We start from the raw sequence: 56,310 nt of genomic DNA on the forward strand, positions 1-56,310 counted from the left end.
ATCGCCGACGCCCCGAATCTGCTCGCCGGGCACGCGGACGACTCCGTCCAGGCGTCACTGCCCCACTTCGTCCACCGGCCGCTGCTCTTCGCCCCCGGCACGGACTACTCCTACAGCGGCCCGGGGATCATGGTGGCCGCCGCGGTGGTGGAGCGCGTCACCGGCCGCCACTACACGGATGTCCTCCAGGAGGTGGTTCTCGACCCGGCCGGTATGCGGGGCACGTTCACCACCGCCGACCAGGTCGTGACCCGGCGGGTCGCCGCACCGCACGGCCGCGACCCGGAAGGCCGGCCCGTCCTGCTGGTCGACCGGGGATGGCAGCGGCACTGGCAGCTCCCGGGCTGGGACGTGCCCGGCGGCGGTGTCCTCAGCACGGCACGCGACCTCATGCGGTACGCGGCCCACGTCACCTCCCCCGCCGCGCCCGGCGGACTCTTCCGCGTCCAGGCCCACCGCGGAAGCGCGGGCCGTGACATCGGGCTCGCCTGGATGCTCGACGAGCGCGCGGGCAGCCCCTCGATGTCGCACGACGGGCTCACCATCGGCTATGCGAGCCGTCTGGTGCTCATCCCCTCCCGGGGCCTCGCCTTCACCGTGCTGACGAACTCGCTGGAGGGCGCGGCCGTGGCCGAGGAGGTCGAGGAACTGATTCTCACCGCCGCGTTCGGCAAGGCACCCGCCCGTGCCCTGCTCCCCGTACCCGACGAACTGGCGGACGCCCTGCTGGGGACCTACGACTGCGGGTTCTACGGCACCATCACCCTCGTCCCGGGGAAGGCCGAGGGCGAGATGAGCGTCGTCGCCAACCAGGCACCGGCGGAGCCGGGCCAGTACGTCATCGCCCTCGACTCCCCCGACCGGCTGGTGCTGGCACCGCCGGACACCCTGGTCGCGCTCAAGGACGACGGAAGCCCGCTCGGGGACGCCCTCTCCTTCGTCCGGGAAGCCGACGGCACCGTCTCCGCCCTGCGCCATCACGACCGGATCGCGCACCGGGTCTCCTGACCGGATTGTCTCCTGACCGCAGTACGGGGGCACACCGGTGGGCCGGCCTGACCGACGTACCCGGCCCACCGTTGTGGGTGCCACCGCAAGCACGACCAGGGACGGCGGTCCCGCGACGGCCACCGCCGGCAGCGGCCCGCCCGTCGCGGCGACGAACACGGGTACGGTTCGCCCGGTCGCGCTCCCCGGCGGACGGGTTACGCCGCCGGACGGCCCGGCGGCAGCGCGCGGCAAGCTCCGGCGCGTCACTCCCAGGACGGTTCCCGTCCCCGGCCGGATCGGCGAACGGGCCGGGGACCGCGGGCCGGGCTCAGCCGGCCGCGCCGAGTCGTAGCGAGATATCCGCCGCGGCGGCCGACACCAGCGGTCCGAGCACGGGAACCCTCTCGGCGGTGACGCGCGCGGCGGGCCCGGAGACACTGACGGCGCAGACCGCCGCGCCGGTGTGGTCGAACACCGGGGCCGCGACACAGCGGATGTCCGGTTCGTTCTCCAGATCGTCCACCGCGTAGCCGCGCGAGCGGATCACGGCGAGGTCGGCGTGGAGCGCCTCGGGGGTGGTGAGGGTGTGGGGGGTGCGCCGTGGCAGTCCGTGCGCGAGGGCCGCGTTCACCGCGTCGGCTCCGGCGTGTGCCAGCAGGGCCTTGCCCACACCGGTGGAGTAGGCGGGCCGGCGGCTGCCGATGGGAGCGTGCATCCGCACCGATCGCGGGCTGTCGACCTTGTCCACGGAGACCACGTCCGGCAGATCCGCGATCACCAGACAGGAGGTCTCGCCGGTGTCGGCGGTCAACCGCTCCAGCACGTCGTGGGCCGTCTCCCGAAGGTCCAGACGGTCCAGATAGACATGTCCCAGCTGCGCGGTACGCGATCCGAGCCGGTAGCGGCCGGTGCGCGAGTCCTGCTCCACCAGCCGTACCTCGCACAGGGGCGCCAGCAGACGCAGCACCGTGCTCTTGTTCATGCTCAGGGCCGCCGTCAGTTCGGTGAGCGTGGCGCCCCCCGAACCGCCGCCCTCCCCGAGATGGAGCAGGATGGCGAGCGCCCGCCTCAGGGAGGCGGAGTTGTTGCGTGCCGTGGCGGCTTTCCCCTCGACCTCGGTCACCGGTCAGCCCCCGGCCCCTTCCGTACCGACGTCGTGTCAGACCGCCTGGGTCGCCCGGCGAACCCCGCAGGGGCCGCCCCCCGATCACCCGGTCCGGGTCGCGGTACCCGGGGACCACTCGGCCGAATTGCAGTCGGAACGTACATTCCGGCGGCTGCGGGACCGGCCAAGGACGGGGTCGCCGCCGCTCGGCAGGCCCCCCGGCCTCCCCGCGGCACCACGTCGAACAAGGCTGGTACCTCCCCGTATTGATTCACTTCGGTCTGCTTCACTTCGGTCATGGTACGGCTGTTCGCAGAGCCTCCACCCTGCCAGCAACCAGCATCCGATTGCAACGTTGGACTTTGCATAACAATATTCCCAGAGGAGGCGCTGACGGTAATTCCGCTCGATATCCAATCGACTCCCCATCAGCACAGACAACGCCCTCAAACCTCATTACTCTTCCCGCACCGCCCGAACCGCCCATGCGGACGGCGGGTGAGTCGCGCCACACCCGGTCCGCTCCGCGCGGACATCGACGGCGGCCCGAGAGGGCTTTCGGCATCGCGGGCCGAGGGGGCCTCGGCGGCCTTCCGCGCCGGGCGGCCTCCCGGGCAGGGCTCCTGGCAACGCCCGGCTGGGGACGGTCTGTTCGGCCGTTCACGCCGTCAGGCACTTCCCTCTACGGAAACGGCCCCGCCCCTCGTACCGGGTGAGGTGAACGAGGGCCGGGGCCGGCGGGGGTGATGAGGCGTCAGCCAGGGCGGTGCCGAAAGGGGGCCGGCTCCGGGCCGGGCGTGCCCCTGCGGGTGTCCCGGCCCCGGGTCAGTGGCCCGGCCCGGGGAAGGCGGACCGGGAAGGCGGGCCGGTCCCGGTCTTCACCGGTTCGGGCGGCCCGGAGACATGGTGTTGATCCGGTGGACGGGGCGCGTCCGCGGCTCAGGGGATGTCGAGGGTGAGCCGGGCGCGTTCACCCGTGGGACGCACGGGACTCACAGGACGTACGGGAACGGAGAGACGGTCCTCCCCGGCGGGGCCGCCCCCGGCGCCGCTGTCCCGGATCACCCGGGAGACGCAGGCGCACAGCTTCCGGGAGTCCCGCTTCTCCTCGTCGCAGAAGAAGACGTCGCGGTGGTCCACCCGCCCCTGGAGGTCCAGCACCTTCACCTGGCACAGACCGCATTCGCCCTTGCGGCAGTCGGACATCATCTCGGCACCGGCGCTCTCCAGGGCGTCGAGCATCGACTGACCGGCCCCGACGACGGTCTCGATCCCGAGCCGGGGCACGGACACCACGAACTCCTCGGGTGCGAACCAGCCGCTGTTGCCGAAGGTCTCGTACCGCAGATCGGCGGGAGGCAGCGCTCGCTCCCGCCAGCGGCGGCGGACGGCGTCCATGAGTCCGATGGGACCGCACATATACAGTTCCGCCGGGCCGCCGGCGGCGACCTCGTCGACCAGTGCCGCCGCGTCGAGGCTCGTGCCCTCGCCGTCCACATGGACCCGGATCCTGTCCCCGTGGAGCTGTTCGAGGTCCGCGAGGTAGGCCATGTGTTCCCGGGACCTGCCGGCGTACACCAGCAGGTAGTCGGACTTGAGGCGGCGGAGCACACGGGCCATCTCCGCGACGGCCGTGATGCCGACACCGCCCGCCAGGAGGACATAGCGCCCGGCCCCCACACGGAGGGGGAAGTTCTGGTGCGGCCGGCTCATCTCGACCGGGTCCCCGGCGCGCAGGGCGTGCATGAACACCGAGCCGCCCCGCGACCGGGGAGCGCGCTGCACACTCAGGGTGAGAAGGCGCCCGTGGCCGCTGGAGGAGACCACGGAGTACGAGCGGGTGTCCGCGCGTCCGCCGATGTCGACGACGACCTTCACATGGGACCCGGGCGCGGCCGGCCTCGGCTCCCCGGTCTCCACTACGATGCGCCGGATGCCCGTCGCCACGGGCTCCGTCTCGACAACGCGCCCGATCTGCCATCCGGCCCGGTTTTCAGCCGCCATTGTTCGTCCTCGCGTTTCGGTGAAGGGTCAGGAGCCGGCGGCGACGAGCTGTTCGGCCCTGAGCATGCGCTCGACGATCCTGCGCACCCACATTCCGCCGGCGTCGATGTTGAGGCTGTAGAACTCGTGGCCGGGATTGGCGTCGATGGCTTCCTGCTGGGCCACGAGCATGCGCTCGTCCTCGGCGAACACCTTCGACACACCGTCCCTGGTCTGTGTGGTGATCAGCTGGCTGTCCAGGCGGTAGTTGCGCATGAAGGCCCAGAAGTAGTGGGAGGTCCGGTCCGTTTCCGGGGTGATGGTGTTCATCACATAGCCGTTGACGCCCTGGCTCCGGTCGCCCTCCGGTGCTCCGGTGCCGGCCTTGGCCACACCGACGTCGATACGGATGGTGGAGGGGGCCTCGAAGCGGATGATCTGCCAGCGGTCGACCCGGCCCTCGAATCCGGGGAATCTGTCCCGCAGGTTCTTCAGCCAGAACGGCGGGGGTTCGATGTCGAGCATCCACCGGGTGACCGTGACCGTGCGCTCGTCGTGGGTGACGTCGAAGTCGGACTCGCTCAGCTCCTCCTGGCCGATGCTGGTCGAGTGGACGAACTCCTCGTGTGTCAGATCCATGAGGTTGTCGAGGATGAGCTGGTAGTTGGCCTTCGCCGGGATGGTCAGGCCGTCCCCGGCCCAGTCGGGCGAACTCATCTGATGCATGTCGGGCACGGTGTCCGGGTCGGCCAGCGTGGGGTCGCCGGGCCAGACCCAGAGGAACCGGTGACGTTCCACGACCGGGAAGGAGGGCACCATGGCGCTCGGGTTGACGGTCTTCTGGGCCGGCATCGAGGTACAGCGCCCGGCGGAGTTGAACCGCAGTCCGTGGTAGGGACACTGGACCTCGTCGTCCCCCACCCGCTTGCCCATGGACAGCGGCGCCAGCCGGTGCCAGCAGGCGTCCGCGAGCGCGACCGGGCGGCCGTCCGCGGTGCGGTACAGCGCCAGGGGGCGGTTCGCGACGGTCCGGGAGAAGATCCCGCCCGTGGTGACTTCGTGATCCCACGCGGCCGCGTACCAGGCGTTGAGCGGGTGTCCCAGGATCTTGTCGGTCGTCTTCGTCTCCGGGTAACGCATGGGTCCTCCAAAGCGAGGGGGCGGGCTGTTCCGCCCCGGCCCATGAAATACCTATGGCGATAGGTATCGAGGGGATGGCCTACACTATGCCTATGGCCATAGGTATTGGCAAGACCTCTGCCCGTACGGGGGCCGCGCCGGGTCTCCGCCGGGTCCTGAAGGCAGGCGGCCGATGAGTCTGAGATATGCCCTGCTCGCCCTGCTCACGGCGCGCCCGCTCACCGCGTACGACATCGCGAAGCAGTTCGGCAGTTCGGTCGGGTTCGTCTGGCACGCGCCGGACTCGCAGATCTACCCCGAGCTCCGCCGTATGGAGAAGGAGGGGTTGATCGACGCGGAGGAGCTGCCGTCGGGCGGGCGCAGGACCAAGCGCGAGTACCGGATCAGGCCCGAGGGGGTGGCGCGGTTCCGCGAGTGGGTCGGCACACCGCTCGGGTATCAGCGGGAGAGGGACGTCCACCATCTGAAGGCCGCGTACCTGGAATGGTCGGACCCCGAGGCGGCCCGGGAGCAGTTGCGCCGGCATATCGCCTTCCACACCGAACAGCTCGATCAGTGGCTGGAGCTGCGGGAACGGCTGCTGGACCGCACCAATCCCACGCTCGCCGCGCGGCTGGCCGCCTCGCCTCCGGAGCAGCACGACCGCATCGTCGCGTTCAAGGTCTTCGCCTACGACGGTCTGGTCGAGCGGGCCCGGACGGAGATCGAGTGGGCCCGCCGGGGACTCGTCCTGATCGATGAACAGCTGCCGCCTGCCCAGGAGCCGACGGTGTGATGCCTTCTTCGTGAGCCGGACCGGACAGCCGTAGGGACGGCCGGTGCCGGGGGTTCCGGAGGGTGACCGCGGCCGTCCGGGCCCGGCTTCGAGGGGGTGGCCGATCTTCTGGTGAGCCGCAGCCCGTCGCGGGGTCGCGCGGCTTCGCGGAGCCGCCGCGCGCCGGAGGGCCGGCGGGATCACGGAGGCGCCGAGCCCACAGCAGCGCCCGGCGCCCCGGCCCTCGTACGACAGCGCGGTACGGCCCGGGGCCGGCCGAATGCGCGGGGGCCGGCCCGGAGCGGGAGGGCCGGGACACCGTCACCGCGCCCGGGCCGGCCCCGCGGTGTCAGCCGACGACGGCGGCGGGCCCGGGGACGGGGGCCCGGCGGAGGAACACCAGCGCCAGGGTGGCGAGGAGGACGACACCGCCGACGGCGAAGTACAGCTGTGCGGGAGTCCAGCCCGAGTCGAGCAGCACACCGGCCGCCGTGGGGGCGAGGATGGCACCCGCCCGGCCGATGCCGATCGCCCACCCGACTCCGGTGGTGCGCAGCCGCGGCCCGTACAGGGAGGGTGCGAGGGTGTAGAGCCCCGCGATGCAGCCGTTGACGAGACCGCCGATCACGATGCCGAGCACGTACGCGACGCCCAGGACCGGGGTGGCGACGATGAACAGGGCCATGAACAGGGCGGAGAGCGTCGTGAAGACGATGAGGAGCCGCCGTGTCGACCGGCTGGTGGCCGCCATGCCGAAGACCACGGCGCCGACGGTGCCACCGAGGGTGAGCATCATTCCGGCGGTCGCGCTCTGGTCCGTCGTCAGTCCCGCCGTCTCCAGCAGCGCCGGTGTCCAGGAGTTGACGAAGTAGAAGCCGAACATCGTCGTGAAGAACGCGGTCCACAACAGCAGCGTCGAACGGGTGCCGTCACCGGAGAACAGGTCCGCGATACGTCCGGCCCGGTCGGTGCCGGCGTGGGAGGCGGTCTCCAGGGAGGAGACCGGTTCCTGGCCGATCCGGCGGGCGATGCGGTTGACGGCGGCCAGGTCGGTGGCGCGTCTTCGTGTGGCGAGGAACTCGATCGACTCCGGCAGCAGCAGGGTGAGCAGCAGCAGTGCGGCGCCGGTGAGGACGGCTCCGACGACGAAGACCGCACGCCAGCCGTGTTCGGTGCGCAGATACACCGCGGACAGTCCGCCGAGGGTGGCGCCGATGCCGTACCCGGCGGTGTAGAGGCTGATCGCGAGTCCTCGCCAGCGGGCCGAAGAGTACTCACTGGCGATGACGGTGGTGCACGCGAGGATGCCGCCGATACCGAGGCCGGTGAGGACCCGCCAGGTACCGAGCTGCCACGCGGATCCCGCCGTGGCCGACAGGGCCATGCCGGCGGTGGCGAGCGCGACGGAGACGAGGATGAGCGGCCGGCGGCCGAGCCGGTCGGCGATCGGGGCCAGCGTGAGCGCGCCGACGGCCATGCCGATCAGTCCGGCGCTGAGCAGGGCGCCGATGGCCGAGCCGCTGAGACCGAAGTCGGCACTGATGCTCTTGGCCGTGAAGGCCAGGGCCATGACGTCGAAGCCGTCGAGGATGTTGAGCACGACGCACAGTGCGACGATCAGCCATTGGTAGGGGCTCATCGGCGCGGCGTCGATGCGGGCGCGGAGGTCCACTTCTGTTCCTTCCTGAGGGTTGGTCCCGGGGAGCGGGGCGAGGGGGACCGGGGACGGGGACGGCGAGAGCGAGAACGCCCGGGGGAAGGTGTGGGGGGGAGGCGGCCGCGGATTCGCCTTCGGGGGTGTACGGGGAAGGTGAGGTATGTCCGGGAGCTGTACGGGGGCGGTTCGGCCGGGAGGTGTTCAGTAGCCGCGGGCGATCCACTCGTCGAGGTGCGGTGCCTCGGCGCCGATCGTCGTCGTCCCGCCGTGGCCGGTGCGGACCACCGTGGCCGGTGGCAGGGGCAGCAGCCGGTCGCGTACGGAGCGGATGATCGTCCCGAAGTCCGCGTACGAACGGTCGGTGGCTCCCGGTCCGCCCTGGAAGAGGGTGTCACCGGTGAACACCGTCTCCAGGCCGGGGGCGTGGAGCGAGACCGCTCCCGGAGTGTGGCCGGGGGTGTGCAGCACGGTCAGCTCGATGCCCGCGACGACGATCCGGCGCAGGTCCGTCAGATAGCCGTCGGGGTTCCGGCCGGGGTGGGTGTGTCTCCACAGCAGCCGGTCGTCGAGATGGATCAGTATCGGGGCGCCGGTCCGTTCGGCGAGGGCGGGTGCGGCACCGATGTGGTCGTCGTGGCCGTGGGTGCACAGGATGGCCGTCACCCGCCGCCTTCCCACGCCCGCGGCGATCGCGCGGGCGTCGTGGGCGGCGTCGATGACGACGACCTCGTGGTCGTCCCCCACGATCCAGACGTTGTTGTCGACGTCCCGGGTCTCGCCGTCCAGGCTGAAGGTGCCGGAGGTGACCAGGTGCTCGATACCGGCGGCCGTCACAACAGCACCACCGAGCGGAGCACCTCGCCGGTGTGCATACGGGTGAAGGCGTCCTCGACTCCGTCCAGGGTGACGGTCTCGGTGACGAAGGCGTCCAGATCGAGCCGTCCCTGGAGATAGAGGTCCACGAGCACGGGGAGGTCACGGGAGGGGAGGCAGTCGCCGTACCAGCTCGCTTTCAGGTTCCCGCCGCGTCCGAAGACGTCCGGCAGCGGCAGCTCGATGCTCGTCTCCGGGGCCGGTACGCCGACCAGCACGACGGTGCCGGCCAGGTCCCGGGCGTAGAACGCCTGCCGGTATGTCTCCGGGCTGCCGACGGCGTCGACGACCACGTCGGCGCCGAAGCCGCCGGTCAGTTCACGGATCGCCTCGACGACTCCGGCGGGGCCGGTCTCCCTGGCGTCGACGGTGTGCGTGGCGCCCAGGGAGACGGCGTCGGCGAGCCTGCGGCCGTCGATGTCCACGGCGATGATCCTCGCGGCCCCGGCGAGACGGGCGCCGACGACGGCTCCGCAGCCGACGCCACCGCAGCCGATGACGGCCACGGTGTCGCCTCGTGCGGCCCCGCCGGTGTGGACGGCGGCGCCGAGCCCCGCCATCACACCGCAGCCCAGCAGGCCCGCGGCGGCGGGGGACGCGGCCGGGTCGACCTTGGTGCACTGCCCGGCCGCCACCAGGGTCTTCTCGGCGAAGGCGCCGATACCGAGCGCGGGCGAGAGCGCGGTGCCGTCGGTCAGGGTCATCTTCCGCACGGCGTTGTGCGTGCTGAAGCAGTACCAGGGGCGTCCGCGCAGACAGGCGCGGCACCGTCCGCACACCGCTCGCCAGTTGAGGACGACGAAGTCACCGGGGGCGACCCCGGCCACGCCTTCGCCGACCGACTCCACCACTCCGGCCGCTTCGTGGCCGAGCAGGAAGGGGAAGCCGTCGCCGATGCCGCCCTCACGGTAGTGGAGGTCGGTGTGGCAGATTCCGCACGCCTGGATCCTCACCACGGCCTCGCCCGGGCCGGGGTCGGGCACCGTGATCGTCTCGATCGTGACCGGCTCGCCCTGGGACCGCGCGATGACGCCTCGTACCTGCTGGGGCATGGGTGGTTCCTTTCCTCGCGGCACGGTCGGTGCCGGTTGACGCGGACTCGGTGGCCGGTCCGGTTGACGCGGAGCCGGCGGCCGGGCGGACACCTGAGGGAGGGGTCGCCGGGGCGCGGACACACACGGACGGTGCTCAGACCTTCACCGAGTCCAGCGGGATCGTCGGGTAGAGCCGCGGTTCCTGCTCGGGCGTCAGTGCGGTGGGGCCGTAGATCCAGTCGGTGAAGGTGTAGTCGTAGGTGTCGCGGGAGCGCAGCAGCGCGTTGCGCTGGAGCCGTTTGATTCCGTCGTGGTGCCACAGCTCGCCCCACCGGCGTGCGGTGGTGACCACCCGGCGGCAGTGCTCGGGGCGTGCGGCCTCGTAGGCCGCGAGGGCGGCCTCCCAGTCGACGCCGGAGGATTCCCGCGAGCGCCTGCCGTGCCGGGCGCCCACGTGCTCGGCGAGGACCCAGCCGTCCTCGATGGCCATGACGGCGCCCTGGGCCATGTACTGGAGCGGCGGATGGGCGGCGTCTCCGAGCAGCGCGATCCGGCCGCTGACCCACTTCGTGATGGGGTCCCGGTCGTACATCCGCCACCAGCGGTCGCGCCACATCAGCGGCAGCCCCCGCCGGACCGGTCCGCAGGCGCCTTCGAAGGCCCGGTCCAGCTCGTCGGGTGTCCCCCAGTCCTCCGCGCCCGCGAGCGCCTTCGCCGACTCGAAGACCGCGACCTGGTTGAACATCTCGCCGCCGCGCAGCGGGTACTGCACGAAGTGGCACCGCGGTCCGACGTACACCACGACGTCGTCGCGGTGCACTCCGTTGCCCCGCACCCGTTCGTACGGCACGGCGGCCCGGTAGGCGACGTACGCCGAGCTGACCGTCTCGTCGTCGACGAGGAGCTTGCGCGCGACCGAGTGGAGACCGTCGGCGGCGATGACGACCTCGGCCTCGTCGCTCCGGCCGTCGGCGAAGGTGACGCGCGCGCCGCCGGCGGTGTTCCCGTAGGCCACACAGCGCGCGTCCCTCACCAGTTCGACGCCCGCGCGCTCGCAGGCGCGCAGGATGATGCCGTGCAGGTCGCTGCGGTGGATCACCATGTAGGGGAAGCCGTAGCGGCGTTCCAGGTCCTTGAGGTCCAGACGGGTCAGCTCACCGGCGTCCACGGCGTCCTTCATGACCATGTGTTCGGGCGTGACGCCCAGCGAGAGGGCCTCGCCGAGGAGTCCGTAGGCGTCGAGGATGCGGGTGCAGTTCGGTGCGATCTGGAGGCCCGCGCCGACTTCGCCGAACGCCGGCGCCTGCTCGTACAGGCGCACTCCCAGTCCTTTGCGGCTGAGGGCGAGGGCCGCGGAGAGGCCGCCGATCCCGCCGCCTATCACCAGGACGTCGGGGCGGTGGGTGTCTGTGGTTCTCATGTCCTTCTCCTCGTGGTCACAGCCACGGTGTCAGGGGCTCGGCGGGCAGGCCGTCGGTGGTCGTGACACCGGTGCAGGGGCGGCCCGCGAGGTAGGCCGTGATCTCCGCCGGACTGCCGTGCACGGCGGGAACGGTGTCCCGGCCGCGCCGGGCGAGGATGTCCGCGCGGAGTTCGGCGAGGAACGCCTCGGGCAGATCGGCGAACCCCGGACCGGTGCCCAGGTCGACGGCGTGGACCATGACCTCCCGGCTGCGCATCCAGGGGGTCTCGCTCACGGGCACGGTCCGTCCCTGGGCGGTGACGACCTCGGCCCGCCACTGGTCCCCGGTGAGTGCGGCCATCGCGTCGGCCAGGGCCCGCGCGGACTCCCGGAACCATACGGTGAGCTGTTCGCCGGGCAGCCCGGCACCCGCCTCGATGGCCTCCGCGCGCTGCGCCGGGGAGGCGTACATCGGCGTCGGTACACCCGTCCGCGCCCAGCGCACGAGGTTGCCGACGGCCTCGGCGTTCCCGGCCAGATGGGCCACGACGTGTTTGCGGGTCCAGCCGGGCAGCGGCGAGGGGGCCGCGTACGCGGTCTCGTCGAGCCCTTCGAGGGCCTTCGCGCAGAGTGCGGTGCCCTCGGCCACCCAGGCGAGTGCGGTGTTCGGGGTGTCCGGGGTGTCCGGGGTGTTCATCGTGACTCCTCGGAGACGACGCGGTTCTCCAGCCGGCCGAGGCCCTCGATCTCGGTGGTGACCGTGTCGCCGTCCTCAAGGAAGACCGGGGGCCTGCGGGCGTGGCCGACTCCTCCGGGGGTGCCGGTGGCGATGATGTCTCCCGGATTGAGCCGGATCATGGTGGAGACGTACCGCACCAGGTCGACCGGGTCGAAGAGCAGGTCGCCGGTGGTGTCCCGCTGCATCAGGCGCCCGTTCACCGCACAGCGGATGTCCAGTGCGGGTCGGGGGCCGCCGAGTTCGTCGGTGGTGACGAGGTACGGGCCCACGGGTGTGCTGGAGTCCCAGTTCTTGCCCTGGAGCCATTCACGGGTGCGGAACTGCCAGTCCCGGCAGGTGATGTCGTTGAAAACGGTGAAGCCGGCGATGGCGTCCACGGCCGCCGCCTCGTCGGCGCGCCGTACCGGCCGGCCGACGACCACCGCGAGTTCGGCCTCCCAGTCGAACGACTCGGTCTCGGCCGGGCGCCGGATGTCGTCACGGGCACCGATGAGGGTGTCGGTGAACTTGCTGAAGAGGGTGGGGTGCTCCGGCAGCTCCCGGCCCATCTCCTTGATGTGGTTCCGGTAGTTCAGGCCGACGCAGACCACCTTGCCGGGGCGCGGCACGAGCGTGGCGAACACCGCGCCGTCGGCAGGGTGCCGCGGGCCGTCGGCGGTCGACGCGCCCGTGAGCCCGGCGGCCGACGCGAGCACCGCGCCCACGTCCGGCGGGCCGACCTCGACCAGATACTCTCCTTCGGCCCGGACCGCGGCGGTACGGTCTCCGAGGCGGATGGTCGCGAGCTTCACGCGCTCTCCTCGACGTGGGTGCGGAACAGATCGAGCTTTCCGAGGACGGGCGCGTCGCTGAACTGGAACAGGTCGAGCGCACCGGAGTCGGAGTCGGACGGGGACGCCTCGGAGCGGATCGACAGGGGTGCCCAGGAGGGGACGACGAAGAGATCGCCGCGCTGGACCGACCAGGCGTGGTCGCCCACACTCACCTTGCCCGCGCCGTCGAACACCTGGTACACCGACGAGCCGGTCTCCCGGCGCGGAGCGGTCTCGTATCCGCTCAGGAGGCGGTGGAACTGGGCACGGACGGTCGGCAGGACGTCCCGGGCGGTGGTGGGGTTGATGAAGCGCACCACGGCGTGTCCGGGCTCGACGGTGCCGGGGTGGCCCTCGCGTTCCAGCTCCAGCTGGGCGGTCAGGGCGGCGTCGGTGTCCTCCCAGCGGTAGCGCAGCAGGGGGGTGCCCTCCCTGGATCCGAGGAGGGAGACCGGGGCCAGGCCCGGATGGCCCCAGAGCCGTTCCGAGCGGGAGCGGCCGGGGGTGGCGTGCTCCCGCTCGGACAGCTCGTTACGGCCGTAGTCGAAGAACTGCGCGTCGATGCCGTACTGGAAGGGGATGTCGAGCCCGTCGATCCAGGCCATCGGGGTGTCGGCCGCGTTGTGGTGTGCGTGCCAGTGCATGCCCGCCTGCGGCAGGAAGTCGCCCCGGTGCATGGGCACCGGCTCACGCTCCACGACGGTCCACACGCCCTCGCCCTCGACGACGAACCGGAAGGCGTTCTGCGTATGGCGGTGCTCGGGCGCGTCCTCGCCCGGCATCAGATACTGGATGGCGGCCCATAGCGTCGGGGTGGCGTACGGCCGCCCGTCCAGGCCGGGGTTGGCCAGTGCGATCGCGCGCCGCTCACCGCCGCGGCCGACCGCGACGAGGCCCCCGGAACGGTCGGCCAGATCGAGCAGGGTCTTCCACTCCCACCGGTGGGGCTGTGCCTTGGACCGGGGTTGCGGAGGCATCAGATCACCGATCCGGGTCCACAGCGGCACCAGCAGGGACTGCTCGAATCCGCGGTAGAGGTCCTCCAGTTCAGGGGTGACCGGCGGCTGATCGGGCCGGTCCTCGGCCGTCAGCGTGACGGGCGAGACGACGTTCGTGTCTTGGTCGGTCATGGAGGCACAGTGCTCCGCAGGCCAGTAATGGGAATAGAATATTCTGCCTGCCAGAACAGTCCGGGAATGGTGATCTGTGGCCAAGTCGATGAAGAATCCGCCCGCGTACGGCGTGACGAGTGTGGACCACGCGCTCCAGCTGGCGGTGATCCTGCAGGTCGAGGGGCCGCTCACGGTCTCCGAGGCCGCCCGGCGGCTGGGCGTGGCACGCTCCACGGCCCACCGGCTGCTCTCCACGCTCGTGTACCGGGACTTCGCGGTCCAGGACGACAGTCGCGTCTACCGCGCCGGGCCCGTCCTGGAGATCGCCACCACGGCGCAGTCGAACGTCGGGGCCGTCCGGGCCGCCTCCCTCGGTCCGCTGAGAACCCTGGTCGACACCCTCGATGAGACGGCGCATCTGTGTATCCGCACCGGCCGGACCGTTCGCTTCCTCGCCTCCGTCGAGTGCTCGCAGGCACTGAAGGTCGGCGGCCGGGAGGGCATGGTCTTCCCCGCCCACCTCGTGAGCGGTGGTCTCGTCATGCTGGCGGCACTCGGCGACGACGCGCTGGCCGCGCTCTACGCCTCCCCTCCTCCCGCCGACCGGTCCGAGGAGTGGCCGGATCCGACGGAACTGCGCGCCGAACTCCGCGCGGTCCGGCAGAGCGGTGTGGCCCTCAATCTGGAGCGTTCCGAGCAGGGACTCGTCGCCGTCGGACGCGGGGTGACCGACGGGGAGGGCCGAACGGTCGCGGCGGTTTCGGTCGCCATGCCCAGCGTGCGCTACTCACCGCGCCGGGTGAGGGAGATCGTCACGGCCCTCACCACCGCGGTGGACGCCATCGCGGCCGCGCTCGACGGCTCTGTTCCCGGACCGCGGCCGAGCTGATGCAGCGCAGCACACGCTCGGCGGCGCAGCGCCGGAGAGCCGCCGGCGCCGGGGCGGCCCGGGACGGATCCGGTGCGCAACAGACCAGGCCGGCCGGGAGTCCGGCACGAGGCCGGGTGAGCGCGCGTCACAGGAGCTTCGAGAGCTCCACCCCGAGCTTGTAGAGGGCGAGAACGATGGGCGCCAGGGAGAAGACCGGCTTGAGCCGTCCCCTCAGCGGATACCAGCGGGGGGCCTCGTGGAGAAGCGCGCCCTGGCCCGAGAGATAGCTCAGCCGGGCATAGCGCTCCGCCGGTCCGGATCCCCCTCCGGATTCATGGAGGCGAGCGATCTCCGCCGCCAGTTCCAGCCTTCTGCGTTCGACGATCGACCTATGGCTTTTGATCATCACCGTGAGCAGCGCCAGGAGGATTCCGGCGTTGGCCCATATACCGATCAGGGCCACCAGGCCGACGACCGGGTTCTTCCAGTCACCGGACTCACCGCGCAGCAGATACGCGGCGGAGGTGAGCGAGACCGTGAAGTTCAGGAATCCCAGATAGACCATGGTGATGATACGGCCGACCGGCTTCCAGCCGAAATCGTCGTCGCGGTCCCGTCCCACGTACTGGAATGTCCATTCCTTGCGAGAAGCCCAGGAGAATGCCAGGAGACGCTGATAGACATAGCCCTGTTTGGTGGCGAAATAGAGCCCGATGGAGCCGATGCCGATCCAGAGGGCGGCCAGCAGCGGGCGCTCGGTGTAGTTCGCCCACCATGACTCCCTCACCGACTGCACGGAGGGGTCCGAGGAGGAAATGGCGGCGAGGTCGGTGAAGGCGCGGCCGCCGCGGTAGGCCCAGGTGTAGAGCCCGGCGCTGCCCGCGATGCTCGCGGCGGCGAGGGCGGTCTTCGCCGCACGGCCGAGTCGGATTCCGCTCTCCAGCCGGGTGAGCCGGTCGGCGAGGTCGCCCGTGCGGAAGTCCGAGTTCTGCACCAGGCCGGACTCGACGATCTCCTCCTTCAGCCGTGACAGCCTGGTGATGAGGATGAGATAGACGGCCATCGCGAGCGTCGAGGTGAAGCCCAGGGCCACGCTCGGCAGGTCCGCCGTGAGCGGAAGCGTCCGGCAGCCGGTGGTGTCACCGCGCTCTGTGGGAAGGGCCAGATGGAGGAGGGTGAGCGGGCCGCATCGAGGGGCCGTGGCCATTCTCTCGATTTCGCAGATGATCCGGACAAGGGCCATGCTCACCAGCGGGACTCCGCATAAGAAGAGGATCTGCCCCGCTTTTCCGGAGGGAGTGACCTTCTCCGGGTACTCGTCGAGAACTCTTCCGGCGAGAGCTGTGCAACGGGCTATTCGGGATCTTAACTTTCGCCACGCCTGTACCACTCGGTGCATGCCGTTCCTTGGTCGTGCTGGTACGTACGTACGAATGCGCGCCGTGTCCACCGTGATCGGAATCGCCAGAGTACCGATACTCCGCGTGTGGCGGAAGTCGCGGACGGCAGGCCGAATATGAACGGAATTCGGGCTTCCGAAAAACCGGCGGAAGGGCCGCGGCCCCCCCTTTGCGCGGCATTCGGCGAGGGCGCTCACGGCCGTTGCCCGCAGCCGGAACCCCGTCTCCACCCCGGCGCCCGGCGCTCCGAGGCGACGGAGGCCGGGGCGCACCTGTATCCATGGAAGGATCACAGAAGAGCCGGGGAAGCCGGGCCGGGCTACTCCCAGAGGCCGGCCAGGTGCGCGTGGAGGACGTCGTAGGCCTCTCGCGGGGTGAGGTGGCCGATGAGGACATGAACGGTGAGCCCGTCCGCGAGGGCGAGGAGGGTCCGCGCCTCTCGCTGCGGATCGAGGGGCCCGGCGCGGCCGCCGCCCTCACCGGCTTCCGAGATGAGGCGGGTGAACGTCTCCTGCATGGCCCCGTAGTTCTCGGTGAGCGGCCCGGCGAGCGCTTGGCTGACAGCCGCCTGCGCGACGAAGGCGAGCCAGACCCTGGCCTCGGCGCGGTGCTCCTCCCCGAGCAGGGAGATCTCGGCGGCCGCGTGGCCCAGGACCGTACCGGCCGACTGGGCCGGGCTTCTGACGAGGCGGGCCTGTACGCGTTCGCCGATCCGCTCTCCGATGTATCCGAGAGCGAACACCAGCATCTCTTCCTTGGTACGGAAGCAGCGTTGAACGGCACCCATCGACACCTGCGCGCGGGCGGCGACGTCACGAAGCGTCACTCCCTCCAGCCCGCGCTCGTCGGCGAGACGGCAGACGGCCTCGGCGATGAGACGGCGTCGGCCCGCGTGATCCACCTGCCTGGGCATGCCCGGTCGCCTCCCCGTGTTGTGGCGGTCTGCTGTCCGGATCACTTTATGCGATGCGCTTGCATCGGTTCCAGGGGTACGGTTCCGATGCAAGCGCATTGGTACGAGACGAGGAGGGAACAGCCATGCAGGACGCCCTGTGGAAGTTGTCCGCCGCCGCGCAGGCGGAGGCCGTGCGCGGTGCGGAGGTCTCAGCCGTCGAACTGATCGGCAGTCATCTGGACCGCATCGCCGAGGTCAACCCGTCGATGAACGCGGTCACCCAGCTTTTCGCGGATCGCGCGTATGAGACGGCAGCGGAGACGGACCGCCGGCGGGCCGCCGGTGAGGCGCTGGGGCCGCTCGCGGGCGTGCCGTTCACGGTGAAGGAGAGCACCGCCGTCGAAGGAGTGCCGACCACGTTCGGTACGGAGCGCTTCCGCGACCTGGTGGCGACCGCCGACGCGCCCCCGGTGGCACGGCTGCGCGCGGCCGGGGCGATCCCCGTCGGGCACAGCAACATCCCCACCCTGATTCTCGCGGGGATGCACACGCGCAGTGAGCTGTACGGCGACACGGTCAACCCGTGGGACGGCGGCCGGACCCCGGGCGGTTCCAGCGGGGGCGACGCCGTGGCCGTCGCCACGGGCATGGCGGCGCTCGGGCTCGGCAACGACTCCGGTGGGTCGGTGCGTATCCCGGCCCAGTTCTGCGGGGTGGCCGGGCTGAAGCCGTCCACGGGCCGGTTCCCCGCCGACCACCGCGTTCTCGGCCCGGACGACCCCGGCCCGGCGTCCCAGATGCTGGTCACCGACGGTCCGCTGGCCCGGTGTGTGGGCGATCTCCGGCTCGCTTACGAGGTGCTGGCCGGGACCGACCCGCGGGACCCGCGGGCCGTGCCGGTACCCGCGTACGGCGAACCGCTCACCGGCCCGGTGAAGGTCGCGGTCGTGGCGGACCCCGGCGGGCACGGCGTCCACCCGGCGATCCGCGGAGCCGTCGCGACCGCGGCCGACGCCCTGCGTGACGCCGGTTACGACGCACACGAGGTGCGGGACGTACCGCGGGTCGACGAGGCCCTGGAAGCGTACGGCCGGATCACCGTGACCGAGTTCGCCCCGGCCTGGCCGGTGGTGCGCAAGCTGCTCGGGAAGGGCGGGGACCGGTACATCGGGATGGCGATGGAGCGGACCCCGCCCGCGAGCGCGGACGAGTTCATGAAGCTGATGGGCACCTGGATGGGCATCCGCCGGTCCTGGGCCGCATTCCTCCACGAGTACACGCTGCTGCTCGGCCCGGTCTTCACCGAACCACCGGTCGAACCGGGGCTGGAATCACGCGACAGGGCGGGCCGGGACCGGGTCGGGTCGGGAATGCGCCTGTGTACGGTGACCAGCTTCGTGGGCGTGCCGGGTGTGGCCGTACCGACCGGGACGGCCGACGGGCTCCCCTGCGGAGTGCAGATCGTCGGGCGCGCGTTCCGGGAGGACCTGTGCCTCGGCGCCGCCCAGGCGATCGAGGACCGGCTCGGGGTCCTCACCCCGGTCGACCCGCGAGGAGGGAGCCGGGACGTCTGAGCCGGTGAACCGGTCAGCCCCGGCGCCGTACGGGGCGCGCACCCGTAGGGCATCCGGAGCACGGCGCAAGGCGGGCGGCTCGGGCTGCCCGCGCCGGCGGCACCGGCCCTCGGCCGGAAGGCGAAGGCGGTGGCGGCGGACCGGCCGCCGCCACCGCTCCCACCGGGACGCCCCCCGGACGCCCCGCCAGGCCGCCCCCGCCGGGACTCAGGGAGTCAGCGGGCCTCCGTGAGCAGATGGACGACACCGGTCGGGTTCTTGACCCAGTGGGTCCGGGTGTCGAGGTTCACCAGGGGCTCGACCTCGTCACACGGGTGGATACCGATACCGGCCAGCTTCTCCCTCGCCGCGTCCAGGTCGTCGGTGTGGACCTGGAGCCACAGATCGTGCCGGCTGTAGGCGTCGACGCAGTCGAGCCACAGCGTGATGGGGCCGAACCGCACCGAGTGCGTCCTCGACACGGTCGGGGCGTTGGACGCGTCGTCCTCCTTGACGTCGAAGCCCAGGGTGTCCCGGTAGAAGGCCACGGTGGCCTCGTACTGCGCCTTGGGGATCTTCATCGCGATGTTCAGACCGGGGGTGAACTCAGGCTCATTCATGATGATGCGACTCCTTGGTGTCGGTGATGTCCTGTGGGTGTTCCCGGGTGTCGTCCAGCGCGGCTCCCAGCGCGTGCTCCAGAGCCGTCAGCCGGTCGTCCCACCGATGGGCGAGGGTGGCGAGCCACACCTGCGCCGCGCGGATGGGGGCCGGTTCCAACCGGTAGGGGTGGCGGCGGCCGGACGGTTCGCCGGAGCTGATGAGTCCCGCCTCGACGAGCCGGCCGAGGTGCTTGGCCACCGCCTGGCGGCTGACCGGCAACCGGCGCGCGAGTTCGGTGACGGTGGCCGGTCCGGCGCGGGCGAGTTCTTCCAGCAGCGCCCGCCGCGTCGGATCCGTCAGGGCCGCGAACACCGCGACGGCCTGCTCCTCGGAATCAGCCGGCCGCATCGAGGTAGGTCCCCAGCTCGGCGAGCTCCGTGTCCCACCCCTGGCTGTTGGACCTGTGGGCGGCCAGGGCCACCTCCTCGGCGACCCGGGCGAACCCGCTCTCCACCAGGCGCAGCCTGGTGCCTTCCGGTACGGGCTCCAGCGTGAACTCCACCAGCGTCCGCGCCGCCCCACCCTCCGGCAGGGACCCGATGCCCCACCAGAACGCGAAACGGCGGGGCGGGTCGACCGCCTCGATCGTGGCGACGGACTCGTCGTCGAACTCCTCCCATCGGAAGAACGCCCGCCCGCCGGGCCGCAGATCGATCTCGGCCACCGAACCGAACCACTGCGAGAGTCCCTCGGCCGTGGTCAGCGCGGTCCACACGCGCTCGACGGGGTGCCGCAGCACCACCTCGCGCTCGATCGTGTTCGCAACCATTCCACCCTCCTTCGCAACCTTTGCGTTGCCATCTCTATAGCAATATAAAGGTTGCGATAGAACCAGGCAAACGGTCCGGGTATCCGACGTGCCGCGAAGCCCGCCCGATCGACCTGATCCGCTGAGCGCGACTGCGGCAGTTCGCCCTGTTCCCCACCGCCGTGAACGGTCACCGTCCGGCCTTCGCGCAGGGACGGCGGATCGTGTGACGCACACAACCCGGACCTCCTCCCGGCCGCTCCGGGCCCCTCTGGGATGCTCACTCCATGTCGAGCACAGAGCGCAACCCGGGTCCCGTCAGTCCGGACGCCCCCGGCGTGATAGCGAGTCCCTTGCTCACCCAGTGGTGGCTGGACCTCACGTTCGTCCACTGGCCCGTGGACCCGGACCTCGTGGCCGGGCTGCTGCCGGCCGGGACCGTACCCGACACGCTCCACGGGACCACGTACGTCGGCCTGGTGGCCTTCCGGATGCACCGGGTCGGCTGGTTCCGGCTCCCCGGGGTCCCCTATTTCGGCGCTTTCCCGGAGACCAACGTGCGTCTGTACTCAGTCGACGCCCACGGCCGGCGCGGTGTGGTGTTCCGCTCGATGGATGCCTCCCGGCTGCTGCCGGTGGTCATGGGGCGGGCCGGCTTCCGGCTGCCGTACGTGTGGTCCCGTATGTCCGTCCGCTCCGCCGACGACACACTCGTCTACACCAGCTCCCGGCGCTGGCCCGGGCCCCGTGGCGTGGGCAGCCGGATCACCGTACGCAAGGGTGAACGCGTCGAGGAGCCGACGGAGCTGGAGCACTTCCTGACCGCCCGGTGGGGGATGCACAACGCCTTCCCCGGCGGTGTGGCCTATCTGCCCAACGACCACCCGCGCTGGCCGCTGTACCGGGCGGAGCTCGTCGAGTGCCGGGAGGAACTGGTGGCGGCGGCGGGACTGCCCGTACCGCGGGGTGAGCCGGTCAGTGTGCTGTACTCGCCGGGAGTCCCCGTCCGTCTCGGCGCGCCCGCGCGCCCGCCCGGGATCCCGGCCCCGTAAGAACTCCGGTGCCAAAGGCCCGCGGGCAGTCGGCGCCACCAGAGGCACGCGGACCGTCGGTGGCCGGCCTCTTCGGAGTCCTCAGCGGGCCGTGTAGCCGCCGTCGACGAGGTGGTGGCTGCCCTGGACGAACGACGCCCGGTCGGAGAGCAGGAAACAGATGGTCTCGGCGACCTCCTGCGTTGTGCCCAGACGCCCCACGGGGTGCAGAGCCACCAGGGCCGCCCGCTGTTCGTCGTCCACCGTATGGAGCAGTGGGGTGTCGATGAAGCCCGGCCCGACGGCGTTGACCCGGATGCCCCGGGCCGCGTACTCAAGAGCCGCGGTCTTCGTCAGGCCGACCACACCGTGCTTGGCGGCGACATAAGCGCTCCCTCCCATGGTCGCGACCGTTCCCATGATCGAGGCGACGTTCACCACCGAGCCGCCGCCGGCCTCGCTCATCGCGGGCAGCTCGCACCGCAGCGAGTGGAAGACCCCGTCGAGATTGACGGCCATCACCTGGCGCCACTCCGCCAGGGGGTAGTCGGCGAGGCGGGCGACGGCGCCGGAGACCCCGGCGTTGTTGACCGCGAGACGGAGTGGGCCGAGCCGTTGGACGGTGGTGTCGACCGCCACCCGTACGGACTCGGGGTCGGTGACGTCGACGGCGAGCCCGATGGCGGTGCCGCCGTCGGCCGTCAGCCGTTCCGCGAGCACCTCCGCCGCCTTTCCGTCGAGGTCGGCGACGGCCACGGCGGCCCCGCGCGCGGCCAGCAGGGCGCTGACGGCGTAGCCGATGCCGGAGGCCCCGCCGGTGACGAAGGCGGTGCGACCGGCGAACTCACGGGTGATGTCCTCGGAGGAGCGGGGCGCGTTCTGCGGGGCAGTGGACATGACGGTATGTCTCTCCTCGGGTGGCGGCGGGACGTTGGGCGTACGGCGGCGGACCCGGCCAGTGTTCAGTGCACCGCGCTCGGCGGCAGCGGGAGCTGCGCCATACGGGCGCGCACACCGCCCCGCCGACCGGATCCGGACCCCGCCCGGTGGGCCGGCGGCGCCCCGCTCCGGGCCCGGGGGCCATGCGATGTGCGGGGTCCGTCCAGGGCATGCGTACCCCTGTGACCCAAGGTCGGATACCGGCACACAGCCTCCCGGGCCCGGCGTGAGGTGAACGCGTGTTCCGACGGCGAGCCGTCGCACGCGAACAGCCACCGGCCGGTCCCCGCACCGGTCGGGCCAGGTCGGACGTGCCGGTCGGGCGGACGGCGGACCCCTGCCCCGGCCGCGCCCGAATGGCGGTACAGGACGTACGCTCGGCTGGCAGACCGAGCCGGGCAACGCAGGCGGAGACCGCAGGGGACGGCGCCGCGCGACAGATGGAGACACGATGAGCAAGGCCACGAGGACGGACACGCGGTCGCCCCCGCCGCACGTCGCGGACCGCCATGGGGTGATCCGTGTGCACGGCGCCCGCGAGAACAACCTCAAGGACGTCAGCATCGAGATCCCCAAGCGCCGGCTGACGGTGTTCACCGGTGTCTCCGGCTCGGGCAAGAGCTCTCTGGTGTTCAACACGATCGCCGCCGAGTCCCAGCGGCTGATCAACGAGACCTACAGCACCTTCGTCCAGGGCTTCATGCCGGCACTGGCGCGCCCCGAGGTCGATGTACTCGACGGGCTGACCACCGCGATCATCGTGGATCAGCAGCGGATGGGCAGCGACCCCCGCTCCACGGTCGGCACCGCCACCGACGCCAACGCGATGCTGCGTATCCTCTTCAGCCGGCTCGGGCAGCCGCACATCGGTTCGCCCGGCGCGTTCGCCTTCAATGTGGCCTCGGTCCGGGCGAGCGGTGCAATCACGGTCGAGCGCGGTGCCGGGAAGACCGTGAAGCAGACCTTCTCCCGCACCGGCGGCATGTGTGTGCGCTGCGAGGGCCGCGGGACCGTCTCCGACATCGACCTCACACAGCTCTACGACGACTCCAAGTCGATCGCCGAGGGCGCCTTCACCATTCCCGGCTGGAAGTCGGACAGCTGGTGGACCGTCCGGCTCTACGCCGAGTCGGGGTTCCTCGACCCGGACAAGCCGATCCGCAGGTTCACCAAGAAGGAGATGGAGGACTTCCTCCACCGGGAGCCGACCAAGGTGAAGGTCGAGGGCGTGAACCTCACCTACGAAGGGCTGATCCCCAAGATCCAGAAGTCGTTCCTGTCCAAGGACAAGGAGTCCATGCAGCCGCACATCCGGGCGTTCGTGGAGCGGGCGGTCACCTTCACCGTCTGCCCCGGGTGCGACGGAACCCGGCTCAGCGAGGCCGCCCGGTCGTCGAAGATCGAGGGGATCGGCATCGCCGACGCCTGCGCGATGCAGATCAGCGATCTCGCCGACTGGGTCCGCGGGCTCGACGAGCCGTCGGTGGGGCCGCTGCTCGCCACGCTGCGGCACACACTCGACTCGTTCACGGGGATCGGACTGGGCTATCTCTCCCTCGACCGGCCGTCGGGCACGCTCTCGGGCGGTGAGGCGCAGCGCGTCAAGATGATCCGCCATCTCGGCTCCTCGCTGACGGATGTCACCTATGTCTTCGACGAGCCCACCACGGGTCTGCACCCCCATGACATCCAGCGGATGAACGACCTGCTGCTGCGGCTGCGGGACAAGGGCAACACGGTGCTCGTCGTGGAGCACAAGCCGGAGACGATCGCGATCGCCGACCATGTCGTCGACCTCGGGCCGGGCGCCGGTACGGCGGGCGGCACCGTCTGTTTCGAGGGCACCGTCGAGGGGCTGCGGACCGGTGACACCATCACCGGCCGCCATTTCGACGACCGGGCCGCGCTCAAGAAGACGGTCCGCAAGCCCACCGGCGCACTGGAGATCCGGGGTGCGACGACGCACAACCTGCGAGGTGTCGACGTCGACATCCCGCTCGGGGTCCTCACCGTCGTCACCGGTGTCGCCGGCTCCGGCAAGAGCTCGCTCGTACACGGGTCGATCCCCGCCGGCGAGGGTGTGGTGTCGGTCGACCAGAGCGCGATCCGCGGTTCGCGGCGGAGCAACCCGGCGACGTACACCGGACTGCTCGACCCGATCCGCAAAGCCTTCGCGAAGGCCAACGGTGTGAAGCCGGCGCTGTTCAGCGCCAACTCCGAGGGTGCCTGCCCCAACTGCAACGGCGCCGGCGTCATCTACACCGATCTGGCGATGATGGCCGGGGTCGCCACCCCCTGCGACGAGTGCGAGGGAAAGCGGTTCCAGGCATCGGTCCTCGACCACCGCCTCGGCGGCCGCGACATCAGCGAGGTGCTCGCGATGTCGGTGAACGACGCCGGGGAGTTCTTCGGCGACGGCGAGGCACGTACGCCGGCCGCGCACCGCGTCCTCGGGCGGCTGGCCGACGTCGGGCTCGGCTACCTCACCCTCGGCCAGCCCCTGACCACACTGTCCGGCGGTGAACGGCAGAGACTCAAACTGGCCACCCATATGGCCGCCGACGGCGGTGTCTACATCCTCGACGAGCCGACCACGGGCCTCCACCTCGCCGATGTGGAACAGCTGCTCGGCCTGCTCGACCGGCTCGTCGACTCCGGTAAGTCGGTCATCGTCATCGAGCACCACCAGGCGGTCATGGCCCACGCCGACTGGATCATCGACCTCGGACCCGGCGCCGGTCACGACGGCGGCCGGATCGTCTTCGAGGGCACACCGGCCAATCTCGCCGCCGCCCGCTCCACCCTCACCGGCGAGCACCTCGCGGACTACATCGGCGCCTGAGGCGAGGTCCCCGCACGGGCCACCGTCCCCGCGGGTCCGGTTTCGGCTCGCCCGCCGACCTCCGGCACCACTTCCGGCGTCAGACGGGTATCAGCCCCCGGACCCACCGGACCGCGTTCCGGACCTTCGCCGTGACCGTCGCGACGCGGGACCCCTCGGCCGGACGGCCCGAGGACACGGGTTCGCCGGCTTCTGCGGGTACGGACGCCCCGCCGGACGCAGCGGTCTGAAGGGCCTCGCGCACCGGACCGACCGGCTGCGTGTACCGGTCGGTGGCCGCTGTGCGCCGGTCACCGGGTTCGGGTCCTCCGGGGCCCTTCGCCGGTATCCCGCGCCCGGGGCCTCCCGGCGCCGGCCGGGTGTCGGTCCACCACTGCCGGCGCCCCCACGTGGGACGCTCCGTACTGCTGTGATCTCTGACAGCGGGAGGCCCGGTGGACGTCAGCACGTTTTACGCGCTCTTCTCGGCGACGTGTTTCACCCTGGTCGGTCTGTGGTGGAACGTGGTCCAGGGGCATGGGGAGTGGCTGCGGGTGCCCACACTGCGCCGGATCGTGGGCGGGGTCTATCTCTCGTTCCTGCTGCCCGCGCTGATGGGGCTCTTCGCCCAGGTGGGTGGTACCGCGAGCCCGGAGATCTGGCGGGCCAGCTTTGTGGTGATCGCCGTGGTGGGGTGTGTGTCGACGCTGCGGCTGCTGGCGCACAGTGCCCGCGACCGCGCCTCCGTACATCTGGCGCTGCCTCAGCTGGGCGCCGCGGTCGTCTATCTGCTGATCGCGGTGGTGGGGATCGCGCCCGACATCGCGGATGCGGTGGAGCTGCGGCCGATCCAGGCGGAGGCGATTCTGCTGTCCCTGCTGGTTCTCCTCGGCCATGGTCTGGTGTGGCGGTTCATGGCCGGTGAGGGACGCCCTGATGCGGCTTCCTGACATCCCTTGAGGCCCGTCAGGACGGTGGCCGGTGAGCCGCGTCGGGGGTGCCCGACGTACCGCCGTTGTGCCGGTTCGCCCCGTCCGACATCGCGGAAAGGGCGCACCGGCACCTCACTCGTCCCGTACGTCCGGATCCGCGTCGCGGGACGGCGACGGGGCGTCGTGCTCCGGGTTCCCGGCCAGGCCCGAGATGAGCTGCTTGATCACGGATCTGATCGCCTCGGGCGATTCATACCCCTTGGCGAGATGCTGAGACGCCTCGTCCAGGGCGCCTACGAGAACGAGCGCCAGCGGCCGTGTGGCCTGGGGGTGGATACGGCCCGCCGCCATCGCGCCGGCGAGCCGTTCCTCCATCAGGCCGATGGTGTGCCGCGACTCGATCTCGCGCCAGCGGTCCCAGCCGAGCACGGCCGGTGCGTCGAGGAGCGCGATGCGCTGGACCTCGGGCTCCGCCGAAGCGTCCAGCCAGGCCAGACACCCCACGATGAGACGGTCGATGGGGTCGGGCAGTCCCGATGTGAGAACCGCGGAGCCGATGCGCTGGACCAGGTCGCGCTCGACGTCTTCCAGTACCGCCTCGAAGAGCGCGCGCTTGTCTGCGAACTGGTGGTACATCGCGCCCCGGCTGACCCCGGCCGCCTTGACGATCGCCACCGTGCTGACCTCGGCGTAGCCGACCTGGCCGAACAAGGTGCGGCCGGCTTCGAGCAGAGCTTGTCGTGTCGCCGCGGAACGCGCGGCTTGGGTTCGGCGGTCGGTGCTCATCAATCCAGATGGTCGCTCGAAAAGGGAGGAGAGATCCAGTATAGATCCCGGCTCCCCAGCGTGACTCACCCGGGAGCCCCGGTCGCGTACAAGGCGTCGATGACCTCCTGATGGTTCGCGAGGACCGCCGCGCGTCTCACCTTGAAGCTCACGGTGAGTTCTCCGGCCCCGACCTCCAGATCCCTCGGCAGGACGGCGAATCGCTTGATCTGCTCGACCCGGCCCACCTGTGCGTTCACCCGGTCGACCTCGCGCTGGACGATGGCGTGTATGTCCGGCGATCCCAGTGCTTCCCCGGGTGTCATGTCGTGCTCCGCGGCGAAGCGGTGCAGTTCTTCCGGGTCGAGGGTGATCAGTACGACGAGATAGGGCCGGCGGTCACCGACGAGAACGGCCTGGGAGATCCAGCCGCTTTCCTTGAGCGCGTTCTCCGCCCGTGCCGGTGCGATGTTCTTTCCGCCCGCCGTGATGATGATGTCCTTCTGGCGGCCGGTGATGAAGACATAGCCGTCGTCGTCGATCGAGGCCAGATCTCCGGTGTGGAACCACCCGTCGTCGAGGGCCTGACGGGTCGACAGGTCGTCCTGGTAGTAGCCCTTGAACACATTCCCGCCCCGCAGCAGCAGCTCTCCGCTCTCGGCGATCTTGGCTTCGACGCCGGGCAGCGGCCTCCCGGCCGAACGGAGCCGAAAGTCACTGAGCGAGTTGACCGTTGCCACGGTGGCGGTCTCGGTGAGGCCGTACGCCTCCAGAACGGGCACGCCACACGCGTGGAAGAATTCGAGGATCTCCTGGGCGATGGGGGCGGCGCCCGAGGTGCACTGGCGGATTTCACCGCCGAACAGTTCCCGGACCTTGGAGTACAGCGTCACCTCGCAGCGCTGGAACACCCTGAGCAGTTCTTCGGGGACCTCCTCCCCGGCCGCGGTCAGAGCGCGCACCCGCAATCCGGTCTCCACGGCCGCCCGCAATTGCCCGGGGTCCTCCACCAGAGCGGTCGCCCGTGCGTACGCCTTCTCGAAGATTCTCGGAACCGAGGGGAAATAGGTGGGGCGCACCTCCATGAGATTGGACATGATCTTCGAGGGGTCCCGTTCCCAGAAGGCGATCGAAGCTCCCAGATCGAACGACAGGAACTGGACCACGGCGGCGAACGCGTGGGCCAGCGGGAGAAACAGATAGACGCGCTCCCCCGGCACGATGGTCTTCGTCGCGGCGATCATGTCGACCACCTCACGGTAATTGCCGTGCGTGAGTACGCAGCCCTTGGGCACCCCGGTTGTCCCGGACGTGTACATGATGATGCACGGCTGCTCCGGCCCGACCGCGGCGATACCGGCCTCGAACACCGCCGGGTCGACCGCCCTGCCCCTGCGGCGGACCTCCTCCAGCGGCAGCGCTCCGGAGCCGGGGGGCATCGGATCGAAGGCGATGACATGCCGCAGCCGAGGCAGCCGTGCCCGGATCGCCGTGATCTTGTCCAACTGCTCGGTGTCCTCGACGAAGAGGACCTCGGCACCGGAGTGCTCCAGCACATAGCGGCACTCTTCCGCGGAGTTGGTCTGATACACCGATACGGAAACACCGCCGGCGGCCAGGATTCCGAAGTGGGCGTAGGTCCACTCGGGCCGGGAGTTGGCCAGGATGGCCGCCTTCACACCCGGGCGCAGACCCAGTGCGAGCAATCCCCGCCCGACCTCGGCCACGGCCTCCCGGAGCTGCGCATAGCTCACGGGCCGCCATACGCCGTTCTCCTTGAACCGGAGGGCGACATCCGGGCCGTACAGCTCGGCGGCGCGCGGGACCAGATCCGCCATCGTGCGCGAGCCCGTCCCCACCGCACCGGCCTTCTCCGCAGAACTGCTGCCACTCATGGCGCCACCTTCTTTCACGGGAGGCTCTTGTCGAGCCGCTGATATGACGACCAGCCGATGAACACGGCGAAGATACATACAGCCTGAATGTTTGTATAGGTATTCAGACCCTTGGGCGGCAACTCAGACAGCGGGCGCCCGGTCTCCATGGCCACAGCCCCATCAGTCATCCACCCACCACCGCACCACAGGCAATTCCGGCGAACCCTTGACGAATGACCGACCGCAAAGTTACATACAGGCTGACTGTTTGTCGATGTTGGGAGCTGAACATGTCTGCCCGTACTCGCGAACTCTTCGACCGCTACCACGCCGGCTGGGAAGCCCGGGACCCCGACCGGATCGCCGATCTCCACACCGAGGACTCGATCTTCCATCTGCACCTGGGACAGCCGCCCGCACGCGGGCGGGCGGAGGTCCGCAGGGCGGCGGCGGAGAACTTCTCCCTGGTTCCCGACCTCACGTTCACGATGGTCTCGCTGCGGACCGGGGAGGACTTCTGGGTCGTCCAGTTCAAGCTCAGCGGGACGGCGGTCACGGGTGTCCCGCTGGACGCCGACCTCGCGGACTTCGTCCTCGTCGAGGCAGGAGCGGTCAAGGAGAAGCACTCCTACGTCGACGGAGTGGCGATGCAGGCGGTACTGCCCCCCATCGAGGCCACACGGTGACCGGCGCCACGACGGCGGAAACCAGGCGCGACAGCTCCGCGACCCCGGCGCCGACCGCCCTCGACCCACGGCTCGTGTCCGACCTCATCACCCTGGTGACGGCGACCGGCGACCAGCGGGCCACCGTTCGCAACCCGCTCACGGGCGAGGCGATCACCCGGGTACCCCATGCGACCCCCGAGGACATCGAGCACGCGTTCACCCGGGCACGTACGGCCCAGCGGCGTTGGTCGCGGCTGCCGGTGCGCGCCCGCGCCCGAATGCTGCTCCGCTTTCACGACCTGCTGGTGGCGCGGCAGGGCACGGTCATGGACATCATCGCCGCCGAGACGGGGAAGGCCCGTCGTCATGCGTTCGACGAAGTCCTCCACCTCGGCCTGACCGCGCGCTACTACGCGCGATCCGCCGCGAAGCATCTGCGCGGCCGCGGCGCGAAAGGGGCGATGCCGGGTCTGACCCGGGTGCGCGTCCACCACACGCCGAAGGGCGTCGTCGGGGTCATCTCGCCGTGGAACTATCCGTTCACACTGGCGTCGTGCGACGGCCTGGCTGCGATCATGGCCGGGAACGCAGTGGTCCTGAAGCCGGACGAGCGCACCATGCTCTCGGCGCTGATCGGGAAGCGGCTGCTGGTCGACGCGGGCATGCCCGAGGACCTCTGGCAGATCGTGGCGGGGCCGGGCCCGACCGTCGGCCGCGACCTCATCGCGGGCGCCGACTATGTGTGTTTCACCGGCTCGGTCACCACCGGCCGTACGGTCGCCCGGCAGTGCGCCGACAGGCTCGTCGGCTGTTCACTGGAACTCGGGGGCAAGAACGCCTTTGTGGTGCTGAGGGACGCCGACCTGGAGAAGGCGGCGGAAGGAGCCGTCCGCGCGGCCTTCGCCAACGCGGGCCAGCTGTGCGTCTCCAGCGAACGCTTCTACGTCGACCGCGCCGTCTACGACGAGTTCACGGACCGTTTCGTCGCCCGCACCCGGGCGATGGTGTTCACCGGGGACGCGTCCTGGGACAACGCCATGGGATCGCTCATCTCTCGCGAGCAGCTGGACAAGGTGACGGCCCATGTGGAGGACGCGGTCCACAAGGGCGCGACGGTACTCACCGGAGGCGGGCCCCGGCCCGAGTACGGCCCGTACTTCTTCGAGCCGACGATTCTGGCCGGTGTCACCCCGGCCATGGACTGCCATCTCCAGGAGACGTTCGGCCCGGTCGTCTCCGTCTACCCCTTCGACGACGAGAACTCCGTGCTCGGGATGGTCAACGACGGCGCCATGGGTCTCAACGCCTCCCTCTTCGGCGGCCGCCGGACACGGGAGCTCGCGCGCGGCGTCATGGCCGGCAGCGTCAACATCAACGACGGGTACGCCGCCTCCTTCGCCAGCATCGACGCGCCCATGGGCGGGATGCGGCAGTCCGGTCTCGGCCGGCGGCAGGGCAGGGAGGGGATCCTCCGTTTCACGGAACCGCAGTCGGTGGCGGGACAGCACCTGACCCGCTTCGGCCCCGCGGACGGTATGACCATGGAGAGCTACGCCAAGCTCATGACGCTGTCGCTGCGGCTCATGCGACGGATCCCGGGCCGCTGAGGGACCGGCGCGTATCCGGGCCGGCGCGTCGCGCGCGAAGCCGGGCGGGCGGAAGACGCCCCCGGGACCGCGACGGCCGACGCGCCGGCCCGGCCCGTGGGAAACCCCCGTACGCCGTGTCGACCGCGGCCCCTGACTCATGGCCCCCTCGCCGTACCGCCGCCGTGCCCGACACGTCGTCCGCGGCGGCGATCCGACCCGTAAGCAAGGAGAGAACCGTGCGGATAGCCGCCACGTTGTCGTACGCCGGAGATGTACGGGCCACCGTCGCCGAGGCGGTCGCCCTCGAAGACGCAGGACTCGACATCGTGTTCGTCCCCGAGGTGTACGGCTTCGACGCCCCGACCATCATGGGCTTCCTGGCCGCCCGTACCCGGCGTGTGGAGATCGCGTCCGGCATCCTGCCGATCTACTCGCGCACGCCCGCACTCATCGCGCAGACCGCGGCGGGACTCGACGTGGTGTCCGGCGGCCGGGCGATCCTCGGACTGGGCGCGTCCGGCCCGCAGGTCGTCGAGGGGTGGCACGGCGTCCCGTACGACAAGCCGCTCTCCCGCACCCGCGAGATCGTCGGACTGTGCCGCCGCGTCTGGCGCCGCGAGGTCATCACCAACACCGGGCTGTACCCGCTGCCCCTGCCCGCGGGCCAGGGCACGGGCCTCGGCAAACCGCTGAAACTCCTCGCCCACCCGGTCCGCGAACGCATCCCCGTGTATCTGGCCGCCCTCGGCGGGCAGAGCGTCCGGCTCACCGCCGAGATCGCGGAAGGGTGGCTGCCGTTCCTCTTCCTGCCGGAACGCGCCCACCGGGTCTGGGGCACCTCGCTGGCCGAGGGGAAGGCCCGCCGCGACCCCCGGCTCGGTGAACTGCAGACCGTGGCCGGCGGTTTCCTCGCCATCGGCGACGACGTCACCGCGCTCCGCGATCTGGCCCGCCCCCACACCGCGCTGTACGTCGGGGGCATGGGGGCCAAGGGCCGCAACTTCTACAACGACGTCGTCCGTACCTACGGCTTCGAGGCCGAGGCCGAGCGCGTCCAGGACCTGTATCTCGCCGGGCACAAGAAGGAGGCCATGGCCGCACTCCCCGACGAACTCATCGATCTCACCAACCTCATCGGCCCCGAGGGGTGGGTACGCGACCGGATCGCCGCCTACCGGGAGGCCGGGGTCACCGTACTCAGCGTCAACCCCGTGGGGCCGGACCCGCTCGCCGATGTGCGGACGCTCAAGAAACTGGTGTCGTGACCGCCGCCGTACGGATCCGGAGGCCCGGTCCGGATCCGTACGCGCGGCGGCGGGCGATGCCCGTCATGGACGGTGCCCACGGCCACGGGGTCAGAAGGACAGCTTCCAGCTGTCGAGGTACCCCGCACTCGTGCTGTAGCGGTCCTGCACCGTCAGCTTCCAGGTGCCGTTGGCCTTCTTTGACGAGACGTCCACGCTGTGGGTGGTGGGCCCGCTGGAACCGAGTGAGTTGCTCCTGAGCAGATACGGGGTGCCGTCCGGTGCCACCAGGTGCACGGTCGGATCGGACCGGTCCCAGTGGACGATGTTCTCCTGCACCTCCAGAAGGGCGGGGCCGTTCCCGGAAAGGCCCGTCACCTCGATCGTCGACGAGACCACCGGACCGGGGTCGCCGTCCGGAATCCGGACGTCGGTGGTGTTCTCGAAGACGGGGCCCGGGGGCTTCGGAGGATTCGGCCTGCCGGAGCGCGTACCGACGTTGACGGCGCCCCAGGCTTCCCTGACGTTGACATACGTCGGGGAATCGGCGCCGTACAGATCGGCGGCCGCGGTGAGGGTGGCGGCACGCGCGCCCGCGTAGTCGGTGTGCCGCTCCCACGGTGCCCGCCTCCTTGGCCTTCGCCGGCGCGTACGTTCCGGCCGTGGCGGCGCTCCGGACCGGGGTCACCTCCGGTACGGCGATCCGGGCGGCGGTCGCGCGGGTCACCCTCTCGACCGTGCCGGCCGGAACGGTGTGGACGACGAGGTCGCCGCCGAGGACGGGCAGCCCCCGGTAGGTGCGCTCGTAGCGGGTGTGCAGGGTGCCGTCGGCGTCCTGGAGGACGCTGCCGGGCACCAACTCCTCCTGGGCTCCCAGACCAATGGCGCGGGCCGTCGCTCCCCGGGCGGAGGTGGCGTCGGCCAGCAGCTCGGCGTGTCGCGCGGGGGTGAGTTCCACGGGTAAGGCACCGGCCCGGGGCACCGCGGCCGGTACGACGGGCGCGGATACGGCCGTGCCCGACGGGAGGGCCGGCGCGACCAGTGCGGCGGCCGCGAGGAACGCGCCGGCGGCCGGTGCCGTCCGGAGGGGGATCGTCTCATTCATGACTCCTTCTGTGAGGGGGGCGGGTACGCCGGTGCCGGGCAGAGCGTCCGGGACGCGACGGTGAGCGAAGGCATCCACCGGAGCGGGCGGATGCCCGACATACGCATGGTGCTGACAGTGCTGAAGTCTCTCCGTGGCACTGGAGGGCCCCAGGGGCCGAAGGTCCAAGGGCAGACGAACCTGACACCGAAGCCCCCGGGGCGCACGGGAGACTCCGGGAATATGGCCGTGAACGGACGGGCGTCCACCGGAAGCCGGTGGAGCCTGCCAGGGAGGCGTCGGCTCCCGGGTGACCCCGGGCCGGCAACGGGCAGTGAGTCTTCTTGTCCGACCGAGCGGATATCTTGCCCGCTGAGAGGACGCCATCCCGGCCGGGCATCCCGTTGGACCGCCGGACACGCTCAAGGAGTGAGTTTCCGTTGAAGAGCCTGCCGCAGACGAACGACACCCTGCTGATCCGCACCGACTTCTCCGACCAGGCGGCTTGGCAAGCCCTCTGGACGACGGTCACGACTCCGAACGAGGACGACTTCCTCGCCGATGTTCATATCGTGGACGATCCTGCCTACCGCGATCTGACGACCGGACAGATCATCTCCCTGGCCCCTGCCGGGACCGGGCGCCGCCTGATGATCGTGGCCGACGAGACCGCCCTCGCCACGCCGGAGATGCCGCTGCTCGCTGTCCACCTGCCGTACGCGTACGAACCGGAACAGGGGCACGGGGAACTGCGAGTCACAGCCGGGGAACTGTGGTCGATCGAGAACAACCTCTCCCTCGCCAACATGGACTGGGAGGAGTTCGCAGGGGCCGCGGATGCCGACGGCGTCGTCCGGGGCTTCTGATCTCGGGCGACAGGCGTTTGCCGAACCAGGACAGCACACCCGCCCGACGGGAGGTCCACGTGTTCACGGCCGCGGTGCCCCACAGCGGTTACAGGGCCTCGCCGGTCTCGCCGTCCGCGGCCGACGCCGGCGGCCGGGCCTCGCCGAGCCGTTCGGCGGTCCTGCCCACCCCGAGGGCCGACGCCGGCTCGGCGCATGATCTGACATGGCTGTTCCCCGACCCCCGAGCCGACCCGGGACAAAGGAGAGTTCCCCCATCAGCACCTCACACCCCATCGATGTCCCCGAGGCGTTCGCCGCGTCGTACGGCGGGAACGATCCGTCCCGCCGTACCTGGATCACCGGGCTGCCCCGGCTAGCCGCCGGCTTCCTGGACCGCTGGGCGCTGCGCCCGGACGGCCGCGCCGGGCACGGTATGGCCGCGCTCGTGCTGCCGGTCGTCCGCGCGGACGGTACGCCCGCGGTGCTGAAGCTGCAGCAGCCGAGCGAGGACAACGCCGCCGCCGCGCTCGGTCTGCGCGTGTGGGACGGCGGGGGCGCCGTGCGCCTGCTGGACCACGACCCCGACACCGGCACCACACTGCTGGAGCGGCTGGACGCCACCCGTCCGCTGTCGGCGGTGGCCGACGACACCGCCGCCACGCAGATCCTCGCCGAACTGATGGCGCGGCTGGTCGCGGTGCCCGCGCCCGAAGGGGTACGGCGGCTGGGCGACATCGCCGCCGCCATGCTCGACAAGGCGCCGGGCGCCGCACCGGCGCTGCGCGACCTGGCCGAGCGGCGCCTGGTGCTGATCTGCGCGTCGGCCGTCGCCGAACTCGTCGCCGAGCCCGGAGACCGGCTGCTGCACTGGGACCTGCACTACGACAACGTCCTCGCCGGACAGCGGGAACCCTGGCTGGCCATCGACCCCGAGCCCCTGGCGGGCGATCCCGGGTTCGATCTCTGGCCGGCGCTCGACAGCCGGTGGGAGGACGTCGTGGTGGCATCGGGCGATGTGACCCGCACGGTGCTCCGCCGCTTCGACCACCTGACCGAGGTGCTGGGCCTCGACCGGCAGCGCGCGGCCGGCTGGACGCTCGGCCGTGTGCTGGAGAACGCGCTGTGGGACATCGAGGACGGCAGGACGGCGCTGGAGCCGGCCCAGGTCGCGCTCGCCTCGGCCCTGCTGGGGAGATGATCACGGCCGGATCCCGGGCGGACGGTCCGGCCCGCGGGTTCCGGGGCCACCGGCCGCGCAGCCGCCTAGAATATGCAAGCTGCTTGCGGGACAAGGGAGTTGTGGCATGGCGGACGGCGGGCACGCCCGGGACAGGATCGACACAGGGCGGGCCCACTCGGCCCGTGTGTACGACTACATCCTCGGCGGGAAGGACCACTACCCCGTGGATGTCGAGGCCGGTGAGGCGATGATCGCGGGGTGGCCCGCACTCCGGGTCCATATGCGGGCCAACCGGGAGTTCATGCACCGCGCGGCGCGGTACCTCGCGCGGGAGGCGGGGATCCGTCAGTTCCTGGACATCGGTACGGGCCTGCCGACCTCGCCCAATCTGCACGAGGTGGTCCAGCGGGAGCGGCCCGACGCGGCCGTCGTCTATGTGGACAACGATCCCATCGTGCTGGCGCACGCGCAGGCGCTGCTGACCGGGACGCCGCAGGGCCGTACGGCGTATGTGGACGCGGATATGCGCGAACCCGATGCCATCATCCGGTCCCCGCAGTTCCGGGAGGTCCTCGATCCCGGGCAGCCGGTCGCGCTCATGGTCATCGGCATGCTGCACTTCATCATGCCGCCCGAGGACCACACCCTGATCCGGCGCCTGCTGGAACCCCTGCCTCCGGGTAGCTTCCTGGCGGCGACCATCGGCACCGCCGACTTCGCGCCGGTGGAAGTCCGCCGTGTCCAGGCCGAGTACGAGAGCCGTGGCATGCCGATGGTACTGCGTGACGAACGGGAGGCCGCGGCCTTCTTCGACGGCCTGGAGATGGTCCCTCCCGGCCTGAAGCAGGTGCACCACTGGCGCCCGTCGCCGGATCAGGAGTCCCTCGACGACCGGGACATCGCGATGTACGGGGCGGTGGCCCGCAGGCCCTGATCCCCGGGCGGGCCCGCCCCGGGCCCTTCACCCGGTCGGGTTCCGCCTATCCCGTGATCGCTAACTCGCTTATGAATTACGTCCTGTTGACGCTAGGTTGTGCGAGAGCCACGGGACGTACAGCACGGGATGTACAGCAGGAAGGTGTTCTCAATGAGGGATGGCGAACCGACACCGCAGGCATCGAGCAGGATCGATACCTCAGTACCCCACTCGGCACGCATCTGGAACTACTGGGTGGGCGGCAAGGATCACTACGAAGTCGACCAGGCGGCCGGCGACCAGGTCAAGCAGGTGTTCCCGGGCATCGTCGACGACGCCCGGCACACCCGGGCGTTCCTGTCACGCGCCGTCCGCCATCTGACGGCCGACGCGGGCATCCGTCAGTTCCTCGACATCGGCACCGGTCTGCCGACCGCCGACAACACCCATGAAGTCGCCCAGCAGATCGCGCCCGCGTCACGGATCGTCTACGTCGACAACGATCCCCTGGTGCTCACCCATGCCCAGGCCCTGCTGACCAGTACCCCCGAGGGTGCCTGCGACTACATCGACGCGGACGTGCGGAACCCGGCCCTGATCCTGGAGGCAGCCGCCCGGACGCTGGACTTCGGCCGCCCCGTCGGACTGATGATGCTGGGCATCCTCGGCAACGTCCCCGACTACGACGAGGCACGGGCCGCCCTCTCGCATCTCCTCGGCGCACTGCCCTCCGGCAGCTATCTGGTGGTCAACGACGGCACGACCACCAATGAAGCGCGCAACGAGGCCGTCCGTCAGTACAACGAGAACAGCGGCGGCGACCACCCCTACACCAACCGCACCCCGGAACAGATCACGGCCTACTTCGACGGCCTGGAACTCGTCGACCCGGGCGTGGTGCCCACCTCCCAGTGGCGGCCTGTCCCCGGCCCGGACCCGGTGCCCGACGTCGCGGTGCTCTGCGGCGTCGGACGGAAGAACTGACACGGAAGAACTGACGCCGCTTCACCCCCGTGGGCCCGGCACCCGGCGCGTCCGCCGCCGGGCCGTCGTGCCCGCGGGCATGGCGGCATCGGCTGCCGGGTCCGGTTCCGAGCCGCCCCGGACACCGGCGCCACCGGCCCGCGCCGGAGTGATCAGGTCCACCGGCTCAGGAACTGCCCGTGCGCGGGTGGGGACGGGGGCAGGGCGCCGTGGGCGGACGGAGGCGGCGTGCTGCCGGCGAGCACCCGGTACCGGCCGGGGCTCATCCCCACCGCCGCCCGGAAGGCGCGGTTGAAGCCGGAGGCCCTGGGCAGGCCCCAGCGGGCGCCGATCGCGTGGACCGGCACATGGCGGAGGGCGGGGTCGGCCAGGTCGCGGCGGCACGGGGAGAGGCGTTGCTCGCGGATGAAGGCGCCGGCGGTGGTGCCCTGTGCCTGGAACAGGCGCTGCACATAACGCGCCGAGATCCCGTGGGCCACGGCGATCGACGCCGGTGACAGCTCCGCGTCGCCGAGGTGCCGGTCGACGAACGACGCGATCTTCAGAAACAGGATGCGCTGGCGTGACTCGCCCGTCAGATCCGTGCCCCGGTCGAGACAGTGACTCAGGGCCACGGTCACAAGATCGAGGGACGTCTGGCCGAGCCGTACGAGCTCACCGGGCGAGCAGCGTCCGTACTCCCGGGTGAGACCGGTGAGGAACTGGGCGAGAAGCCGACCGGCTCCGGTCCGCCCGGAGAGCGGGGTGGCCAGAAGCCGTTGCACGTGCGGGCACCGGAGGCGGAGCGACCGGCGCGAGAACTGGAGCACGAGGGTGTTCTCCTGATTCGGAGCCAGGCCCATGATCCCCCGGTACGGCAGGGAGCTGTCGTACAGGACGAATTCCCCGGGCCCGACCTGGGAACGGGTGCGCGCCTGCTCGATGCCGTGCCGTCCCGTCCGGACGTAGACCAGGTGGTAGCACTCCGGATCGCTCTGTCTGATCAGCCTCGGTGTGCGCTCGGTCGTCACCGGGCTGCACGACGCCTGGATCATCTCTCCGGACCCGAGCGGCAGATACCCCATACGGGCGCGGAAGCCGGCCGGGTCATGGGGCAGGATCCGTACCGGCATCAGGAACCGCGATGTGACCTCGGCGAACGCGGAGGCCCCCTCGCCCGTGGGCACCTCGTCGGTGTCGAACGTCCTCAGCACTGTCCCACCTCCCCGCCACCACATCCTGCTGCGCCCGTCCCGGGGCGGCCAGTGCATCCCCGGCCAACCACCGTGCGCGTGCGGCCCACGGCCCACCGCAGGCCCGGACACGGCCGACGGACACACCCTTTGCGGCCCGGACACGTACCGCCCGGCGAACCGGGCACCGGGGCCGTTCAGCCCCCTGGTCCTGCGCGATGCCCGGCGGCCTCCGTATCCCTTTTCCGCCGGGCCCGGACGGTATGCCCGCCCCGGGGCGGGCCGTCGCCGGTGATCCCGTGACGCCCACCGGCGACGGTACGCACGGTACGGGGGCGGCCCCCGGCGGGCGCCGCCCCCGGTGCCCGGGCTTCAGGCGGTCCTGGTCATCAGGTGCTTGACCCGGACGTATGAGTCCAGGGCGTAGGTGGACAGGTCCTTGCCGTATCCGGACTGCTTGAATCCGCCGTGCGGCATCTCGGTCGCGTACACCCCGTGGCAGTTGATCCACACCGTTCCCGCGTCGATGCGCCCGGCCAGCCGGGTCACGGCGGCGGGGGCGCGGCTCCAGACCGACGCCGCCAGGCCGTAGGGCACGTCGTTCGCCAGGCGGAGCGCCTCGTCCTCGTCGGTGAAGGGCTGGACGGTGAGGACCGGGCCGAAGACCTCCTCCTGCACGATCGCGTCGTCCTGGCGCACTCCGGTCACCACGGTCGGGGCGAAGAAGAAGCCGGGTCCGGGCAGGGGGGTGCCTCCCGTGACGATGTGCGCGTGCTCGGGGAGCGCTGTCAGGTAGGCGCTCACCCGGTCCAGTTGGGCGCGGCTGTTCAGCGGGCCGACCTCCGTTCCGGCGGCCCGCTCGGCCAGCAGCGCGACCAGTTCGTCGTGCGCCTCGGCGGCCACGAGGACCCGGCAGGCGGCGGTGCAGTCCTGGCCCGCGTTGTAGAGGGCGGCCTCCGCGATGCCGTCCGCCGCCCCGGCCAGGTCGGCGTCCGCGAGGACGATCGCGGGCGCGTCTCCGCCCAGTTCCAGGTGGAGCCGTTTGATCCCGGCCGAGGCCGTGATCTCCGCCCCGGCCCGGCTGCTCCCGGTGAGGGAGACCAGAGCGGGGACCGGGTGGGCGGCGAGCGCACGGCCGGTGTCACGGTCTCCGCACACGACGGTGACCACGCCCGGCGGCAGCACCTCGGCGCAGATCTCGCCCAGGACGAGCGCGCTCATGGGGGTGGTCTCGGCCGGCTTGAGGACCACGGTGTTCCCTGCCGCCAGCGCGGGGGCGAGCTTGTCGACCGCGCAGGTCAGTGGATGGTTCCACGGTGCGATCAGGGCACAGACGCCGACGGGCTCGCGGACCGCCGCCGACATATGACCGGGCACGTACTCCCCGCCCAGCGGCCCCTGGGCGCCGCGCGCGGCCCCGGCCATGAACCGCAGTTCGTCCAAGGCCCCGGGGATGTCCTCCTCCAGCACTTCGGAGAGGTCCTTGCCCGTGTTGCGGCTTTCGACGGCTGCCAGCTCCTTCGCCCGGGAGGCGATCGCGTCGGCCAGGGCGAGCAGGGAGCGGTGGCGGTCCGCCGGTGTGAAGGTCCGCCAGGTCTCCAGGGCGGCCGCGGCAGTGCGGACGGCCGTGTCGACGTCCTGGGCCGAGGCGACCGGGACGCGGTCGTAGACCTCGCCGGTGCGGGGGTCCGTGATGTCGGTGTGGGTCACAGGGTCTCCTCGATGAAGGCGGCCACACGCTCGCCGACGACGGTGGTCGGCAGCGCGGGGGTGCCACGGGGCACCTGGGGGAAGACGGAGGCGTCGGCGATGTGCAGGCCCTCCAGGCCGTGCACCTTGCCGGTGTGGTCGACGACGGCGTACGGGTCACCGGCCGGGCCCATCCGGCAGCTGCCCGCCGGATGCCAGTAGTGGCGGTGGTTCGCCCTGATCCAGTCGCGGGTGTCGCCGCCGTCCGGGGTGAGCAGCGGGGTGCCCAGACAGGGGGACAGGTCCAGTTCCCGTGCCCGGTCCAGGCCGTGGGCGAGGGCCGCCAGATCGTCCGGGTGGGCCAGATAGGCGTGGTCGATGTCGGCGAGGGCACCGGGCGCGGCCGGGTTCAGCCGTACCGTCCCCCGTGACCGGGGGTTGAGCAGGCCGACGGCGACGACGCAGCGCCAGCCGTGTTCCAGCGTCTCGTCCCGCTCGGTCCAGGGGTAGATGTGCAGGTCGTACGGCGCGTCCCCCGCGTAGGGCGAGCGGATCTTGGCGAGGGCCTGCTCGTCGGGCAGGAACCGGTCGCGGAAGAACGCGGCCAGGTCCGCGGCGAGTTCCGCGGTTGCGGCGAACTCCAGTTGTACGGACGGGTGGTCGTGGAGGTTCTCCCCCACCCCGGGCAGATGGTGACGGACCGGAACGCCTGCCTCGGTGAGATGGGCGGCCGGGCCGATACCGGAGCGCAGCAGCACTTCGGGGCTTCCGTAGGCGCCCGCGCTGAGCACGATGAGGCCGGTGCCGATCCGGTGGCGCCGGCCGTCCGCGGTGAGGACATCGACCGCCACCGCCCGTCCGTTGTCGAGCACCACCCTGTCGGCCCTGACGCCGCCCACGACTGTCAGATTGCCCCGGTCGCGTACCGGGTCGAGATAGGCGAAGGCCGTGTTGACGCGCACTCCGCCGGGGGTGATGTTGACGGGCGCGCAGCCGATGCCCGCTTCCCCGTCGAGCCGGTCGAAGTCCTGCCGTACGGGCAGACCGAGCTTTGCGCCCGCGGCGATGAAGGACCGCTGGAAGGGCTGGATCTCCTCGTCACGGTAGGACCTCAGCCGCATCCGCGCGGCCGCCTCGTCGAACAGCGGGCGCAGTGAGGCGGAGTCCCAGCCCGGTGAGCCGGCGGCCGCCCAGGCGTCGTAGTCTCCGGCCCAGCCGGAGTTCTGGGTACAGCCGTTGTGGGTGGAGCAGCCCCCGATGACCCGGCAGCGGTCGAAGGTGTGGCGCCCGCTCCGGTAGCCCCAGTCGTGCGAGGCGGGCAGGGTGGTGGCGTCCAGCAGATCGGCGGGCCATGAGGAGCGGTCGGGCCCGTAGTCGGGTCCCGCTTCCAGGACGAGTACCCGGTGGCGCCGGGCGAGCCGTCCCGCGAGGGCGCATCCTGCCGTACCGCCTCCCAGGACGACGATCTCGGCGTGGTCGGGAAGCATGTGTGGTGACTCCTCGGTCGGAGGTTGCGGATGTGGTGGGCCCGGCGCGGCGAGCGGGAGCGGGCCGGGGAGAGGGGAAGAGGGAGCCGGGGCGGGGACGAGCGTGCCGGGCTCGGGCCGCGTCCGTCCCCGTCCGGCGGAAGGCGGTCCGCCGCGTCGCCCGGGGGTGCGTACGGTCGGCGAGCCACGGGGCTCACGCGACCGTGCGGGCGGGGTGGCGGGATCAATGAGCTGTGTGGACCTCGCGCGGGAGTGCGGAGGTACGTCTCCGGTGCGGCCGGCCGGCCCGGGTTCTACGCCAAGGGCTTGGAGGTCCACCGGAAGCGGCGCCGGGACGGATGTGCCGGGGCACGGTCACCGGGTGACGGCTGCCGCGGTTCCGTACGGACGGGGCAATCGGCGGGCGGAGAGGTCGAGCGGCGGCCCGAACCGGGTGGCGGTTCCACCTGCGTGCGGCCTCCTTCCTGCGGTGTGGGGCCATCATGCGTGGAGGCGTTCAAAATCGTCAAGCAGCAATGCTCAATATGACCGCGCTAGGCTGTCGTGGTGACGACGACCTTCGACAGGGGCCTGGCCCTCCTCGACGCGATCCTGGAGGCGGAGCTGGGCTCCGCCGGTTACCCCGGCAACGCGCAGCTCGCCGATTCGATCGGCCTCGACCAGGCCACGGTCTCCCGCATGCTCAAGGACCTCGCGGCACTGGGTCTCGTCGAGCGGGCCGGGAGGGCGCCCGGCTGGCGCATCGGCCCCGGGTACTTCGCACTCGCCGCCGCGGCGGGCGACCGGGATCTGCTGACGGGCGCCCGGCCGCTCCTGCGCGGGCTGGTGGCACGCTGGCACGAACCCGCCTGGCTGTCGGTGCGTTCGGGGGGCATGGCGCTCACGGTCGAGGCCCAGCTCAGCCACTGGTCGTCCTATGTGGCGGCGACCCCCGGGGCACGTACGCCGATCTGGTGCACAGGGCCCGGCCGGGCCCTGCTGCTCGACCACACAGAGCAGCAGCTCGCCGAACTGCTCGACGGGGTGGAGTTCACCGGCGGCGGGCCGAGGGCCGCTCGCGACGTCGCGGCGCTGGCGGCCTACAACAGCACCGACCGGGCCGCCGGAGTGGTCGTCGCCGACCGCGAGTTCGAGCACGACGTGGTGGATTTCTCCGCACCCGTCCGCGACGGGTCCGGGGCCGTCGTGGCCGCGCTCAGCCTCGCGGTGCCGCGGTTCCGGCTGGCCGGCCGCTCCGCCGGGATCGCGGAGTCGGTGGCGGGGGCCGCCCGGGCCCTGGAGGTCAGGGCCGGCGGCCGAGAAGGCCGGAGAGCCGGGCGGCCAGGTCCCTGATCACCCGGCCGTGCCTCTCGGCCAGCGGGGCGAGCCGCTCCGAGGGGCCCTCCGTGTGCAGGGCGCAGACGATCTCGCCGGAGAAGTCCCGGACCGGCGCGGCGACGGCGAACACCCCCGGCTCCGACTCCCCGTCCACCACCGCGTAGCCACGGGCCCTGGCCGCCACGAGCCGCGCCTCGAAGTCGGCCACGCCGGTCGGCGCGGCGGGCCCGTAGGCGATGAACTCGGTCCCGGCGAAGACGATGTCCAGCTCCTCGCGACTACAGTCCCACAGCAGCGCCTGCCCCGCGTCGTCGCAGTACAGCGGGTACGAACGGCCCACCCAGGAAAGCCCCGAGGGCACGTCCTCCATCATGGCCACCGCGCCGTCCCCCCGCACCTCGGCCAGGAACGCGCTCGTCCCGGTCGCCTCCGCCGCCTCGCGCAGGACCGGCGGTCCCTCCGTCAGCAGCCGGGCCCTGGCGGCGCGGGCCGCGCGGCTGTGGAGCTGCCAGCTCAGTTCATAGGCGAGGGTGCCGGGATCCCGGCTGAGCAGACCGGCCGCCCCGAGGCTGTGCAGGGTGCGGGACACCTGGACCCGGTTGCGTCCGAGACGGTCGGCGATCCCCGTCGAGGTCACCGGGTTCCCGGCATCGGCCACCGCGAGCAGCACATCGAGTCCGCGGCGAAGGCTCCGCACGGTTCCAGTGGTCATCCGGCGATGGTATAGGCCGGGGTGGGCGGCCGGTGTCCGCGCGGGCGGGTGCCCCGGGGTGCGGTCGGCGCCTGCCCGGGCGGCCCCCCGCTCCGGGGCACGTCTCCCCCGCCCGGCCCCCGGCCCTCGCTCGGGGCGCGCCGTCAGTCCTGCTCCTGCTCCTGCTCCTGCTCCAGGGACGCGCGCAGGGTTTCGAAGGCGTCCTCGACCCGCTTCCGGTCCCCCGAGGTCACGAGGTCCAGCAGGAGTCCTCTTATCGACCAGGTGAGCAGATGCGCCTCATTGGCCGCCCGCTTCTCGTCCAGCCCTTCGCGCAGGCCCTGTTCGCGGAAGATGTCGGCCCAGTCGGCGAGGGAGTCGAGGAACTCACGGTAGGGCTCCGGCTGCTGGGCGGCCAGGCCGAGTACGTAGAAGAAGTTCCGCACCCGCCCCTCCGAGCCCGGGGAGGAGTACAGCTTCCACAGGAGTCCCAGCATCTGCGCGCGTCCTGTGCGCGACGCCTCGGCGAGATACACCCCCTGCTCCTGGGTGCGGAGCCGCTGGAGGACATCGGCGAGCAGCCGCTCCCGGGATCCGAAGTGGTAGATGAGCATCCGGTGACTGGTCCCGATCGCCTCGGCGAGACTCCGGAGCGACATATCCCCCATACCGCGCTCCCCGACATGGGCGACCGCCTTGGTGAGCAACTCGTTGCGGGAGTCTTGACGGCTCATGTACCGATGGTACACGCTCCGCTCTGTACCAGTGGAACATGAAGGGACGCTCTCTTGCCCGAATCCCCGATCTTTGTGCACAGCGCCGATCTCTCCCCGGACGGACAGCGCGTGGCCTGGGCCGCGCAGTGGGCCGAAGGGCCCGCGGACCGGGTGGAACTGCGGATCAGCACTGTCGGCGAGCCCGGATTCCGGGCAGTGGAGCACGGTTCACGCGACACCGATCCCGCCTGGTCGCCCGACGGGCGCCGGATCGCCTTCGTCTCCGACCACTCCGGAACGCCCCAGATCCATCTGCTGGACGCGGACTCCGGAAAGGTGGTCAGGGTCGCCGAGACCACCGTGGTCCAGGGACCGGTGTGGAGTCCGGACGGCGGCCGACTCGCCTGGACCGCCCCCTCGCACCCGCCCCGCGACCCCGGCGCGCCCTACCGCGTCACCCGCGCCGTCCCCTGGGCGGACGGCATCGGCCTCATCGACGACGCCCTCACCGACATCTTCACGGTCGAGGTGGAGACGGGCGAGGTCACCCGTCTCACCGACGACGACCTGCTCAACCGCGACCCGGTGTGGGGCCCCGGCGGCATCACCTACGTGGCGAGCTTCCCGCCCGGCGAACCGCCTCCCGCGGACCGGGTGAGGACGGTGACCCCCGAGGGCCGTATCACCGAACACGGCCCCGTGGTGGCGGATGTGGCCCTGGCCCGGCCGCTCGCGGACGGCCGCGTCCTCCACGGCTCCATGGCCCTGCTGCACCCGGCGTCGGACGGCGATCTGCGGATCACCGGCCCCGGGGGGACGCGCTCGCTGACCGAGGGCCTCGGCCTCGATCTGCACGGGTGCTTCCACACCGACACACCGAGTCCGCTGGGCGAGACACCCGTGGTACTCGCGGACGCGACACACGCCGTGGCGCGCGTCCAGCGCGGTGGCACCCTGGAGATCCACCGCTTCGCGCTCGACGGCCCCCCTCGGTCCACACCGCTCGTCACCGGGCCGCGCACGGCCCATCCGATCGCCCTGCGGGCCGGACGGCTGCTCCACACCAGCGCCACCGCCGCCTCCCGGCCGGATCTGTATGTGACGGATGTCGGCACCGGCGAGGAGACCCGTGTCACCTTCCTGGCCGGCGAGCCGGTGCACACGGTGGAGCGGCTCGACGTCCGCTCCGCCGACGGCACCGGAATCGAGGGCTGGTTCCTCCGGCCCGCCGGAGCCACTGCGCCGTACCCGACCGTTCTGATGATCCACGGCGGCCCCCACGCCGCCTACGGCGAGGTGTTCAACGCCGACGCGCACCGCCTCGCGGACCACGGCTACGGGGTACTGATGATCAACCCGCGCGGATCGCGGGGATACGGCCCCGAGTTCACCGTCGCCACCGTCGGTGCCTGGGGCGAGAGCGACTTCCCCGACTTCATGGCGGCGGTGGACCACGCCGTCGGGAAGGGCCTCGCCGATCCGGACCGGCTCGGCGTCTGCGGTCTGTCCTATGGCGGCTATATGACCTGCTGGATCACCGGCCACACCGACCGCTTCCGGGCCGCCGTCGCGGAGAACCCGGCCACCAACCTGCACAGCCTGTACGGGACATCGGACCTGGGAGTCCCTCTGCTCAACGCCACCATGGGCACCTCGGCACAGCGGCTCGCCGAGTGCTCGCCCCTGACCCACGCCCACCGCAGCACCACCCCCACGCTGCTCGTCGTCGCCGATCAGGATCACCGCTGCCCGCCCGAACAGGCCCGCCAGTACTACACGGCCCTCACCACGGCCGGCTGCCCCGCCGAGCTGCTGATTCTCCCCGGCGCCGGGCACGAGGCGTCCGTTTCCGGGCCTCCGGCCGTCCGCGAAGCCCAGGACCGGGCACTCGTGGAGTGGATGGACCGCCACCTCGGGGAGCGGCCGTGCTGACGCTCGCCGGGGCGACCCTCATCGACGGAACCGGCCGTGACCCGGTCGCCGGCGCGCACGTCGTGATCGACGGGGCACGGATCCAGGACCGGGCGCCGTCCGGACGGATCCTGGACCTCACCGGTCTGACCCTCCTGCCGGGGCTCATCGACGCCCATGTGCATCTCTTCGGCGCGGGGCACTCCCTCGGTGACGTCACCGCTGGCGAGGTCTCCGCCGCCGAGGTCGCCGCCGGTATGTTCCACGCCGCCGGACGGGCACTGCAGTCGGGGTTCACCACCCTGCGCGACTGCGGCGGCGCCGACGGGGGGCTGGTACGCGCCATCGGCGCCGGTCTGGTCCCGGGACCGCGGGTGCTGGTGGCCGGGCCGATCCTGGCCCAGACCGGCGGCCACGGTCACTTCGGCCCGACGTTCGGCGGCGGCGACTCCTGGGCCGTACCGGGCCTCGGACGGCTCAGCCACATCTGCGACGGCCCGGACGAGGTCAGACGGGCGGCGGGAACGGCGTTCCGCAGCGGCGCCGACTTCCTCAAGATGTGCGTCACCGGTGGTGTCGTCTCCCACTCGGACTCCCTGACCGACACCCAGTTCACCTCCGACGAGATCCGGGCGGCCGTCGGGGAGGCGGACGCCCGCGGTACGTATGTCACCGTGCACGCGCACAACAGCGCGGGCGTCCGGGTGGCCGTCGAGGCGGGCGCGCGCTGTGTGGAGCACGGGAGCGACCTCGACGAGGAGACCTGCGCTCTGATGGCCCGTCATGGCGCCGTGCTCGTACCGACGCTGACCGCTGCGCGGCGGCTGACCGAGGATGCCGCGAAGGTCGGTGTGGGGACGGACATCGCGCCCCGGGCCGACGGGGTGGAGGCCTCGATGGCGCGGGCCCTGCGCACCGCGGTGGCGGCCGGGGTCCCGGTCGGTTCCGGATCCGACCTGTTCGGCGGCGGCTCCTGGTCCCACGGACGGGAACTGGCGCTCAAGGCCGACCTCATCGGCCCCATGGCGGCGATCACCTCCGCCACCTCCGTCAACGCCCGCATCCTCGGCCTGGACGGCCGGCTGGGCACCGTCCGGCCGGGCGCGACGGCCGACCTCATCGCCGTCGACGGCGATCCGCTCACCGATCCCGGCCTCTTCGACGACCCCGCACGCGTGGTGCTCGTCGTCAAGGACGGCCGGGTCGTCAAGGACACCAGGCGTCTCCTCACCCCTTGACCGCCGCGGCTCGACCGCGGCCCTGGGGCGCTTCTGATGGATCCTGCCGGGCCCGCGCGCCCTGGCACCCGCACCTCGGCCTCCCGTGCCCCGGGGGGCACGGGAGGTACCCCCACCCTGTGCCTCACGGCACGGGAGACACCCCCCACCGCAGGGACTCTCCCCCCTGGGCTCCGCCAGGGAGGTACCCCATCCTCCGCCTCGCGATCCACGGCACCAGCCCCTCCCGCTACGCCCGAGGGCGTGGGAGGTGCCCCCACTCACTCATCCAGCCCGATCCACCAGAAACACCCGAGAGAGAGCCGTACACCACTATGACGACGACCACCACCGCCGAAAGATCCACCCGGCCCGGACCGGGCCGTGGCGCCCTGCCGAGCTACGCGCTGGCCATGTTCACCCTGTCGGCGTGCTTCGGCGCCCCGGCCGGGGTACTGATCGCCGTCCAGGTCGCCGAGTTGGCAGCCGACGACAAGGTCCAGGTCTTCGGCCTGATCAGCGCCGTCTCCGCGCTGGCCGGCGCCGTCGTCTCCCCGATCGGCGGGGCGCTCTCCGACCGGACCCGCTCCCGGTTCGGCAGGCGCGCCCCCTGGATCGTGGCGACGGCCCTGATCGGGCTGGTCGGCATGGCGGGATCCGGAGCGGCCCGCTCGGTGCCGGTGCTGCTGATCGTCTGAAGCGTGACCAATGTCGTGCTCGGGGTGCTCCAGGCCGTACTGACGCCCTATATCGCCGACCGGGTCCCCCTCGGACAGCGGGGCAGAGCCTCCGCCTACCAGGGTGTCGCCTGGCTGGCGGGCAACACCGTCGGCATGGCCCTCGCCAGCCAGTTCACCCTGTCCGTCCTCACCGGCTATCTGATGTTCGGGGCCGTCGCCGCCGCGGCCGCGCTGCTCTTCGTGTTCGTCGCGCCCGAGCAGTCCACGCTGCACGAGGAGCGCGTCCCCTTCACCTTGCGCGATCTGCGCGACACGCACTGGGTCAGTCCCCGCCGGCACCCCGACTTCGCCTGGGTCTTCGCCGCGCGGGCACTGTTCCACCTCGGGTACGGCGGCCCGATCTACTTCCTTCTCTACCTCCTCGAGGACTACGTCCACTACCGGGGCGACGCCGCCGAGGCCGTCGCGGTCCTCGCCCTCCTCCTCGCGGCCCCCACACTGCTGGCCGGGCCCCTGACGGGATGGCTCACCGACCGCACCGGACGGCGCAAGCCGTATGTCATCGGCTCCACGGCGCTGATGTGCGCCGGCATGGCGGTTCCGCTCATCTGGCCGACCTGGCCGGCCATGATCGCCTTCGTGGTGATGCTGGGCTTCGGCTTCGGCGCGTACTACTCGTCCGACGGCGTGCTGATGACCCTGGTGCTCCCCCGCGCGGAGGACACCGGCAAGGACATGGGCCTCTTCCTGCTCTCCGGCAACGTCGCACTGGCCCTGGCCCCCTTCTACGCCTCCCTGGTCGTGACGCATCTCGGCGGCTACCCCGCCCTGTTCATGGCCTCGATGGCGATCCTCGCCCTCGCGGCCCTGGCGATTCTGCCGGTGCGCGGGGTGCGTTGAGGTCCCCCGTCGCCGTCCGCCTCGGATGCGCGCCGGAACCGTGCGGCCAACACTGAGCAGAAACGATCCTGCAACCCGTCCGCGTTCCCCGGTCGCCTTCCCTGTCCGCGCCCTCATGGCCCGGCCCGTCCGCCCCGGCCGCGCGGCCCGCTCCCCGGCGTGGGCGCGTTGCGGGGGCCGTGGCACAGACGCCCGGGTCCGTCCTGCCGAAGGCCGCTCCCCGGCGGGGGCGACCCGGGCGTACCGCACGTCAGCGGTGCCCCGCCGGACATATCCGGGCGCATGGAACTCCGGTGGAGTCCCCCCGCCCGTCCGGGCCGGATCCCGGCGGGCGGCAGCCGCGTTCCCCGGTCCCCGCCCGGCCCGCACCGGAGAGCGGCCCGCACCCGAGAGCCGCACGCACCCCGGCGCCCCCGCTCAGAGCGCGACCTCGGGCCCGGACGTACGGGTCCCCCACCGCGTCCGGGCACAGGTGGCCGTGGCGTACCAGCGGGCCGGACGCAGAACGGTCCAGGACCAGGCGAGCGCCAGCGGGGTCAGCGCCCAGGTCGCGAACTGCGAGGCGAGACACTGGTCGGAGCGGCGGACCGTCAGATAGCGCAGGGTCTGGCTCGCGGCCAGCAGCAGCGGTACGGCCAGCAGCAGCGGCGACGGCAGCCGGTTCTCCTGGACATGGGCCACGGCGAGCCAGGCGAGTACCGCGGTGTACGCGGCCTGCTGGAGCCACCGGGCGAGCTGGGCCGCGTAGGCGGGGTGCCCGAGCGGCAGATAGCGCGCCCGCCACAGCGAACGGATCGTCGAGCCGCGCATCCAGCGCAGATACTGGCGCAGATGGTGTCCGACCCGTTCGGGCATCGCCGAGAAGACGACCGCCGACGTCTGCTGCACCGCCCGTCCCCGTGTGAGCGCGTACAAGGTGAGCAGCGAGTCGTCGGAGAAGGTGACCGGCCGTCCGAGGAAGGTCTCCCCGAGGTACGAGCCGGAGTTCTCGCGCAGCACGGGCGCGCGGTACGCGGCCAGGGACCCGGAGGACACCAGGACGCTGCCGAGCACGGAGAGGGCGGAGCGGTCGACGAGCTGCATGGTGACGAACCAGAGGTCGGTGATCCGGCTCAGCAGCCCCGCCCGGTTGTTGGTGGCCAGGACCAGCCCGGCGACGGCCTGTACGCGCCGGTCGGCGAAGGGGACGAGGAGTTCGCCGAGCGCGTCGGGGGCGAGGGTGGCGTCGGAGTCGACGGTTACCAGGATGTCGGCCTCCGGGCAGTGCGCGGCGGCGGTGACCTGGGCATGGCGCTTGCCCCGGTTGGGGGTGCGGGTCCAGGTGGTGGTGATGCCGTGCGCGCGGGCGGCGGCGAGCCACCAGCGGCGCAGCTCCGTGTAGTCGACGCCCGACCCGTCGTCGACGATGTGCACGGCGTCGGGCCGCCGGGTCTGAACGAGCATGCTGTCGAGTCCCGCGCGCAGATAGCCGGGGTCCTCGTCGTAGACGGGCACGAGGACGGCGGCGCTGAGCCGGTCCAGCCGCGCGCGCTGGCCGGGCGTGGCGCGGCGCGGACGGGAGCCGAGGTACAGCGCCGTCTGGCCGATGAGGAGTAACGCGATGAGCGCCCACAGCCAGGTCAGCGGTTCGGCGGCGGGCGTGAGATGCCCGGAGGCGCGCAGGGCGTACGCGGCGGTGGCGAACGCGCAGACGAGCAGCGCGATGGACCCGGCGACGACGGCGATGCCGGGCCGGTGCCCCACCCGGATCATGTGTCGCCCACCTCGCGCCCTCTGCGGAAGGCGATCCGTGTGATCAGGGCGCCCAGCAGGACCACGGCGACGGTCAGGGCGAGCAGATGCCAGCCGCCGAGGGCGAATCCTCCGATGGTGATGATGCCCGTTCCCGTATGGGCGAGTTGATTGCCGTACATGCCTGCGTCCGCCTTTCACCGCGCGTGGAACCCATCCGATTCCCCCTTACATGCGGTATCCGTCGGACGGGGTGGGGGATGCTTCCGCGCGCCGTCGGCCGCGCCACCCGGACGGGCGCGGCGGATTGACCTCCTTGGGCGCAGACGGGAGAGGGCCGGTCGTCGGCCCCGGAGCGGCGGGTACGCCCGGGGCACGGGCGCCGGGAGACCGTAGCGCTCCGGGTGTACGGGCTCCGGCATGGCGGCCGGTCCTCCCGGGCTCCCCGTCCCGGCCCGGCCGTTCCGCCCGTTCCCCGTCGCGCGGACGCGGAAAGCGCCGGACTCCCGGGCGTCCGGGGGCGGTGCGCACGACGGAGTCCGGCACGGGTCGCGGGGGACGAGCCTGTTCACGGGTTCGCGTATGGCGGGTACGACAAGGGTCCGCTCGGTTCTTCGTCTCCGGGAACGAACCACGGGGAGCCGTGCCGCCATAGGGTCGGAGATCCCCCCTACCGGAAGGCATCCGCCGTGTCTGCTGATCTCCACCGACGAGCCGTCGTGGCCGATGCGCACAACGATCTGCTGGAGGCGGTGGCTGCTCGTCGTCCTGAGCGCTGGGCGGTTTTCTTCCGGGAGCGCTGGCTGCCGCAGTTGCGGGAGGGCGGGGTGGACATCCAGGTGCTGCCGGTGTTCACCGACGACCCGTACCGGCCCGAGGGAGCGCTGCGCCGTACCCTGCGCATGATCGAGGCCGCGCACATCCTCGCCGAGGGCAACCCGGACGCCGTGGCCCTGTGCCGCGACGGCGACGACATCGACACGGCCCTCGCCGCCTCGAAGACCGCCCTCGTCCTCGCCCTGGAAAGCGCACGCGGCATCGACGCCGACGTGGAACTGTTCCACACCCCACCGCCTCGGCGTACGGATCGCCTACGGCAAGCCGGGCGGCATCGCCTACCACCACGTCTCGGACACCTACATCGCGCTGTTCACGCACTTCATCCCGTGCGGCGTCTGGGAGGCCGTCTACATCATCGAGGGCCTGCTCAAGAACACCAGCGAGGTGCAGCCGACCACGGTGCACGCCGATACCCAGGGCCAGAGCTTCCCTGTCTTCGCGCTCGCCCACCTGCTGGGCTTCGACCTGATGCCCAGGATCAGGAACTGGAAGGAACTGACTTTCTACCGGCCCTCCAAGACCACGGAGTACGTGCACATCGACGCCCTGTTCGGCGAGCCGGGCAAGCACGTCATCGACTTCGATCTGATCGAGACCCAGTTCCGCCACTTGATGCGCGTAGCCGTCTCCGTACGCGAGGGCGCCATCTCCTCCTCCACACTGCTCAAACGGTTGCGGTCGGGGTCGCGGAAGAACGCCACCTATGCGGCCTTCCGCGAGGTCGGCCGCGTCATCCGTACCGTCCAGCTCCTTCGGTATCTGTCGGACGCGCCGCTTCGCCGGCGGGTGACCGCGGCGACCAACAAGGTGGAGTCGTTCAACCGGTTCTCCCAGTGGATCGGCTTCGGCAACCGCGGCGTCATCGCCGACAACGACCCCATCGAGCAGGAGAAGGCGATGAAGTTCAACGCCCTGCTCACGAACGCAGTGATCTTCCACAATGCCCTGGACATCGCGGAGATCGTCCGTCAGCTGCTGGAAGAGGGCTGGGAGATCGATCCGGAGACCTGGCGCACATCTCGCCGTATCTGGCCGAGCACATCAACCGGTTCGGCGAGTACAGCACCCATGAACTCGGTATCCAGCCCGACGCGTACGACCCGAAGCTCGACGTCGACTTCACCCCGCTGCGCGAGCAGGACCTGACCGCCGCCGGCCTCGGCCAAGCCGCCTGAACCAGGCCCGTCCGGTGACGTGTCGTCAGCGTCGCAGAACGCTGACGACACGTTCCCTGCCCAGGATCGGGGCGTCCTCGCGTCCCTCGGGAGTGACGAGGTAGGGGCCGACCCACTTGCGGGAGTAGCCCGTCGGGTCCCCCTGGTCGGGGTAGGTGCGACGGTGTGCCTTCACGAACCACTGATGCTGGAAGACGCGGCTGGCGGTCGCGGGCCCCGCGGTCGGCTGACAGCAGGGCATCTCACAACACCCGAGCGCCATCAGCATGCCCCAACCCACGAGCCACACCACCAACTTGACAGCACCCTCCCGGGTCTCAGTCAGGGGCAGCGGTGGTCTAGCGGCTGCCGAGCTCTCCCTTGGTGAACCCGTATTTGTGTGCCGCGAGCACAGTGGCGAGTGCAGGGACGAGCAGTGCGAGCGTGACCCAACTCAGCCAGGATGCACCCAATCCGCTGAGGACGATGCCTCCGATGATGCCACCACCGGCGATTCCGACGTTCCATCCGGTGGTGAGGAGTGCTTGGGCGACATCGCCGGCGTCGCCTGCTGCTTCGGCGACTGCGGTCTGCAACAGGGTAGAGGTGCCGCCGAACGCGAGCCCCCAGAGCGCTGCGCTGGCGTAGACGAGCGAAGGCACGCCGGAGAAGATGCCGAGCAGCAGCGCGCATGTCGCGAAGAGCACACACGCGAGGATCAGGAGGAGGCGCAGGTGCCGATGGACGAGCGCTCCGGCGATCCAGATGCTCACCAGCGACACCAGACCGAAGGTGAGCAGCACGGCGTCGACTTGACCTGCCATGCCGAGCGGCTTGAGGAACGGGGCGATGTAGGTGTAGAGGATGCTGTGGGCGAGCACGAACGTGAGGGTCACGAAGAGCACGGGCGCTACGCCGGGAATGCGGAAGGTACGGGTGAGCGGGAGCCGTGAGCCCTTGGGCTGTCCGGGGAAGTTCGGCACCGCAGCGACGACCCACACGATCAACGCGAGCGTGAGGACGGTCATGATCCCGAACGCGTATCGCCACTCGACGAGCTTGGCCAGAAACGCCGCAGCAGGAACTCCGACGGACAGGGCAACGATTGCGCCCCCCATCGCGATCGCCATTGCCTTGCCGCGCTGATGTGAGGGAACCATCCGTACCGCGTACCCGGCCAACAGCGCCCAGAGCAACCCGCCGACGATGCCGCCGAGGCACCGGGCGGCTAGCGTAAGTGCGAAGCTCTCGGAGAGCGCGGTGACGGTGTTGGCGATCGCGAATCCTGCGATCGCCACCAGCAGCAAGTGCCGGCGCGGCCAGCCGATCGTCGCCTTGGTGAGCGGGATCGCGGCGAGGATCGCCCCGATCGCGAAGACGGTGACGCTCTGCCCGGCAGCACTCTCGCTCACACCCAGGTCTCGGCTCATCCCGGGAAGCAGCCCGGCGGGCATCGTCTCGGTCAGGAGCGTAATGAACCCGGTGGCGGCCAAGGCCAGAAGACCCGCCAGTGGGAGCCGGGCGTTCGTTGTCGAGGGAGATGGCGGAGTATCTGTTCGTGTCATGGCCTTATGATCGAAGGGTGACATCAGTGTGAGGGTCAAATCGGTGTCCGCTGAGTCACACGACGCCAGCCACAGAGGGCGAGGAGAGGGATATGCGGATCGGTGAGCTGTCGACGCACACGCGGACTCCGGTGAGGTTGCTGCGCTACTACGAGGAGCAGGGACTGATCGCGTCAGATCGACTGCCCAACGGATACCGGGACTATGAGGAGTACGTCGTTGACCGGGTTCTCCAGGTACGAGGCCTGCTCGACGCAGGGCTGCCCACACGGATCATCAAGCAGATCCTGCCCTGCCTGAACACCCCCCGCACGATCCACATGCCCTACGTCACGCCAGACATGGTCGCAACGCTCGAACACGAACGCGACCGCATGGCCGAAAAAATCGAATGCCTCACCAAGAACCACCGAGCCATCACCGACTACCTCGACGCCGTACGCCGCGATATCCGAGCCTCCTACCGGTAGTCCGTGGAGTGTCCATTCCTGAAGGAGTGGGGCTGGCCAAGTGGGCGTCTTGTCCGTTCTTTCGCCGGGTTCTGGGTACTGCTGGGCAGCGCCTTGCGCGGCGCAACTGGTCGGCGCAAGCGGGACCGAACGTGGCGCACCAGGCCCGGACCGTCTCGTAGGACACCACGCTGCCGCGCTCAAAGAGGAGCTCCTCGACCTCACGGAACGAGAGACGGAACGAGAGTGGGAAACGGTGATACAGCCACACCGCGTGACCGATCACCTCCGCCGGAAACCGGTACCCCGTGTACGACACCGACATCTCGCTCCCCACTCGGACCCCTCCCACGATGACCCACACCAAGATCATCCCACGCCTCACCGCTCAACCTGACAGAGCGCCGCCAACGGCACACGGCCCAGGTCGGAGAAATACCCCAGCCGCGCACAGGACTTCAAGAGCACCAACAACGCCAGCACACGACCAGGCCGATGACGCGTACGCTCTCGCACCCATTCCGTCTCGGCCTCGGTGGGAGTGAAGAACTCAACCAGTTCGCGAGCCGATATCAGACGCTTGAACCGCGGATACGCAGTCCGCTCCACAGACGCCACAACATACGGCAGCCTCCCGACCAAAGAAGTCGATCAAGAAACCGGCGAAACCCGGAAGGGCCGAACGTCCCGCAACCTCATCACCGAAAGCATTCGCGGAACACAGAGGGCCACCGGGTGGCGGGTCTCGCACGTATCTCCTCCCCCCTATAGACCAGCTGCCCGCCAGCCTCGCGAGGAAAGTTCACGGACGGTCTCTCAGTTCCGCCGACGGGCCCAGCTTCGCTGTTTCATAGGTGGTCGCTCATGAAACACCCGGCCGGGCGGTCGTCCAGCTGCGGCGATCATGTTTCATGAGTTGTTGCAAACGGCTGGACATCTGAAACACCCTCATGAAACAGTCCGGGGTCGTGAGCGACGACTTCAAGCGCGTGGAATCGCACGACTGCCCGATGTCCACCTGCGCCGCCACCGCGGGCTCCCCGTGCCGGACCGGCAAGGGCAAGGTGGCCATCCAGTACCACACCGCACGCTTCCGCCTGGTGCCCCAACTCGCCAAGGCCCTCAGCGTGCCGATCCCTGCCGTACGCAAGCCGGGCTCGGCGTGGACCGAACTGCCCCGCCCCGTGCGCGCCGGCGCCGAACCGGTCGGACACGTGCGTCTCGGCTACGCCCGCGCCTCGACCGCCCGGCAGTCCCTCGACGCACAACTCGACTCGCTCGGCGAGGCCGGGGTCACCCGGGTCTTCTCGGAGAAGATCTCCACCCGCGCCACCCGGCGCCCCGAGCTGGAGGCCGCCGTGAAGCTCGCCGGGGAGATCCGCTCCTCCGGCGTCGCCGTCACCCTCGTCGTCCACGAACACAAGCGGCTCGGCCGCGGCATCGAACTCGCCATGCTCGCCGAGGAACTGAAGGCCAGCGACGTCGGCCTGGAATTCCTCACCGGAGAACTGAAGGGCTCACACGACCCGTCCGGCATCGTCTTCACCGTCCTCGCGGCCATGTCCGGCATGGAGCGCGAGTACATCCGCGACCGCACCCTCGAAGGCCACGAGAGTGCACGGAAGCGCGGCAAGACCATCGGCGGCGCCGGGGTCACCGACGACGACATGCTGTCCATGGCCCTCCACCTGCGCGACCAGGAGATGAGCCTGCGCGACATCGCCAAGCGCCTCGTCATCACCACCGGCGCCAAGAAGGGCCAGCACCCCTCACCTGCCACCGTCATGAGGATGCTGCGCGAGCACGACGAGCAGACGACCTAAGAGCCGAAGATCATCTCGTTGCCCCTTTGACGCGTATCTCGGTCACACCCCTCTACCGCTCCGGAGAAACCCGCCGGTGGGGACGCGTGGGGCGACGAGACGCGGCGGAGCAAGGGGTGAATTCCGGCGTGGACGGTGCGGACGGGCCCGGGCAGGGCCCGGGTCCGTCCGCCTGATCGACGGGCCTCCTCAGCCGGTCAGGGACTTCCACAGGGCGATCGAACGGTCCTCGACCACCACCCGGTCGTGGTGCGCAGGGCCGTCCGCAATCGAGATGATGCGGTACTTCTCCTGGTGGAACACCCAGAACAGGCTCAGTCCGTTGATCCGCTGCATATCGGGTACGGCGAGGAACTCGT

52 protein-coding genes and 4 pseudogenes (2 of these 56 cut by a window edge) are annotated in these 56,310 nt (G+C 71.0%); 23 read left to right on the forward strand and 33 right to left on the reverse strand.

The features are described 5' to 3' along the window. A protein-coding gene (locus tag ACIBCM_RS07625; RefSeq protein ID WP_399241034.1) for a serine hydrolase domain-containing protein crosses the window boundary here: on the forward strand, positions 1-1,008 show its 3' portion. 348 nt of this gene lie to the left of the window's left edge; the window shows 1,008 of its 1,356 coding nt (coding positions 349-1,356); its start codon lies beyond the left edge, outside the window; it ends in the stop codon at positions 1,006-1,008. 310 nt (positions 1,009-1,318) lie between these two features. Here the strand turns inward: ACIBCM_RS07625 and ACIBCM_RS07630 are convergent, their stop codons facing one another. The 3 genes from ACIBCM_RS07630 to ACIBCM_RS07640 form a co-directional block, all read right to left on the reverse strand. Continuing rightward, positions 1,319-2,113, reverse strand: coding sequence for an IclR family transcriptional regulator (locus tag ACIBCM_RS07630; protein WP_399241035.1), 795 nt, complete (start codon positions 2,111-2,113; stop codon positions 1,319-1,321). Between the two features lie 921 nt (positions 2,114-3,034). Further along, positions 3,035-4,099: a PDR/VanB family oxidoreductase gene (locus ACIBCM_RS07635; protein ID WP_399241036.1), complete on the reverse strand. Its 1,065-nt coding sequence runs from the start codon at positions 4,097-4,099 to the stop codon at positions 3,035-3,037. Positions 4,100-4,126: 27 nt separating this feature from the next. Continuing rightward, a complete protein-coding gene (locus ACIBCM_RS07640) occupies positions 4,127-5,218 on the reverse strand; it encodes a Rieske 2Fe-2S domain-containing protein (protein WP_399241037.1) in 1,092 nt (363 codons plus the stop codon). 172 nt (positions 5,219-5,390) lie between these two features. On the opposite strand from ACIBCM_RS07640, the gene ACIBCM_RS07645 reads away from it, so the two are divergent. After that, the gene (locus ACIBCM_RS07645; RefSeq protein ID WP_399241038.1) at positions 5,391-5,993 is read left to right on the forward strand and encodes a PadR family transcriptional regulator; all 603 of its coding nucleotides are present in this window, start codon (positions 5,391-5,393) and stop codon (positions 5,991-5,993) included. 328 nt (positions 5,994-6,321) lie between these two features. On the opposite strand, the gene ACIBCM_RS07650 is transcribed toward ACIBCM_RS07645, so the two are convergent. The 7 genes from ACIBCM_RS07650 to ACIBCM_RS07680 all read right to left on the reverse strand — a co-directional run bounded on the left by ACIBCM_RS07650 (position 6,322) and on the right by ACIBCM_RS07680 (position 13,619). Next, positions 6,322-7,644, reverse strand: a complete 1,323-nt coding sequence (locus tag ACIBCM_RS07650) for an MFS transporter (protein WP_399241039.1) — start codon at positions 7,642-7,644, stop codon at positions 6,322-6,324. A 186-nt stretch (positions 7,645-7,830) separates the two neighbouring features. Further along, positions 7,831-8,463: an MBL fold metallo-hydrolase gene (locus ACIBCM_RS07655; RefSeq protein WP_399241040.1), complete on the reverse strand. Its 633-nt coding sequence runs from the start codon at positions 8,461-8,463 to the stop codon at positions 7,831-7,833. Further along, on the reverse strand, positions 8,460-9,554 hold the full coding sequence (locus ACIBCM_RS07660) for an S-(hydroxymethyl)mycothiol dehydrogenase (protein ID WP_399241041.1): 1,095 nt from the start codon (positions 9,552-9,554) through the stop codon (positions 8,460-8,462). Before ACIBCM_RS07660 ends, ACIBCM_RS07655 begins: the two co-directional genes overlap by 4 nt. Before the next feature lie 136 nt (positions 9,555-9,690). After that, positions 9,691-10,956 carry an FAD-dependent monooxygenase gene (locus ACIBCM_RS07665; RefSeq protein ID WP_399241042.1) on the reverse strand — a complete coding sequence of 422 codons (1,266 nt, stop codon included), beginning with the start codon at positions 10,954-10,956 and terminating at the stop codon, positions 9,691-9,693. Positions 10,957-10,972: 16 nt separating this feature from the next. Continuing rightward, positions 10,973-11,635, reverse strand: a complete 663-nt coding sequence (locus tag ACIBCM_RS07670; RefSeq protein ID WP_399241043.1) for a maleylpyruvate isomerase family mycothiol-dependent enzyme — start codon at positions 11,633-11,635, stop codon at positions 10,973-10,975. Beyond that, positions 11,632-12,468 carry a fumarylacetoacetate hydrolase family protein gene (locus ACIBCM_RS07675; protein WP_399241044.1) on the reverse strand — a complete coding sequence of 279 codons (837 nt, stop codon included), beginning with the start codon at positions 12,466-12,468 and terminating at the stop codon, positions 11,632-11,634. The genes ACIBCM_RS07670 and ACIBCM_RS07675 overlap by 4 nt, the downstream gene beginning before the upstream one ends. After that, positions 12,465-13,619: a cupin domain-containing protein gene (locus ACIBCM_RS07680; RefSeq protein WP_399241045.1), complete on the reverse strand. Its 1,155-nt coding sequence runs from the start codon at positions 13,617-13,619 to the stop codon at positions 12,465-12,467. The genes ACIBCM_RS07675 and ACIBCM_RS07680 overlap by 4 nt, the downstream gene beginning before the upstream one ends. Before the next feature lie 76 nt (positions 13,620-13,695). Here ACIBCM_RS07680 and ACIBCM_RS07685 point away from each other — a divergent pair, with 76 nt between their 5' ends. Next, positions 13,696-14,490 carry an IclR family transcriptional regulator gene (locus ACIBCM_RS07685; RefSeq protein ID WP_399241046.1) on the forward strand — a complete coding sequence of 265 codons (795 nt, stop codon included), beginning with the start codon at positions 13,696-13,698 and terminating at the stop codon, positions 14,488-14,490. Between the two features lie 127 nt (positions 14,491-14,617). Here the strand turns inward: ACIBCM_RS07685 and ACIBCM_RS07690 are convergent, their stop codons facing one another. Then, complete coding sequence (locus ACIBCM_RS07690; protein WP_399241047.1) at positions 14,618-15,721, reverse strand: hypothetical protein; 1,104 nt, start codon at positions 15,719-15,721, stop codon at positions 14,618-14,620. A gap of 470 nt (positions 15,722-16,191) precedes the next feature. After that, complete coding sequence (locus ACIBCM_RS07695) at positions 16,192-16,785, reverse strand: TetR/AcrR family transcriptional regulator (RefSeq protein ID WP_399241048.1); 594 nt, start codon at positions 16,783-16,785, stop codon at positions 16,192-16,194. A gap of 125 nt (positions 16,786-16,910) precedes the next feature. On the opposite strand from ACIBCM_RS07695, the gene ACIBCM_RS07700 reads away from it, so the two are divergent. Next, positions 16,911-18,341 (forward strand): amidase, encoded by a 1,431-nt coding sequence (locus ACIBCM_RS07700; protein WP_399241049.1) that lies wholly within the window; start codon positions 16,911-16,913, stop codon positions 18,339-18,341. A 215-nt stretch (positions 18,342-18,556) separates the two neighbouring features. On the opposite strand, the gene ACIBCM_RS07705 is transcribed toward ACIBCM_RS07700, so the two are convergent. From ACIBCM_RS07705 to ACIBCM_RS07715, 3 genes are read right to left on the reverse strand one after another with little or no spacing between them, the layout of a single operon-like run. Next, positions 18,557-18,940 (reverse strand): VOC family protein, encoded by a 384-nt coding sequence (locus ACIBCM_RS07705; RefSeq protein WP_399241050.1) that lies wholly within the window; start codon positions 18,938-18,940, stop codon positions 18,557-18,559. Further along, a complete protein-coding gene (locus tag ACIBCM_RS07710; RefSeq protein WP_399241051.1) occupies positions 18,933-19,331 on the reverse strand; it encodes an ArsR/SmtB family transcription factor in 399 nt (132 codons plus the stop codon). The genes ACIBCM_RS07705 and ACIBCM_RS07710 overlap by 8 nt, the downstream gene beginning before the upstream one ends. Next, positions 19,318-19,752, reverse strand: a complete 435-nt coding sequence (locus tag ACIBCM_RS07715) for an SRPBCC domain-containing protein (protein WP_399241052.1) — start codon at positions 19,750-19,752, stop codon at positions 19,318-19,320. Before ACIBCM_RS07715 ends, ACIBCM_RS07710 begins: the two co-directional genes overlap by 14 nt. Before the next feature lie 266 nt (positions 19,753-20,018). Between ACIBCM_RS07715 and ACIBCM_RS07720 the strand changes: the two genes are divergently transcribed. After that, positions 20,019-20,783 (forward strand): YqjF family protein, encoded by a 765-nt coding sequence (locus ACIBCM_RS07720; protein WP_399241053.1) that lies wholly within the window; start codon positions 20,019-20,021, stop codon positions 20,781-20,783. An 81-nt stretch (positions 20,784-20,864) separates the two neighbouring features. On the opposite strand, the gene ACIBCM_RS07725 is transcribed toward ACIBCM_RS07720, so the two are convergent. Further along, positions 20,865-21,659 (reverse strand): SDR family NAD(P)-dependent oxidoreductase, encoded by a 795-nt coding sequence (locus ACIBCM_RS07725; protein WP_399241054.1) that lies wholly within the window; start codon positions 21,657-21,659, stop codon positions 20,865-20,867. A gap of 493 nt (positions 21,660-22,152) precedes the next feature. Between ACIBCM_RS07725 and ACIBCM_RS07730 the strand changes: the two genes are divergently transcribed. Together ACIBCM_RS07730 and ACIBCM_RS07735 are read left to right on the forward strand one after the other, a co-directional pair. Continuing rightward, a complete protein-coding gene (locus tag ACIBCM_RS07730; RefSeq protein ID WP_399241055.1) occupies positions 22,153-24,543 on the forward strand; it encodes an ATP-binding cassette domain-containing protein in 2,391 nt (796 codons plus the stop codon). Between the two features lie 434 nt (positions 24,544-24,977). Further along, positions 24,978-25,472: a hypothetical protein gene (locus tag ACIBCM_RS07735; protein WP_399241056.1), complete on the forward strand. Its 495-nt coding sequence runs from the start codon at positions 24,978-24,980 to the stop codon at positions 25,470-25,472. A gap of 114 nt (positions 25,473-25,586) precedes the next feature. Here ACIBCM_RS07735 and ACIBCM_RS07740 read toward each other — a convergent pair whose 3' ends face one another. Both ACIBCM_RS07740 and ACIBCM_RS07745 read right to left on the reverse strand, forming a co-directional pair. Continuing rightward, the gene (locus tag ACIBCM_RS07740) at positions 25,587-26,240 is read right to left on the reverse strand and encodes a TetR/AcrR family transcriptional regulator (RefSeq protein ID WP_399241057.1); all 654 of its coding nucleotides are present in this window, start codon (positions 26,238-26,240) and stop codon (positions 25,587-25,589) included. Between the two features lie 65 nt (positions 26,241-26,305). Further along, entirely contained in the window at positions 26,306-28,114 is a 1,809-nt protein-coding gene (locus tag ACIBCM_RS07745) for an AMP-dependent synthetase/ligase (protein ID WP_399241058.1), read from the reverse strand. Between the two features lie 272 nt (positions 28,115-28,386). Here ACIBCM_RS07745 and ACIBCM_RS07750 point away from each other — a divergent pair, with 272 nt between their 5' ends. From ACIBCM_RS07750 to ACIBCM_RS07760, 3 genes are all read left to right on the forward strand, one after another. Then, positions 28,387-28,782 carry a nuclear transport factor 2 family protein gene (locus tag ACIBCM_RS07750; protein ID WP_399241059.1) on the forward strand — a complete coding sequence of 132 codons (396 nt, stop codon included), beginning with the start codon at positions 28,387-28,389 and terminating at the stop codon, positions 28,780-28,782. Then, the gene (locus ACIBCM_RS07755) at positions 28,779-30,371 is read left to right on the forward strand and encodes a succinic semialdehyde dehydrogenase (RefSeq protein ID WP_399241060.1); all 1,593 of its coding nucleotides are present in this window, start codon (positions 28,779-28,781) and stop codon (positions 30,369-30,371) included. The genes ACIBCM_RS07750 and ACIBCM_RS07755 overlap by 4 nt, the downstream gene beginning before the upstream one ends. 218 nt (positions 30,372-30,589) lie before the next feature. Further along, on the forward strand, positions 30,590-31,618 hold the full coding sequence (locus tag ACIBCM_RS07760) for an LLM class F420-dependent oxidoreductase (RefSeq protein WP_399241061.1): 1,029 nt from the start codon (positions 30,590-30,592) through the stop codon (positions 31,616-31,618). Between the two features lie 90 nt (positions 31,619-31,708). Here ACIBCM_RS07760 and ACIBCM_RS07765 read toward each other — a convergent pair whose 3' ends face one another. Further along, positions 31,709-31,996 (reverse strand): proprotein convertase P-domain-containing protein, encoded by a 288-nt coding sequence (locus tag ACIBCM_RS07765; protein ID WP_399241062.1) that lies wholly within the window; start codon positions 31,994-31,996, stop codon positions 31,709-31,711. A gap of 379 nt (positions 31,997-32,375) precedes the next feature. Continuing rightward, positions 32,376-33,068: pseudogene (locus tag ACIBCM_RS07770) on the reverse strand (hypothetical protein); the annotation flags it as partial. Between the two features lie 53 nt (positions 33,069-33,121). Between ACIBCM_RS07770 and ACIBCM_RS07775 the strand changes: the two are divergent. Continuing rightward, positions 33,122-33,547, forward strand: a complete 426-nt coding sequence (locus ACIBCM_RS07775; RefSeq protein WP_399241063.1) for a DUF6924 domain-containing protein — start codon at positions 33,122-33,124, stop codon at positions 33,545-33,547. Between the two features lie 19 nt (positions 33,548-33,566). Here ACIBCM_RS07775 and ACIBCM_RS07780 read toward each other — a convergent pair. Then, positions 33,567-33,722, reverse strand: a pseudogene (locus ACIBCM_RS07780) (site-specific integrase); the annotation flags it as partial. An 81-nt stretch (positions 33,723-33,803) separates the two neighbouring features. Between ACIBCM_RS07780 and ACIBCM_RS07785 the strand changes: the two are divergent. The 3 genes from ACIBCM_RS07785 (at position 33,804) to ACIBCM_RS07795 (ending at position 36,609) form a co-directional block, all read left to right on the forward strand. Beyond that, positions 33,804-34,727 (forward strand): aminoglycoside phosphotransferase family protein, encoded by a 924-nt coding sequence (locus ACIBCM_RS07785; RefSeq protein WP_399241274.1) that lies wholly within the window; start codon positions 33,804-33,806, stop codon positions 34,725-34,727. Between the two features lie 106 nt (positions 34,728-34,833). Further along, the gene (locus tag ACIBCM_RS07790; RefSeq protein WP_399241064.1) at positions 34,834-35,643 is read left to right on the forward strand and encodes an SAM-dependent methyltransferase; all 810 of its coding nucleotides are present in this window, start codon (positions 34,834-34,836) and stop codon (positions 35,641-35,643) included. Positions 35,644-35,796: 153 nt separating this feature from the next. Next, entirely contained in the window at positions 35,797-36,609 is an 813-nt protein-coding gene (locus tag ACIBCM_RS07795; RefSeq protein ID WP_399241065.1) for an SAM-dependent methyltransferase, read from the forward strand. Positions 36,610-36,761: 152 nt separating this feature from the next. Here the strand turns inward: ACIBCM_RS07795 and ACIBCM_RS07800 are convergent, their stop codons facing one another. From ACIBCM_RS07800 to ACIBCM_RS07810, 3 genes are all read right to left on the reverse strand, one after another. Beyond that, positions 36,762-37,802, reverse strand: coding sequence for a helix-turn-helix domain-containing protein (locus tag ACIBCM_RS07800; protein WP_399241066.1), 1,041 nt, complete (start codon positions 37,800-37,802; stop codon positions 36,762-36,764). A 351-nt stretch (positions 37,803-38,153) separates the two neighbouring features. After that, positions 38,154-39,491 carry an aldehyde dehydrogenase family protein gene (locus tag ACIBCM_RS07805; RefSeq protein ID WP_399241067.1) on the reverse strand — a complete coding sequence of 446 codons (1,338 nt, stop codon included), beginning with the start codon at positions 39,489-39,491 and terminating at the stop codon, positions 38,154-38,156. Further along, positions 39,488-40,957, reverse strand: coding sequence for a GMC family oxidoreductase (locus ACIBCM_RS07810; protein ID WP_399241068.1), 1,470 nt, complete (start codon positions 40,955-40,957; stop codon positions 39,488-39,490). Before ACIBCM_RS07810 ends, ACIBCM_RS07805 begins: the two co-directional genes overlap by 4 nt. 546 nt (positions 40,958-41,503) lie before the next feature. On the opposite strand from ACIBCM_RS07810, the gene ACIBCM_RS07815 reads away from it, so the two are divergent. Further along, a complete protein-coding gene (locus tag ACIBCM_RS07815; protein WP_399241069.1) occupies positions 41,504-42,289 on the forward strand; it encodes an IclR family transcriptional regulator in 786 nt (261 codons plus the stop codon). On the opposite strand, the gene ACIBCM_RS07820 is transcribed toward ACIBCM_RS07815, so the two are convergent. Both ACIBCM_RS07820 and ACIBCM_RS07825 read right to left on the reverse strand, forming a co-directional pair. Then, complete coding sequence (locus tag ACIBCM_RS07820) at positions 42,240-42,986, reverse strand: IclR family transcriptional regulator (protein ID WP_399241070.1); 747 nt, start codon at positions 42,984-42,986, stop codon at positions 42,240-42,242. The two genes, ACIBCM_RS07815 and ACIBCM_RS07820, sit on opposite strands and share 50 nt — an antisense overlap. A gap of 143 nt (positions 42,987-43,129) precedes the next feature. Next, positions 43,130-43,699 carry a TetR/AcrR family transcriptional regulator gene (locus tag ACIBCM_RS07825; RefSeq protein ID WP_399241071.1) on the reverse strand — a complete coding sequence of 190 codons (570 nt, stop codon included), beginning with the start codon at positions 43,697-43,699 and terminating at the stop codon, positions 43,130-43,132. A 54-nt stretch (positions 43,700-43,753) separates the two neighbouring features. On the opposite strand from ACIBCM_RS07825, the gene ACIBCM_RS07830 reads away from it, so the two are divergent. From ACIBCM_RS07830 to ACIBCM_RS07845, 4 genes are all read left to right on the forward strand, one after another. Further along, positions 43,754-45,613, forward strand: coding sequence for a prolyl oligopeptidase family serine peptidase (locus ACIBCM_RS07830; protein ID WP_399241072.1), 1,860 nt, complete (start codon positions 43,754-43,756; stop codon positions 45,611-45,613). Beyond that, the gene (locus ACIBCM_RS07835) at positions 45,607-46,830 is read left to right on the forward strand and encodes an amidohydrolase family protein (RefSeq protein ID WP_399241073.1); all 1,224 of its coding nucleotides are present in this window, start codon (positions 45,607-45,609) and stop codon (positions 46,828-46,830) included. The genes ACIBCM_RS07830 and ACIBCM_RS07835 overlap by 7 nt, the downstream gene beginning before the upstream one ends. Positions 46,831-47,144: 314 nt before the next feature. Further along, positions 47,145-47,507, forward strand: coding sequence for an MFS transporter (locus ACIBCM_RS07840; protein WP_399241074.1), 363 nt, complete (start codon positions 47,145-47,147; stop codon positions 47,505-47,507). Between the two features lie 3 nt (positions 47,508-47,510). Next, positions 47,511-48,389, forward strand: a complete 879-nt coding sequence (locus ACIBCM_RS07845; protein ID WP_399241075.1) for an MFS transporter — start codon at positions 47,511-47,513, stop codon at positions 48,387-48,389. A gap of 417 nt (positions 48,390-48,806) precedes the next feature. Here ACIBCM_RS07845 and ACIBCM_RS07850 read toward each other — a convergent pair whose 3' ends face one another. Continuing rightward, complete coding sequence (locus tag ACIBCM_RS07850; RefSeq protein WP_399241076.1) at positions 48,807-50,141, reverse strand: glycosyltransferase family 2 protein; 1,335 nt, start codon at positions 50,139-50,141, stop codon at positions 48,807-48,809. After that, the gene (locus ACIBCM_RS07855; protein WP_399241077.1) at positions 50,138-50,302 is read right to left on the reverse strand and encodes a hypothetical protein; all 165 of its coding nucleotides are present in this window, start codon (positions 50,300-50,302) and stop codon (positions 50,138-50,140) included. The genes ACIBCM_RS07850 and ACIBCM_RS07855 overlap by 4 nt, the downstream gene beginning before the upstream one ends. Before the next feature lie 570 nt (positions 50,303-50,872). Here ACIBCM_RS07855 and ACIBCM_RS07860 point away from each other — a divergent pair. Both ACIBCM_RS07860 and ACIBCM_RS07865 read left to right on the forward strand, forming a co-directional pair. Next, positions 50,873-51,118 (forward strand): annotated as a pseudogene (locus ACIBCM_RS07860) (membrane dipeptidase); the annotation flags it as partial. A gap of 148 nt (positions 51,119-51,266) precedes the next feature. After that, a complete protein-coding gene (locus ACIBCM_RS07865; RefSeq protein WP_399241275.1) occupies positions 51,267-52,106 on the forward strand; it encodes a Tn3 family transposase in 840 nt (279 codons plus the stop codon). A gap of 54 nt (positions 52,107-52,160) precedes the next feature. Here the strand turns inward: ACIBCM_RS07865 and ACIBCM_RS07870 are convergent, their stop codons facing one another. After that, entirely contained in the window at positions 52,161-52,310 is a 150-nt protein-coding gene (locus ACIBCM_RS07870; RefSeq protein WP_399241078.1) for a hypothetical protein, read from the reverse strand. Positions 52,311-52,473: 163 nt separating this feature from the next. Then, complete coding sequence (locus ACIBCM_RS07875; protein WP_399241079.1) at positions 52,474-53,679, reverse strand: MFS transporter; 1,206 nt, start codon at positions 53,677-53,679, stop codon at positions 52,474-52,476. Positions 53,680-53,771: 92 nt separating this feature from the next. Between ACIBCM_RS07875 and ACIBCM_RS07880 the strand changes: the two genes are divergently transcribed. After that, a complete protein-coding gene (locus ACIBCM_RS07880) occupies positions 53,772-54,149 on the forward strand; it encodes a MerR family transcriptional regulator (RefSeq protein ID WP_363307425.1) in 378 nt (125 codons plus the stop codon). Between the two features lie 91 nt (positions 54,150-54,240). Here the strand turns inward: ACIBCM_RS07880 and ACIBCM_RS07885 are convergent. Both ACIBCM_RS07885 and ACIBCM_RS07890 read right to left on the reverse strand, forming a co-directional pair. Continuing rightward, a pseudogene (locus ACIBCM_RS07885) lies at positions 54,241-54,453 on the reverse strand (IS6 family transposase); the annotation flags it as partial. A gap of 56 nt (positions 54,454-54,509) precedes the next feature. Next, positions 54,510-54,746, reverse strand: coding sequence for a DUF4158 domain-containing protein (locus ACIBCM_RS07890; RefSeq protein ID WP_399241080.1), 237 nt, complete (start codon positions 54,744-54,746; stop codon positions 54,510-54,512). A gap of 350 nt (positions 54,747-55,096) precedes the next feature. Between ACIBCM_RS07890 and ACIBCM_RS07895 the strand changes: the two genes are divergently transcribed. Next, positions 55,097-55,951 carry a recombinase family protein gene (locus ACIBCM_RS07895; RefSeq protein ID WP_399241081.1) on the forward strand — a complete coding sequence of 285 codons (855 nt, stop codon included), beginning with the start codon at positions 55,097-55,099 and terminating at the stop codon, positions 55,949-55,951. A gap of 189 nt (positions 55,952-56,140) precedes the next feature. On the opposite strand, the gene ACIBCM_RS07900 is transcribed toward ACIBCM_RS07895, so the two are convergent. Continuing rightward, positions 56,141-56,310, reverse strand: partial view of a Dyp-type peroxidase gene (locus tag ACIBCM_RS07900; RefSeq protein WP_399241082.1) — the 3' end only. It continues 2,101 nt past the right edge of the window; the window shows 170 of its 2,271 coding nt (coding positions 2,102-2,271); its start codon lies beyond the right edge, outside the window; the stop codon is at positions 56,141-56,143.

This window comes from Streptomyces sp. NPDC051018 (assembly GCF_044456085.1).
GTDB lineage: Bacteria > Actinomycetota > Actinomycetes > Streptomycetales > Streptomycetaceae > Streptomyces.

Bases quoted from the DNA above. Each gene is read 5' to 3' on its own strand.
- ACIBCM_RS07810 (WP_399241068.1), bottom strand. From the start codon at position 40,957: ATGCTTCCCGACCACGCCGAGATCGTCGTCCTGGGAGGCGGTACGGCA.
- ACIBCM_RS07635 (WP_399241036.1), bottom strand. From the start codon at position 4,099: ATGGCGGCTGAAAACCGGGCCGGATGGCAGATCGGGCGCGTTGTCGAG.
- ACIBCM_RS07840 (WP_399241074.1), top strand. From the start codon at position 47,145: ATGACGACGACCACCACCGCCGAAAGATCCACCCGGCCCGGACCGGGC.
- ACIBCM_RS07820 (WP_399241070.1), bottom strand. From the start codon at position 42,986: ATGACCACTGGAACCGTGCGGAGCCTTCGCCGCGGACTCGATGTGCTG.
- ACIBCM_RS07645 (WP_399241038.1), top strand. From the start codon at position 5,391: ATGAGTCTGAGATATGCCCTGCTCGCCCTGCTCACGGCGCGCCCGCTC.
- ACIBCM_RS07665 (WP_399241042.1), bottom strand. From the start codon at position 10,956: ATGAGAACCACAGACACCCACCGCCCCGACGTCCTGGTGATAGGCGGC.
- ACIBCM_RS07790 (WP_399241064.1), top strand. From the start codon at position 34,834: ATGGCGGACGGCGGGCACGCCCGGGACAGGATCGACACAGGGCGGGCC.
- ACIBCM_RS07795 (WP_399241065.1), top strand. From the start codon at position 35,797: ATGAGGGATGGCGAACCGACACCGCAGGCATCGAGCAGGATCGATACC.
- ACIBCM_RS07715 (WP_399241052.1), bottom strand. From the start codon at position 19,752: ATGGTTGCGAACACGATCGAGCGCGAGGTGGTGCTGCGGCACCCCGTC.
- ACIBCM_RS07745 (WP_399241058.1), bottom strand. From the start codon at position 28,114: ATGAGTGGCAGCAGTTCTGCGGAGAAGGCCGGTGCGGTGGGGACGGGC.
- ACIBCM_RS07850 (WP_399241076.1), bottom strand. From the start codon at position 50,141: ATGATCCGGGTGGGGCACCGGCCCGGCATCGCCGTCGTCGCCGGGTCC.
- ACIBCM_RS07730 (WP_399241055.1), top strand. From the start codon at position 22,153: ATGAGCAAGGCCACGAGGACGGACACGCGGTCGCCCCCGCCGCACGTC.
- ACIBCM_RS07750 (WP_399241059.1), top strand. From the start codon at position 28,387: ATGTCTGCCCGTACTCGCGAACTCTTCGACCGCTACCACGCCGGCTGG.
- ACIBCM_RS07660 (WP_399241041.1), bottom strand. From the start codon at position 9,554: ATGCCCCAGCAGGTACGAGGCGTCATCGCGCGGTCCCAGGGCGAGCCG.
- ACIBCM_RS07740 (WP_399241057.1), bottom strand. From the start codon at position 26,240: ATGAGCACCGACCGCCGAACCCAAGCCGCGCGTTCCGCGGCGACACGA.
- ACIBCM_RS07705 (WP_399241050.1), bottom strand. From the start codon at position 18,940: ATGAATGAGCCTGAGTTCACCCCCGGTCTGAACATCGCGATGAAGATC.
- ACIBCM_RS07680 (WP_399241045.1), bottom strand. From the start codon at position 13,619: ATGACCGACCAAGACACGAACGTCGTCTCGCCCGTCACGCTGACGGCC.
- ACIBCM_RS07725 (WP_399241054.1), bottom strand. From the start codon at position 21,659: ATGTCCACTGCCCCGCAGAACGCGCCCCGCTCCTCCGAGGACATCACC.
- ACIBCM_RS07875 (WP_399241079.1), bottom strand. From the start codon at position 53,679: ATGACACGAACAGATACTCCGCCATCTCCCTCGACAACGAACGCCCGG.
- ACIBCM_RS07855 (WP_399241077.1), bottom strand. From the start codon at position 50,302: ATGTACGGCAATCAACTCGCCCATACGGGAACGGGCATCATCACCATC.
- ACIBCM_RS07695 (WP_399241048.1), bottom strand. From the start codon at position 16,785: ATGCCCAGGCAGGTGGATCACGCGGGCCGACGCCGTCTCATCGCCGAG.
- ACIBCM_RS07700 (WP_399241049.1), top strand. From the start codon at position 16,911: ATGCAGGACGCCCTGTGGAAGTTGTCCGCCGCCGCGCAGGCGGAGGCC.
- ACIBCM_RS07640 (WP_399241037.1), bottom strand. From the start codon at position 5,218: ATGCGTTACCCGGAGACGAAGACGACCGACAAGATCCTGGGACACCCG.
- ACIBCM_RS07720 (WP_399241053.1), top strand. From the start codon at position 20,019: ATGTCGAGCACAGAGCGCAACCCGGGTCCCGTCAGTCCGGACGCCCCC.
- ACIBCM_RS07670 (WP_399241043.1), bottom strand. From the start codon at position 11,635: ATGAACACCCCGGACACCCCGGACACCCCGAACACCGCACTCGCCTGG.
- ACIBCM_RS07710 (WP_399241051.1), bottom strand. From the start codon at position 19,331: ATGCGGCCGGCTGATTCCGAGGAGCAGGCCGTCGCGGTGTTCGCGGCC.
- ACIBCM_RS07825 (WP_399241071.1), bottom strand. From the start codon at position 43,699: ATGAGCCGTCAAGACTCCCGCAACGAGTTGCTCACCAAGGCGGTCGCC.
- ACIBCM_RS07880 (WP_363307425.1), top strand. From the start codon at position 53,772: ATGCGGATCGGTGAGCTGTCGACGCACACGCGGACTCCGGTGAGGTTG.